Origin of the sequence: Pseudomonas sp. NPDC087626 (genome assembly GCF_044743405.1) — a bacterium.
In the GTDB taxonomy this organism is placed as follows: Bacteria; Pseudomonadota; Gammaproteobacteria; order Pseudomonadales; family Pseudomonadaceae; genus Aquipseudomonas.
Map to the genome: position 1 here is coordinate 114552 of NZ_JBIUWJ010000004.1, position 56862 is coordinate 171413.

Here is a 56862-nt window from a genome sequence, read left to right on the forward strand (position 1 = left end):
CGTCGGCCTCGACGGCTCTGAGCAGTTTGCCCGGATGGCCCGCGAGGACAGCGGCTGTGAGGTCTGGCAGCAGGACTTTCTCAAGCTCGACCTGCCGGCAGAACGGTTTGACGGGATTTTCGCCAATGCCGTGCTGTTTCATGTGCCACGCCAGGAGTTGCCGCGGGTGCTACGGCAACTGCACGGGACCTTGAAACCGGGTGGTGTGCTGTTCAGTTCCAATCCCCGTGGCGACAACCAAGAGGGCTGGAATGGCCCGCGATACGGGGCGTATCACGACCTTCAAACGTGGCAGCAATTGCTCACCGAGGCGGGCTTTGTCGAGCTCGAACACTACTACCGCCCGGCCGGGCTGCCGCGCGAGCAGCAGCCTTGGCTGGCGAGTGTCTGGCGTAAATCGGCGTAGGCCGTTAGACCGCCATCGCGGGCAAGCCCGCTCCCACATAGACCTGCTGGGTGTATGAAAGATCTACGAACCCCAAAACCACTGTGGGAGCGGGCCTGCAGGGTGTATGCAAGATCTGCGAACTCCAAAACCACTGTGGGAGCGGGCTTGCCCGCGATGGGGGCGGAACATTCAGCATCGATGGCGCCTGACACACCGCCATCGCGGGCAAGCCCGCTCCCACATAGGCCTGCGTGGGTGTATGCAATATCTGCAAGCACCCAAACCACTGTGGGAGCGAGTCGGGCGGCGCTCCGTCTGCTCGCGATGAGCGCATGGCGCTCGCCTTTATACCGCCTCTTTAGTCGGCTCCTTGATCTTGTACCAGGCCACATACAGCGCCGGCAGGAACAGCAGCGTGAGCAGGGTGGCGACGATGATCCCGCCGATCATGGCGTAGGCCATCGGTCCCCAGAACACTTCCCGGGCAATCGGGATCATGCCCAGGCTCGCGGCGGCCGCCGTCAGCAGGATCGGTCGGCGGCGGTGCTCGGTGGCTTGCACCACTGCATCCCAGGGGGAACAACCGTCGCGCTCGAACGAGTCGATCTGGGTCACCAGGATCACCGAGTTGCGAATGATGATGCCGATCAGCGCCAGGATCCCCAGGATCGCCACAAAGCCCATGGGCGTACCCGTCGGGATCAGCGCCAACACTACCCCTATCAGGCCCAGCGGCGCGACGCTCGCCACCAGGAACAACTTCTGCACACTGTGCAACTGGATCATCAGGAACGTCGCCATCAGGAACAGCATCAGTGGCACAACCTTGGCAATCGGCCCCTGGGCCTTGCCGCTCTCCTCCACCGTACCGCCCGTGGCAACCTTGTAGCCTACCGGCAACGCTGCGGCGAACTTCTCGATGTCCGGCTTCAGCAGCTTGACCAGATCCGTTGGCTGGATCTCATCGCGCACCGCCGCCTTGATGGTGATAGTCGGCTTGCGATCGCGACGCCACACCAAAGGTTGCTCGAGTTCGTAGCGCACGGTGGCAAAGGCCAGCAGCGGGATCGAGGTTCCGCTCGGGGTGAGGATCTGCAGGTTCTGCAGGGTCTTCGGCGAGCCCCGCTCGGCATCCACGGCGCGACCGACGACGTTGATCAGGTAGATGTCATCGTCGACCTGGGTCACCGTCGAGCCACTGACAATGCTGTTCATCAGGCTCGCCACGTCCTCGGACGACAGCCCGAGTTGCCGCGCCTTGTCCTGGGCAATGTCGATGCGCAGGACCTTGCCCGGCTCGTTCCAGTCGAAAATGATCTCGCCGATATGCGGGCTCTTGTCCAGCTCGCTGGCCAGGTCAATCGCGTGTTTGCGCACCTGATCGATGTCCTTGCCGCTGACCCGGTACTGGATCGGCCTGCCCACGGGCGGGCCCATCTCCAGCGCCTGCACATAACTGCCGACACCCACGAAGTCCTCGCGCAGACGCTCACGCAGGCGCTGGCTGAGGGCCGTGCGCGCTTCGAAGTCCTTGCTGACGATCACTAACTGGGCGTAGTACGGGTTCTGCAGTTGCTGGTCCAGTGGCAGGTAGAAACGAATCGCGCCCTGGCCGATGTAAGTGCTCCAGCGCACGATGTCAGGGTCGCCCTTGAGGGTGGCTTCGAGACGGTCGACCACCTTGCGGGTTTCATCCAGCGAGGCGTTCTGTGGCAGGTTGAGGTCGACCAGGATCTCTGGGCGATCCGATGACGGGAAGAACTGGTTCTGCACAAAACGCATGGAGAACACCGCCAGCACGAAGCACAGCACCGTGATGCCGATGGCCCACCAGCGATTGCGCATGCACCACAGCAGGCCACCGTTGAAGGCCCGGCCAACACGCCCAGGCTCGGTGGAATGCGGCTTCACCTTGCTGCTGAGGATGTGCACGCCAATCACCGGGGCAAACAGCACCGCGACAATCCAGGAGACGAGCATCGCCACCGCGATCACGGCGAACAGGGTGAAGGTGTATTCCCCGGCGGAGCTGCCGTTGAGGCCGATCGGCACAAAACCGGCGACGGTCACCAGGGTCCCGGTGAGCATCGGGAACGCGGTCGAGGTATAGGCGAACGTGGCCGCCTGCTCCTTGGTCTCGCCCATTTCCAGGCGCGTGACCATCATCTCCACCGTGATCATTGCATCGTCCACCAGCAGGCCCAGGGCGATGATCAACGCGCCGAGGGAGATCCGCTGCATGGTGATGCCGCTGTACTCCATGAACACAAAGACCATCGCCAGCACCAACGGAATCGAGCAGGCCACCACCAGCCCCGCGCGCACTCCCAGGCTGATGAAGCTGACCACCAGAACGATGATCACTGCCTCGAACAGCGCACTGGTAAAGCCACCGACGGCCTCCTCTACCACTTCGGCCTGATCGGAAACCTTGTGCACACCGATGCCCACGGGCAGGTCGGCGGTGAGTTCGTCCATGCGCTGGTGCAGCGCCTTGCCGAACTCCTGGATGTTGCCACCCTTCTGCATCGCCACGGCCAGGCCAATGGCGGGCTGGCCGTTGAAACGGAACATCGGCGCGGCCGGGTCGACGTAGCCACGGGTAATCTCGGCGATGTCGGCCAGGCGGTAGAAACGATCGTTGAGACGCAGGTTGACCGTCGCCAGGTCTTTCTCCGAGGCGAACTGCCCCGAGGTCCGCACGGATATTCGCTCCGGTCCTGCCTCGATCACCCCGGCCGGAGTCACCGCGTTCTGGGTCTGCAGGCTCTGCACCACTTGCGCCTGGTCGATGCCCAACGCCGCCAGTTTGCGGGTGGAGAAATTCAGGTAGATGACTTCGTCCTGCTGGCCGACCATCTCGATCTTGCCCAGCCCCGGCACATCACGAATCTCCGCGCGGGCCTGCTCGACGTAGTCGCGCAACTGGCGCATCGACAGGCCATCGGCGGTGAAGGCGAACACCGAGCCGAACACATCACCGAACTCATCGTTGAACGAGGGGCCCTGGATGCCCCGCGGGAAGCTGCCGTGGATATCGCCGATTTTCTTCCGTACCTGGTACCAGATTTCCGGAATGTCCTTGGCGCTGGTGGTGTCGTGCAGGTACACATAGACCGTGGACTCACCCGGACGGGTGTAGCTTTTCACGTAGTCGAGCGAGTCGAGCTCTTCGAGTTTTTTCTCGATGCGATCAGTCACCTGCTTGAGGGTTTCCTCCTGGGTCGCACCCGGCCAGCGGGTCTGGATGACCATGGTCTTGATGGTGAACGAGGGATCTTCCTCGCGGCCCAGGTTGAGGTAGGAAAACACCCCCATCAATAAGGCGACGAACATCAGGTACCAGACAAACGACTGATGCTTGAGGGCCCATTCGGATAAGTTGAAACTCCCTTTCATCGCGGGCTTTCCTCATCAATTCTGACTTTTTGCCCCGGTTTGAGGCTGTTCACACCGGCACTGACCACACGCTCGCCATTCTTCACCCCGCCTCCCAGGATCACACTGTCGGCACCACGGCTGAGCAAGCTGACGTCCCGTGGGGAAACGGTCTGGTTCTGCGGGTCGATCACCCAGATCCGCGATTTGCCGTCGACGTCCTGCACGGTGGTGAGTGGCAACTCGATGCGCGGCTTGATGGCCGAGCTGAGGGTGACACTGATGGCCGTGCCCAGGCGCAAGCCCACTGGCGTCTCGGCCAGGGTCAGGCGCGCGCGACGGGTGCGGGTCGCGCTTTGTGCCTGGGGTTCGATTTCGCGAATGATCGCCGTGGTATGGGTCGACGGATCCAGTTGCGCCGCCACCACAAACACCACATCGGCAGGCAACTGCTCGGCAAGGTCTGCAGGCAGGTCGATCACCGCTTCCTTGATATCCGGCCGGGCCAGCGTCACCACCTGCTGGCCGGCGGTCACGACCTGTCCAGCCTCGGCGTTCCAGGCCGTGACGACTGCGGCATGGTCGGTGCGCAACTCGGTGTAGGCCAACTGGTCCTGGGACTGCCTGACGGCGGCCCGAGCCTGGTCGAGTGACGCCTGGGTGGTTTTCAAGTCGGTCTGGGCCAAGTCCAGTTGGGCTTGCGCCCCCACGCCACGGTTGAACAGCTCCTGCTGGCGCCGTGCATTGGCCTGGGCGTTGATCAATTGCGCCTCGATCTTCGCCAGGTCGCCCTGGCTGGCGCGCAACTGGTTCTGTTGATCGGTGGGGTCGAGGGTCGCGAGCAAGGCGCCCTTCGCCACTTCGCTGCCGACATCGACGTTGCGGCTGGCAATGCGCCCTGGTACCCGGAACCCGGTATTGCTTTCATACCGCGCCTGGATACTCCCGGCAAAACGCCCGAGGTTTTCCTGGTCATAGGCGCGCACTTCGATCGACAGCACCGGGCGCACCGGCTCAGGCGGCGGCTCTTTATCGGAACAGGCGGCCAGCAGCAGGCCGGCCCCCAGCAACATCACCAGGCGCGTCATGGCTGGACTCCTGGCAATTGCGGTGCGCTTGCGGAGGGGGTAACGATTTCCACCCGCACATCGGGGTGCAACAACTGGCCGCCGGCGGTGACGACTTTCTCGCCGTCGCTCAGGCCGTCGCTGATGATCACCTTGCCGGAAAGGTAGCGACCGACCGTGACGGTCTTGAGCTGGGCCTTGCCCTGGCTGTCGACCAACCATACGGCCGGATCGCTGAGGTTCTTGGTCAATGCCGACCACGGCAGTTCGACCGCCGACTTGCCCGGCACATTGGCCGTGGCACTGACCACCGAGCCCAGGCGCATGCCTTCGGGCAACTCACTGAGGGTGACCTTGACCTGCACCGTACCGGTTTGCGCCGACACCGCCGGGGTGATTTCGCGCACCGTACCGGTGGTCTTGATCTTCGGATTGTCGAGCAGGCTGACCTCCACCGTTTTGTCTTCCGGCGGTTCAGTCAGCAGCGATTCGTAGATGTTGAACACCGCATCCCGCTCGCCGTCGCGGGCCAGGCTGAAAATCGGCACCGTGGCCTGCACCACCTGGCCGACTTCGGCCTGGCGTGCGGTGATGATCCCCGGTGCGTCGGCAATCAGCGCGGTGTAGCTCAGTTGCTCACGGGCGTTGGCCAACTGCGCCTGCGCCGCGGCCAATGCGCTCTGGCTGCTGCGCAGCGCGGCCTGGGCCGAATCATATTCACTTTGGCTGGTGTAGGCCTTGGGCAGGAGTTTTTGCTGGCGCACAAATGCCGCAGCGGTCTGCTTGACCCGCGCCTGTTCGGCGACCACCTGGGCCTGGGCCGAGTCGACATTGGTCTGCAGGTCCTTGGGGTCGAGCCGGGCGAGCACCTGCTTGGCCGTCACCCGGTCACCGACATCCACCGTGCGCTGGATGATCTTGCCCCCAACCCGAAATGACAGATCGGTCTGGACCCGTGCCTGCACGTCCCCGGTCAGGGTCACGGAAGCGGCGTAATCTGCCAGCTTGACCTCTTGCACGAACACCCTGGGGCGTTCCTTCTCGACCGCTGGCTTGTCGCCGCAGGCGGTCAGTAGCCCAAACACACTCAGGCCAACAATAATTTTCAATCCAGGACCAGCCATGCAGGCTCCTTTGCGTGTTGCGGGCGAATGTGCGGCGTACGACTCAAGAGCTTAGATCAGGGTGGCAACGACGCATCCAGTGGCGCAAATCAATTTGCGCCGCTTCCATGGACAGCTTGAAATCGGCGGGATTCAATCCGCTGCGCCACAGCGTGGGGCGCTAAATGGCTAATATCCTGACACACTGTGTGGATGGTTTCGTGTCGGATCTGTCACAACCCGGACAAGTCCTCGCTACAAAGGAGTTTGCGGATGCTCAAGACCCTCGCCGTGGCCAACTACCGCTCGATCAACAAACTGGTGATCCCGCTGGCACGGCTGAATCTGATTACCGGCCCCAATGGCAGCGGCAAATCCAACCTTTACCGCGCCCTGCGCCTGCTGGCCGAGACCGCCCAGGGTGGCGTGGTCAACGCGCTGGCGCGCGAAGGCGGGCTGGATTCAACCTTCTGGGCCGGCCCGGAGAACATCAGCCGGCGCATGCGCAACGGGGAAGTGCCAATCCAGGCGTCGCAACGCCAAGGACCTATGCGCCTGCGCCTGGGTTTCAGTGGTGACGACTTCAGTTATGCGATCGCCCTGGGGCTGCCTATGCCGCTGCCAGAGGAGGTGTCGTATTTTTCCCTGGACCCGGAAATCAAGCGCGAGTGCATTTGGGCTGGAGCCCTGTATCGCCCTGCCAGCCTGCTGGTCAATCGCGCCGGCCCGATGATCCGCGCCCGCGAAGGGTCCACCTGGGAGGTGCTGGCCCAGCACACGCCGACCTTCGACAGCTTGTTCGACCAGGTCGGCAACCTGCGCTCCTCTCCCGAGGTGTTGCTGCTGCGCGAACAGATTCGAGGCTGGCGTTTTTATGATCACTTTCGCACGGACGCCGAAGCACCCGCGCGCCAGGTGCAGTTGGGAACACGCACTCCGGTGCTGCATCACGATGGCCGAGACCTGGCGGCAGCCCTGCAGACCATCCGCGAAATCGGCGATCCGCAGGCCCTGCAAACCGCCATCGGCGACGCCTTCCCGGGTGCGCGCCTGAACATCGCCCCGGTGCAGGGCGGGCGGTTTGCCATCGAGTTCTATCAGGAAGGTTTGTTGCGCCCGCTGTCCGCCGCCGAATTGTCGGACGGCACCTTGCGCTACCTGCTGCTGATCGCGGCGCTGCTGACGCCACGACCACCGACGCTGATGGTGCTCAACGAGCCGGAAACCAGCTTGCACCCGGACCTGCTGCCGGCACTTGCGCGGTTGATCATCCGCGCCTCACATGCGAGCCAGCTGTGGGTGGTGTCCCACGCCAGCCGCTTAATTGCTGCGCTGCAACAAGACCCTGAGTGCAACGCCATTGTGCTTGAGAAAAATTTCGGCCAGAGCGAAATGGTCGGCCAGGGCATGCTCGATGAACCGGCGTGGAACTGGCCGGATTGAGCCACTCGAAAAACCGCTTCGCTGACCCACCAGCGAAGCGCTCCCAAGGATCACTGCAGCGCTGAAGAATTCAGCCCTGCCACTTGCCGCCTTCGACAATCACGCTTTCAGGCTTGGTGTCGTCGCTGAGCTCTTTGCGCACATATTGGTCATAGAGCTTGAGCAGGTACTTTTCTTCACCCAGCTTCGCCAGCTCGGCATTGACCCAGTCACGCAGCTCGATGTTGCCCTTCTTCACAGCCGGGGCAATCGGTGCTTCGGCCCCCAGGGTTTCGTCGAGTACGCGGTAGCCCGGGTTCTGCTTGGCCCAGCTGAACAGCACCAGATTGTCCTGGGCATAAGCGTCGCCACGACCGTTGGCCAGGGCTTGCAGAGACTCGGAGTTTTTCTCGAACTTGAGCAGTTTCCAGTCCGGGTGGTTCTTGGTCAGCCAGATATCGGCGGTGGTGCCGGTGGTGACGATGGTCGTGCGGCTGGCCAGGTCTTGCAGGCTCTTCACGTCACTGGCCTGGGGCACCAGCGCCTGCACCGCCACCTTGAGGTTCGGGTTGGTGAACTCAACCGCTTCCTTGCGCTCGGGGGTCACGGTCATGTTGGCCAGGATCAGGTCGACCTTGTCGCTTTGCAGAAACGGGATCCGGCTGGCCGGCTCCACGGCGACAAACTCGACCTTGTTCTCGTCGCCCAGCAGGTCCTTGGCGAATTGCCGGCCGATGTCGGTATCAAACCCGACGTAGCGCCCCGCCTCATCGACAAAACCGAACGGTGGCTTGTCGGTGAAGACGCCGACAATCAGCTTGTCCCGTGCCTTGATTTTTTCCAGGTAGCTGGCCGGCGCGGTGCTTTCACTGGCGACTTTGGGCTTGGGCGGCTCTTCAGTCTTGTTGCAGCCGGCCAGCAGCGCAAGGCCGAACAAGGGGAGTAGCAGCAGGGAAGACTTGGCAGTTTTCATGAGGGTAACGGTTCCTTTTTTTGCGAATGAGCCGCAGCTGCCTGTTTCGGCAGAGCTTCGACGTAGGAGAACTTCTCCAGGAACTGCTGCGCGCGTGCGGTTTGCGGGTTCGTAAAGAAAATCTCGGGTGGGTTCTGTTCCAGGATGCGTCCGGCATCCATGAACACGATGCGGTCGGCCACCGCGCGGGCGAAGGCCATTTCGTGAGTCACGATCAGCAGCGTCATGCCCTCGCGCGCCAGGCCCTGGATCACTTCCAGCACCTCCTTGACCATCTCCGGGTCAAGGGCTGCGGTCACTTCATCGAACAGCATCACCTGAGGGTTCATGCACAGTGAGCGAATAATCGCGATGCGTTGCTGCTGGCCACCGGAGAGCTGACGGGCGAAGGCGTCGCGCTTGTCTGCCAGGCCTACCCGTTCGAGCAGGGCCAAGGCTTGTTCACGGGCTTCACGGGGGTCGCGCTTCTGCACCTTGAGCGGGCCGAGCAGCAGGTTGTCCAGCACGCTCATGTGCGGGAACAGGTGGTAGCTCTGGAACACCATGCCGATCTGCTGACGCACCTGGCGCCAGTCGGTGTTGCTGTCCAATAACTGGCGCCCGGCAAACAGCAACTCTCCGCTATGAGCGACTTCCAGGCCATTGAGGCAACGCAGCAAGGTACTTTTGCCGCAGCCGCTGGGACCAAGGATGACAATCACTTCACCGGCCTCGACACTCAGGTCGATGCCCTTGAGCACCTGCTGCTCAGCGAAGAATTTGTTGAAACCCTTGAACTCGATCAATGCGCTCATGCTTGCGTCCAACGCCGCTCCAGCACACGCGAGGCGGCCGAGAGCGGGTAGCAGATAAAAAAGAAAAACAGGAACAACGCGCCGTAGATCAGCACCGACTCGTAGGTGCGTTCGATGATCTGCTGCCCGACCTTGATCACATCCACCACGCCGATCAGCACCGCCAGCGAACTGGTCTTGATGATTCGCGTGTAGACGTTGATGGTCGGTGGCGTCATGCGCTTGAGCGCCTGGGGCAACAGCACATAACCGAACAGTTGCGGGCCGGACAGGCCAATCGACAAGCCCGCCTCACGCTGCCCACGTGGCAAGGAATGCAACGCCCCGCGCACCACTTCGCCGACTTCGCTGGCGCCCCACAACGACAGCACCAACACCGCGCACCAGAAACTGGGCAGGCTCAGGCCAAAAAAGATCGGCAGGCCAAAAAACAGCAGGTACAGCCAGACCAGCACCGGGATCGCCCGGAACAGCTCCAGGTACACCCGCAAGACCACCTTCAGCCATTGCACATGGAGGTTGCACAGCACGCCGTAGAGCACCCCGCCCAAGGTGCTGATGGCGATGCTCAGGAAAGAGATCGACAGGGTTTGCGCAGCGCCCCTGGCCAGTTGCGGCAGAGACACCCAGAGCAACTCAAGACCCGAACTGGCCATGCTGGAGCCTCCTTTCCAGGCGGCTGAGCAGCAGCGACAGCGGCAAGAACAACAGCACGCAGATCAGCGTGAGCACGGCGAGCATTTCGTAGGTTTTGTAATACAGCGCGATGTAGCTCTTGGTGGTGTAGAGAATTTCCGGCACCGCCACCGCCGAGACCACCGTGGTCTCCTTGAGCAGGAAGATGAAGTTGGCAAACAGCGACGGCAGGCTGAGCAGCCCCGCTTGCGGCAGGATCACGTAGCGCAGCAATTGCCCGTTGGACAGGCCGATCGAGCGACCCGATTCCAGTTGCGCCGCCGGCACCGCCTCGACCCCAGCCCGCAGGACTTCCGTCAGGTACGCGCCACCGAGGAAGGTCATGGTGATGATCGCTGCCGCAAAGCCGGAGACCTTCACCCCCAGCGCGGGCAAGGCGAAGTAGACGAAGAACAGTTGGATCAGCAGCGGGGTATTGCGCGCCAGCTCGACGTACACCGCCACCAGGCGCTGCAAGTAGGGGGTACGCAGCACCAGCACAGTGGCGTTGAGCACGGCCACCAGCAACGAGGTGCCGATAGCGATCAAGCCCACCTGCAGGGTCACGCCTACGGCGCGCAGGAATGCCGGCAGGGTGCCAAGGATAAACGCGTAGTCAAAAGTCATGGGGAGTCCTGGACGTCGCTGGGTAAACGACGGTGGTGCAGTCCATAAGGCTGTGGATAACAGCTCGGCAGGCACTGACTTTAAAGGCATAAAAAGAAAGATTTAAATACCGTTAAAGCATATTGATATCACGCAAAAACCTATGCCCCGGATTGGCGTAGGTGGCCAGGATCAATCCCCCGGGCATAAAAAAACGCCGACGCTGCAGCAGCCGTCGGCGTTCAAACCTTGAAGGGGTTTATCGCGTGATCAGAACGCCGGCAGGACCGCGCCGCTGTACTTCTTGGCGATGAATTCCTTCACCTCAGGGCTGGTCAAGGCCTTGGCCAGTTTCTGGATCGCGACGCTGTCCTTGTTGTCTGGACGAGCCACCAGGAAGTTCACGTAAGGCGAATCCGCGCCTTCGATCACCAGTGCGTCTTTAGCTGGGTTGAGGCCAGCTTCCAGCGCGTAGTTGGTGTTGATCATGTCCAGGTCGACCTGATCCAGCACGCGCGGGAGCATGGCCGATTCCAGTTCCTTGAACTTGAAGTTGTGCGGGTTCTTGGCAATGTCTTTTGGCGTAGCCAGGGCGTTTTTCGGATCTTTCAATTCGATCAGGCCGGCTTTCTGCAGCAGGATCAAGGCGCGACCGCTGTTGCTGCCCTCGTTCGGGATGGCGATGGTTGCGCCATCCTTGAGCTCAGCCAGGGTTTTGACTTTCTTCGAGTAACCGCCGAAAGGTTCGACGTGCACACCGATCACAGTCACCAGGTTAGTGCCTTTGCCTTCATTGAAGCTCTGCAGGTACGGCAGGGTCTGGAAGTAGTTGGCGTCCAGACGCTTCTGATCGACCTGTACGTTCGGTTGCACGTAATCGGTGAAGACTTTGATTTCCAGGTCCACGCCTTCTTTGGCGAGAGTTGGCTTGATCAACTCGAGAATCTCGGCGTGCGGTACCGGAGTGGCCGCGACCACCAGTTTCTCGCCGGCCTGGGCCAGGCCAGCCGTCAGGGCAGCCGCGAGTGCGGTAAACAACAGAACCTTTTTCATGCAGTGTCCTTATTTGTCGTTGTCGACAACGGCTTAAAAGTGAGGTGCCAGTGAAGTGCTATCGCTGGCGTGAGGCGGACAATACCCGGATTTTTTATGCCGTAAAAATACTTTTTATCGAAGTCTATATTCGATAAACGAATAACAAATCCGCAACCGTCACGCACCGCGAATTACACGTGCGCCAACAGCCGCTTCAGCCTGTCCAGGGGTTCACGGTTACCACTGCGGACCCATTGCTCCACCCAGCGCTCAATCAACTGCAACGGCTGCTCGGTGGCTGGCAGGTTCAAATGCTCCGGCGCAATCTCGTCACCACTGCTGACCAGCAACGCAAAATGAATGACGTTCTCCAGCTCACGGGTGTTGCCCGGCCAACTGTGTTGCTCCAGCACCTGCTGCGCCGCGTCGCTGATAAAGGGCACCGGCAAGCCCAGGCGCTGGCTGTAGATGCCGAGGAAATATTCGGCCAGCGATTGAATGTCACCCACCCGCTCGCGCAGCGCCGGCAATTGCAACTGGCCTTCGCTGAGGTAGTGGTAGAGCCGTTCGTGGAATTTACCGGCCGCCACGGCCTGCGCCAGGTCGATGCTGGTGGCGGCCACCAGGCGCACATCGACCGGGCTCGGCTGCTGGGCGCCGACCCGGGTGACTTCGTGATTCTCCAGGGCCGCCAGCAACTTGATCTGGATCGGCAGCGGCAAGTCGCCGATCTCATCCAGGTACAGGGTCCCGCCGTTGGCCGAACCAAACCAGCCGGCACGGCTGCTGGCCGAGCCACTGAAACTGCCGCCGGCATAACCGAACAGCTCGGCATCGGCATAGGTCGGGCTGATGGCGCCGCAATTGACCGAGACGAACAAGCCACCGCGATCACTGGCCCGGTGAATGTGGCGTGCCAGCAATTCTTTACCACTGCCGGTTTCGCCGTGAATCAACACCGAAATCGCCCGCGGTGCCAGTTGCTCCAGCTCCTGGCGCAAGGTGCGCGAACGTGGGTCGACGAACACCAGCGCCTTGGCACGAATGCTCAGCGGGCTTTTTTCTGCGTCGGGAAAGGTCAGCAATGGCTGACCGAAGGTTTCATGCAAACTCATGGCAGGCTCCCGCCCAAAACCGCCGGCGGACGGGGGCGTTGAATTGAAATGGACGATCAGGCGCGGCGCAGGGCGTGGTGTTCCATGCGGTTCTGCAGGCGATACAGGTAAGCGAACCCCTGTTCCCAACGATGGTGGCCGGACTTCACGTTGATGTGTCCAGCACCTGCCAGGACGCCTGCCTCGGCGCCCCAGTTGCGCGCCAGCTCGAGGGCGCGCGGGGCGCTCACGGCAGCGTCGTTGTCAGAGCTGACGACCTGGCTGGGAAACGGCAGCAGGTGCGTGGGAATCGGTGCGAAATTGCGCAACGCCGGCACGCACGCCGGGCGCTCGACATCGGCAGGCGCCACCAGCAGGGCCCCGCGCACCTGGCGCAGCGCCTGCAAGGGCGCAGTGGCCGCCCAATGGGCAACGGTGATGCAACCCAGGCTGTGGGCGATGAGGATCACCGGCGTGCTGTCGGCAGCAATGGCCTCGGCCAGTGCGGCCACCCAGTCTTCACGACGAGGGGTGAGCCAATCGGCCTGCTCGACCCGTGCGCTGTTCGGCAGACTGTTCTGCCAGTGGGTCTGCCAATGATCGTCTGGCGATCCCTGCCAGCCCGGCACAATCAGGTAGCGAATTGATTCGTTGCGCATGGGGAGCTCTCCTGTGCGTGTCTGTTCCTGATCGAGTATAGGGATGAGATTTATATTCGTTAAGGAATAAGAAGCTATTTATTAATACCCTAATAGAATATGAAAGTTTGAGAGGGTGAGGTGCGCTGGCAAGCCAGCACTGACGAGCGGGGGGATTGCGATAAATAAAAAAAGGGCCGCACCCTGCCAAGGAGACGGCCCTGGAAAACTGTGATGGATTAGCGCGCAGTAATCACCGAAAGCTTGGTAATACCCGCCCGTTCGATGGACGCCATGGCGCGCGCCACTTCGCCGTAGTTCACACCGTCATCGGCCTGCAACTGCACGCGCACCTCCGGGTCCTTGGCCTTGGCCGCCTGCAGGTTGAACTCCAGCAAGTCCGGTTGGATTTCATCCTTGTTGATGAACAGCTTGCCGGCGCCGTCGATGCTCACCACCAGTGGATCTTTCTGTTCCACCGGGGCGACCGCTTCGGTCTTGGGCAGGTTGATCGGAATCGCGTTGGTCAGCAGCGGTGCAGTGACGATGAACACCACCAGCAACACCAGCATCACATCCACCAGCGGCGTGACGTTGATCTCACTCAGTACCTCATCGCTGTCTTGGGTAGAGAAGGCCATATCAGGACGCCTCCTTCACTTTATGCACAGCGTTCTGGGCGGTGTTCTTTTGCGCCGTCGGGTGCAGCAGCACGCGGAACGAGCTCTTCTGCGCCAGGCTGTAGAAGTCGTGGGCAAAGTCATCCAGATCGGCGGCGGTGAGCTTCAGGCGACGCAGGAAATAGTTGTAGACCAGCACCGCTGGCACGGCGACCGCGATCCCCACACCCGTCGCCACCAACGCGGCACCAATCGGTCCGGCCACGGTTTCCAAGCTTGCCGAGCCGGCGGCGCTGATGCCCTTCAAGGCCTCCATGATGCCCCACACAGTGCCGAACAGACCGATGAACGGCGAGGTGCTGCCGATACTCGCGACCACGGCCAGGCCGGTTTCCAGCGAGCGCCGTTCACGTACGATTTGCTGGCGCAAGGCGCGCTCCAGGCGGTCCTGGTGATTGATCGCCTGGCTCAGGTCCGCCGCCGGCGCTTCACCGACCTGGATCGCCGCGTAACCGGCCTGGGCCACACGGGCAGCAGCACCGGGATGGGTCTCGCTCAGTTCAGCCGCCGAATCGAGACTGGAGGCGGCCCAGAACTGTTTATGGAATTTGCGATCCTGGGCTTTCAGGCGCGCGAACTGCACACCCTTGAGCAACGCCAGGCCCCAGGTGGCGACGGAAAAGACCACCAGCAGCCAGATCACCGCGCTTTCGATGGATTCGAGTGGAGATGCCAGTAACGTCATGATGTGTTCCCTCTGTGTAAACACTTAGCGCGAATAAGTTGCGGTTCAATGAATCTTGAAATCGATGGGCACGCTGACCCAGCCGTCCTGGGCGACATCACCCTGCTTGGCCGGCACAAAGCTCCAACGTTTCACGGCACTTAATGCCGCATCGTCGAGCTGCTGGCGGCCACTGCTTTTCTGGATCTGGATCTCCCCCGGTTTACCGCTGGCCAGTACGTGCACCCGCAACAACACCGTGCCCTCCCAACCCCGACGCTGGGCCAGCGACGGATATTCCGGTGCCGGGTTCTTCAGGTACGCGGCGTTGGCCGAGGCCGGAGTCACCGGTGCAGGAGCCGGGGGTGCAGGCGGTGCTGGCGCCGCCACCGGGGCTGCCGGTTGCGGCGGCGCAGGCGGCTGTTGCACGGCTTTTGGCGCGGGCTTGGGCACCTGCTTGACCACCGGTTTGGGGATCGGCTTGGGTTTTGGCGGTGGCTTGACCGCCAATTCATCCACCACCGGTGGCGGTGGCTCCACAACCGGCGGCGGTGCCGGTTGTGGCGGTGGCGGTTCGACCACTGGTGGCGCCGGACGCGAGAACTCGATGGTCATCGGCGGAATTTCCGGCGGCACGATCGGCAACGCCGGCGTGGGTTGTTGATTGACCCAATAAATCACTGCGCCATGCACCAGCACTGCCAGCACCGCCAGCACAATCGCCTCACGACGGCGCAAGCTGCTCTTGGGCGTCTTTTGCAGCCGCAACTGGCCCAGAGGCGTGCGATAAGCCCGGCCGAGATCGACCAACTCACCACTTGGCGCCTGGCGCCACAACACCTCATGTGCACTGGCGGCGGTCTGGACATTGCCCATTGAATGACTCCCTACGGTCTTTTGCGAATAACCCGACAGCAGCGCCTGATTCCCCCCGCGCTAATGCCTGGAGGTGAATGATTGGCGGCAGAGGCTTATCCCTTAAAGTAATTTTTAAGGCTTCACATAGAACCGTATGGAATATAAAAAACCGCGTCCAGGCGCAAAGCCGCACGGCTCAAGGGCTACAGAGGAGGCGCAAAAACCCCATGCCTTGCAGGCATTGAAAATATTCGCCAAAGGCATGCAAAACTGACGAGATACGACCAATTTTGTGTGCGAACAGGGCAGCGCTCAGTCGGCTCCCGATGAACCAGAGGAAAAAACAGACCGACTTCCAGGTTGCCGTGCTTTGGCTCTTGATCTTGATTCACCCGCCCCATCGGCAGCCTGAGCGAGGGGCCGTACGTCAGGGGCAAAGCGCTTGGGTGGGCCTGTCCCGTGACAACCGACGCCAAGAAGCGATACTTAAGTCGCTCTCTTGGAGGTTGCCCATGACCCTGCGCTCGATGCTCAAACACGGCCTGCTGGCCGCCGGATTACTGTTGGGGGGAATGCTGATGGCCAGCGATGACGCGCTGCTCAACGCCGTACGCACCGGACAATTGCAACAGGTGCACGCCCTGCTCAAGCAAGGTGCCGAGGTCAATGTCCGGGGGGCCGATGGCAGCAGTGCGCTGCTGTTGGCCACCGCCGACAACCGGGTCGAGATCGCCCGTGCGCTGATCGAGGCCGGGGCCGACGTCAATCAACAGAACCTGATCCAGGACAGCCCTTATCTGCTGGCCGGCGCCAGCGGGCACAACCAAATCCTCGCCCTGACCCTGAGCCACGGCGCTGACCTGAAAAGCACCAACCGCTACGGCGGCACAGCGCTGATCCCCGCCTGCGAGCGTGGGCATGTCGACACCGTACGAATGTTGATCGCCGCCGGGGTCGACCTCAACCACGTCAACCGCCTGGGCTGGACCTGCCTGCTGGAAGCGATCGTGCTCGCCGACGGCGGACCGGCGCACCAGCAGATCGTCGCACAACTGATCAGCGCCGGCGCCGACCTGAACCTGCCCGACCACGACGGCGTCAGCCCGCTGCAGCATGCCGAACAGCGCGGCCAGAGCACCATCGCCAGAATGCTGCGCGATGCCGGCGCTTCGTGAACAGCCAGGACTTGAGCCATGCATGACACCCCACCCGCCGGCCCGCTAACCGAATCACGCCTCAAGCACTTCGCCGGCTGGGCCTTGCTGGTGGCGCTGGGCTTGAACCTGCGGCCGATCCTCAGCTCCATCAGCCCCTGCTCAGCGACTGGCGCTGGCCTGCTGGACCGCCGGGGCCGGGACAATCACCGCCGTTTCCGAACGCGGCGTGCCCACCGGCACCCAGTCGTAACTCACCGGCAATGCGCGGTACACCCAGTTGCTCAGCGCGTCGCTGCCTGGCGCCTTGCCCAGGTAAGGGCTGACGTACTCCCAGACGTTCTCACCGCCTTGGGTGACCTGGAAAAAGCGCCCGTGCATGCCCTCGTCGATCAAGGTATTGCCGTTGGGCAAGCGCCGCGCGCTGCTGATGAACGAACTGTAGAACGCCCACCCCGGCTGCCTGGAATTGGCGGCGCTGTACTGCCAGACGATCTGTTGGCTGAGCGGATCGATTTCCAGCACCCGTGAGCCCGAGATCAGCCCCAGGGGCACCGAGGGATACCCCGCCGTACCCTGGTTGTCGAACACCAGCAGGTTGCCCGCCCCCGGCAATCCGGGGCCAATGATATGGGCGTCATGCTGGCCGACGAATTGATCCACGGCTCGCGGCACCTGCCCGGCGGTTTTCGGGTTGATCGGCGGCAGGTTCGGCCCCAGGTGCCAGACCACCTTGCCGCTGTTTTTGTCGATGATCGCGATGAAGTTGGCGTTGCGTGAGTCGATCAGCAGATTGTCCGGTGCAAAACGTTTGTCACCGGCGTCGAACCACTTGTTTGGCCCCACGACACTGAGGTTGTTGATGTGCAGGTAGTCCGGGTCCTTGCTGGCATGCACCAACTTCAATTGCGCGGGTGTGAAGCCAAACTCGGTGAGGTGCTCAGACGCCAGCCACTGCCATTTCACTTCACCTTGAGGGCTGACTTCATAGATCGCATCGTCGATCACCTCCGGCACCTTGAAACCCGGCACTGCATGCACCTTGTTCGCCAGCACCAGGGTGTTGCCATTTTTCAGCCGTCGTTGATCGTGGTGCTGTTGCGCCGCGCCACCGGGGGCCTGGTCGCCCCACTGCCAGACCACCTTGCCGTTCCAGTCCAGCTCGCCGACGCTCTGGTTGCCCAGGCCGTTACCTGCCGATCCGAGCTTGCCAGGGTCTTTGTCACTGAGTTGCAGCAACACTCGTCCGCGCTCGCCGCCCACCAGTTGCGGGTCGATGATCGCCGAAGGAAAACCGGCCTGTGGCCAGGTTTTCACGGCGTTGCCATTCATATCGATCAGGTGGGTCTGTTTGTCCGCGCCGCTGAAAATCACGTACTGGTTGTACGCCTTGGCCGGGTCGTAACGGGTGACGCCGGTGGGGTAGACACTCGGTGCGGCGAGTGCCGCCGAGGCCATCACGGCGCTGGACAGCAGCACCGCCAGCGCGGTCTTGGTATGCAACATGGTGCAACTCCTGTTCAAGGGGGTTAGAAGTCGTAGCGGCCGGTGACACCCAGGGTTCGCGGCGTGCCGAGCAAGCCTTCGTAGGCGCCGTTGCCGCCGGTCCAGAGGGTGGTGTAGTAGGTCTTGTCGAAGGCGTTTTTCAGCCACAGCGAGACATCCCACTGCCCCTCATGGAAGTCGCCGCGAAAGCCGGTGGAGAGGTTGACCACGGCATAGCTGGGGATCTGCCCGTAGTCGGAATCCTCGACCGTACCGACCGCCTTGGAACGGAAGGCATAGCTGGCGGTGACGTACTCCTCGAGGCCGTTGTCCAGGTTCCACTTGTATTCACCGTTGGCGTTGCCGATCCACTTCGAAGCCCCGACCACCTGGTGGCCGCTGAGGTCACACGCCGCCGGCGCGCCCGGTGCCAGGCTGACTTCCGGCGGGCATGGGGCATCCTTGTAGGAGAGGTAACTGACGTCGTTGTACGAGCCGTTGAGGTTCAGAGTCAGGCCGCGCAACGGCACCAGGGTGCTCTCCACTTCCACGCCGCGCGAGCGCACGGAACCGGCGTTGGTCAGGTACTGCACGCGATTGACGTCGTCATAGGCGTTGGTCTGGTAGCCGTTGACCTGGGTCCAGAACAGGTTGGCGTTAAGCTGCAGGCGGCGGTCCCAGAGCGTGCTCTTGAAGCCCAGTTCGGCGTTGTTGGCGCGCTCGGTCCCCACCAGCAAGGAGTCGGCGCCGGCCACTGGTGCCGAACCTACCGTCAAGTTGACCCCACCGGATTTCTCGCCGTGGGACAGCGTGGCGTAACCCAGCAAGTCATCGGTAAAGCGATAGCTGAGGTTGAGCAAGCCTGACGGGCTGGTGCTGTACTGGTTCAGGTCCCCGGAGTCGTAGGCCCCGGTTCGACCGTTGCGCACGTTGGCCGCAGCGCCGGTCACGCCAGCGCCGCCAAGGGGCGCATCACGACTGACCCAGGCGCTCTTCTCCTCGTAGGTACCGCGCAGGCCAGCGGTAAAGTCCAGGCGCTCGGTAAGGTGCCAGGTACCTTGGGCGAACAGCGCGAAGCTGTTGGTTTCGATATGGCCATCGCCAAGGCTCGTCACGTTGGCCAGGGCCCCGCGTGGCGTACCGTTCCAGATATCCGCCTGGGGCCCGTAGTAGGCGAAGGAGCGGTTATCCAGGTTCGAACCGAAGTAGTAGGCCCCGAGCACGTAGTCAAAGAAGCCGCCGGTGGGCGACGCCAGGCGAAATTCCTGGGAGTACTGCTTGTCTTCCACCGACACGCCGGCGTTGTAGGTGGCCGAGACATTCAAGCCATCGTCGTTGCGCGGGGTGAAATTCCACCAGCGATAGGAACTGATCGAGGTCAGGGTGAAGTCGTTCGGCAAGGTCCAGTTGGCCTCCAGGGAGGTACCACCCTGAAACACTGTGACGTGCTGGTCGTTGTTCAGATTGACCTTGCGATGGCTGCCGTCGACCAACGTCGCCCCCGCCGCCGCAGCGCGCGCCTGGTAGACATTGACCCCATTGATGGTCGGCCCGGTGCTGTAGAGCACGCGGGTGCCGGCACTCGAGTCTTCTTCGTTGTAGTCGCCGATCCAGCGCAGGTTGAAGCTCTCGTTGGGCTTGTACAGCAGCTGCCCACGAAAACCCTCGCGTGAACCGCCGTTCAAGTCATGGCCGTCGTACTCGTTCTTGATGTCGCCGTCGCTGCGGGTCCGATAGGCCGAAAAACGCCCCGCCAGCTCGTCGTTGAGCGGCCCGGATATCGTGCCCTTGGTCTGGAAATAGCCGTCTTCGCCGACCGAGGTTTCGATGCTGCGCTCCGGGGTGAAGCTCGGTGCCCGGGTACTGATATTGATCACCCCGGCCGTGGTGTTCTTGCCGAACAAGGTGCCCTGGGGCCCGCGCAGAACCTCCAGTTGCTCGATGTCCATCAGGTCGAACACCGCCATCCCCGGGCGTCCCAGATAGACGTTATCGATGTACAGGCCGACGCTGCCTTCCAGGCCGTCGCTGGCCGGGTTGTTGCCCAGGCCACGGATCGACACGCTGGACTGGCGGGCATGCATGTAGGCCACGTTGACGCTGGGCACCAGTTGCTGCAGGTCCTGGATGCGATACACCCGCTGGCTCTCCAGGGCCTGGCCACCGATCACACTCATCGGGGTCGGCACGGCCTGCGCACTTTCTTCACGGCGTCGCGCGGTGACGGTCACGGTCTCCAACTGTCCGCCGCTGGCCTTGGTCTTGCCCGTGGCGGTAGCTGCCGGCGTGCCGGGTTCAGCGCCGGTGGTGTCGGCGGCATAGGCTTGGGTCCAGCTCGCACTGCCAGCCAGTAACAGGGCCAGCGGCAGGCGTTTGAGCCGTCGGGGCGCTAGGGGTGAGGCGAGTTTCGATGCACGCATGGGACGGCTCCTGGTCAAGAAATACACACCCTGTATATTCTTTTAAGTTATTTATTTATGTTTTTACAAAGATTTACTGCATAAGAGATTGCCTTTATAAGGAGTCGACCTAATGCATATCCAATGCATTTCCCCGATATTTTTTATGTGAAAAATGCATATCGATCTGCGCCAACTCAGGCACTTCATCGCCCTCGCCGATCAGCGCAGCTTCGTCGCGGGTGCCCAGGCGGTGAACCTGTCGCAGTCGGCGTTCAGCCGCAGCATCCAGGCGCTGGAGCACAGCGTCGGCTGCCAATTAGTGGACCGCGGGCGCAAGGACCTGGCGCCGACCAAACAGGGCCAGGTGCTGCTCGAACATGCGCGGCGACTGGTCAGCGGTGCGCAGCAAATGGCCAACGAGATCAGTCAGTTCAATGGCCTGGAAGCCGGAGAGCTGCGCTTCGGTTGCGGCCCCGCCCCGGCGGCCGGCCTGATTCCCCGGGCCATCGGCAGCTTCATCGGGCGCTATCCCAAGGCGCGGGTACAGTTCCAGGTGGACGACTGGCAAAGCCTGTGCAAACGCCTGCTCAGCGACGAGTTCGAATTTTTCGTCGCCGACACCCGCCAGTTCGAAGCCAACCCGGACTACCTGACCCAACGCCTGCGCCCGCGCAAATGGCATTTCTGCTGCCGTGCCGGGCATCCGTTGGCGGGTCTTGCCTCGGTCAGCGCGGCGCAGTTGATGAGCTACCCGATGGCGGTGACCATTCGCCCGCCGAACCTGCGCAAGGTCATCGTCGACCTCAGCGGCCGCCCGGACTTCACACCCAACGTGGAATGCGAAAACAGCTATAGCCTGCTGGGCGTGGTGCTGCGCTCGGATGCCATCGGGATTGTCGGCGCCTACAGCGATGCGCTGCATCACGCCAAAGGCGACCTGGTGTGCCTGAAAGTCGAAGGCCTGGCCGACGACCTGGAGGAGCTGTACACCCGCTATGGGATCGTCAGCCGCGCGGGGTATCGGCTATCGCCGCTGGCCGAGGCGATGATCGAACAGATCAAGGCGATTGATGAGCGGGATGAGGACGTGTGTTCGCTGGAGTACGTCGCGGTCTAAGCGAATGTCATCGCGGGCAAGCCTTGCTGTTGCAGTCACTGCATCAAAACCATTCCCCGAATGCACTTGCCCCAACCCGCTGCCCAAGGCGAAATCCCTCACCTGTCTTTCGATCGGTGACGCCCATGTCCAATGCCCAACCCCCCGTGCGCAATGTGCTGTACATCATGTGCGACCAACTGCGCCGCGATTACCTGTCCTGCTACGGCCACCCCCATCTGCACACGCCGAATATCGATCGCCTGGCCGCGGCCGGCGTGCGTTTCAGTCGCGCCTATACCCAGGGCACCATATGTGGGCCGTCGCGGATGTCGGCCTACACCGGACGCTACGTCAGCAGCCATCAGGTGGCGTGGAACGCCGTGCCCCTGCCCCTTGAAGAGCTGACCATCGGCGACTACCTGCGGCCTCACGGCATTCGCACCGCGCTGGTCGGCAAGACCCACGCCACGCCCAACCTGGACGCTCAGCAACGGCTGGCCATCGACCCGGCCAGTGCCGAGGCCGAGGTGTTGAACGAGGTCGGCTTCGAACCCTACTTTCGCCACGACGGGATTTTCCCCGACGACCCGCTGTTCGACGACAAACGCGAATCGGCGCCCTACACCCACTACCTGCGTGACCTCGGCTTCGGCGGCAACAACCCGTGGCACGAATGGGCCAATGCCGGTGCGGATGAGCAGGGTGAACTGCGCAGCGGTTGGAAGATGCGCAACGCTCACCTGCCCGCGCGGATTCCCGAGCAGCACTCGGAAACCGTGCACACCACCGACCGCGCCATCGACTTTATCCGCGAACAACAGGAACAACCCTGGTGCCTGCACCTGTCGTACATCAAGCCGCACTGGCCGTACATCGCACCCGCGCCGTACCACGCGCTGTACCGCGCAGACCAGGTGCTGCCCGCCGTGCGCGCGGCCGCGGGTGAGGAGAGCGACCACCCAGTGTATGCCGCCTTTCGCCAACACGAAGAGAGCCTGAACTTCTCCCGGGACGAGGTGCGCTTGAATGTGATCCCGACCTACATGGGCCTGATCAAGCAGGTGGACGATCAGCTCGGGCGGCTGTTCGACTTCCTCCAGAGCAACGGCCGCTGGGATGACACCTTGATCGTGTTCACCAGCGATCACGGCGACTTTCTCGGCGACCATTACCTGGGAGAAAAAGAGTTCCTGCTGGAGCAGGCGGTGGGTGTGCCATTGATCGTGCGCGACCCGCGAGCCCCTGCGCACGTCAGCCGTGGTTCGGTGGATGAGCGCCTGGTGGAAACCATCGATGCCTTGCCGACGTTCCTTCAGGCCTTGGGCTTGCCGACAGCTGAGCATCGCCTCGAAGGCCGCTCGCTGATCCCGCTGCTACATGGCGCACCAACTGACTGGCGCCGCTACGCCATCAGCGAATACGACTATGCGTTCCAGGCCCCGGCCCGCGAACGCCTGGCGCAACCGATCGACCGTTGCCGCATGACCATGGTGCGCAGCGAGCGCTGGAAATACCTGGCGTACGATGGTTTCCGGCCGCAGCTGTTTGATCTGCACAATGATCCGCAGGAGCTGCGCGATCTCGGTGCCGACCCGGTGTATGCGTCCGTGCGCGAAGAGCATGCGGGGTATCTGTTCGAATGGCTGCGAGGGCTGAAGCGCCGGACCACCATCAGCCATCCGGAAATTGATCTGCGCGGCCAGCGGTTTCGCTACGGTGAGCCACAGACTGAGAAAATGGTGCAGATTGGCGTGTGGTGAAAAAACATCGCGAACAGCCCGCAAGCGAGCGCCCGCTACCACAGGCCTTGCACCAATTCCTGTGGCAGCGAGCCTGCTCGCGACGAAGCCCTGTCAAACAACGCTAATCTCAGCACCCCGGATGGTCTGGCTACGCTGCCCCGCTACCCCCACCGGCACCTCGCCCCTGAGCGTCACGCGGCGCACGATGCGCTCTTGGGTGCCGTAGTCATCCACTGCGTAATGCTGAGTCGAGCGGTTGTCCCAGATCGCCACATCACCTGCCTGCCAGCGCCAGCGCACGGTGTTTTCCAGGCGCGTGACGTGGCTTTGCAGCAGGTTGAACAGGTGCGCCGAGTCGGCCTGGGAATAACCCTTGATGCGTTTGACAAAGTGCCCCAGCAACAAGCTCTTCTCGCCACTGATCGGGTGGACGCGCACCACCGGGTGCTCGGTCTCGAACACCGTTGAGGTAAAGATCTTGCGATAGCGCTCCAGCTTTTCCGCCGAGACATCCGGCTTGGCGCCCGCGTAGTCATATTCGTTGCTGTGCACCGCCCACAACTGATCGGCCAGCGCCCGCAGTTCCGGCGCCAGCTCGTCATAGGCGCTGGCAGTATTGGCCCAGACCGTGTCGCCACCGGAAGTAGGGGCGAGCACTGAACGCAGGATCGAAGCCTTCGGGTAGGCGTCGACGAAGGTCACGTCGGTGTGCCAGGAGTTGGCCCGCTGGCCCTGGGCGCCGTCCAACTCGAGCAGGTAGCGGGTGCCGTCGCGTACCGGCACGGTGGGGTGCGCCACCGGCTCGCCGAGCAGATGGGCAAAGGCTTCCTGACGCTGATCGTCGAGGTGGGTCTGTTCGCGGAAGAAGATCACTTTGTACTGCAGCAGCGCCTGCTGGATCGCCTCGACAGTGGCGGCATCCAGCTCACCGGAGAGCTGCACACCTCGAATCTCGGCACCGATACGGCCAGCCACCGGATGGATTTCAAGCGCGTGGACTGCAGGTTTTACAGCGAAAGCGGCATTGCTCATGGGGACACCCTCGATCGGACTGCTGACGGTTTGCCGACGGCGAAACAACGCTCTATCTATATTCAATTTAGGTCTAATAGATATACACATGCTTCGTTGACGGAATAAGAACTTGCATTTAAAACCTCAGGCAACCCTCGTCGCAAATGCCTTCGAGCTATTTTTAGGATGCCGGAAAAGCATATGGATCTTCGCCAGTTGCGTTACTTCATCGCCCTCAACGAGCACCGCAGTTTTGTCCGCGCCGCCGACGCCATGGGCATCACCCAGCCGGCCTTCAGCCGCAGTATCCAGGGCCTGGAGCAGGAGTTCGGTTGCGTGCTGGTGGACCGCGGCAATAAGGACCTGCGCCCCACCCCCGAGGGCCAGGTGGTGTTGCAACACGCCTTGACCCTGGTCCAGGGCGCGGCGTTGCTCAGCGCGCAAGTGACGCAGATGACCAAGCTCGATGCCGGTGAAGTGCACTTTGGCTGTGGCCCGGCGCCGGCGGTGAAACTGGTGCCGGATGCCGTGGCGCAATTCGTCAACGCGCACCCGAAGGTGCGCACCTGTTTTCAAGTGGATAACTGGGAAAAACTCAGCCGTGCGCTGAGCCGTGAAGAGATCGAGTTTTTCATCGCCGACATCCGCCATTTCGAGGCCGACCCGAACTTCCAGACCCGCGCCCTGACCCCCAAGCGCGGGGTGTTTTTCTGCCGTCCGGGGCATCCGTTGCTGGCCAAGGAAAGCCTGTCGACCAACGACATGTTCGACTACCCGCTGGCAACCACGCTGATCCCGCCGGGCATTCGCAAACTGTTGGCCAACCTCAGCGGCCGCACCGATTTTTCCCCGACCATCGAGACCGAACATTTTCCGGCGCTGGTGAAGATCGTGCTGCAGTCCAACGCAATTGGCGTCGGCACCGAAGAAGCTTTTGTCGAAGACATCGCCCAGGGCTCGCTGGCGCTGTTGCACTGGCGCAACCTGCCGCAGAACATCGAGAGCATGAACGCCCGCTGCGGCATCGTCAGCCGCACCGGCTTTCGCTTGTCACCGGCGGCGCGGGCACTGATCGAAACCCTGGTGGCGGTAGATAAACAGGACATGGCCGTGGCTGTTTAATCGCGGCCTTACAATTTGGCCGCAGCCAACGGTGGCGCCACCCACTCACTGATCTTGAACGGCTTGCGAATCAGTTTCTGCTGCGCGGCCAGGTCGACGGCGTCCTGCAATTTGCCGAGGAACACCGGGTCCAGGGTCGAGGGGAAGACCTCACTGAGTTTCTGGTCCTTGAGGTCCTGCTGCAGAATCAGCGGCGGGTAGCTGGCCAGGCCCGAGACCAGTTCGATGTAGGCGTCCTTGTTGCTGTCCTGGGTCAGCCATTGCACGGCGTGTTCCTGGGCCTTGAGTAGCTTGGCCACGGCTTCGGGATGCTCGTCGACAAACTTGCCGCTGCCCACCAGTACCGCCTGGATACTGCCCGCCCCACCCAGGTCCTTGGTGTTGAGCGGCAGTTCGGCCAGGCCCCGGGCCTGCAGCGCGGTCAGCCCGGAGCCGCCCCACGAGGCGTCGATCTGCTTGGCCGCGAGCGCCGCCACGGCCGCGTTGAAGTCCAGGTTGATGACCTTGAAGTCCTTCTCGCTCAGGCCCTGGCTGGCCAGTGCGGCATCGAACGACAGCTGGCTGGCGGTACCACGGAAGATCGCCACGCGCTTGCCCTTGAGGTCTTGCAGGGTCTTGACCCCCGAGCCCGGGACCACGCCCAGGTAGTGCTTGATCCCCCGCGCCGTGGCGCTGAGCAAGCGGGTATCGAGGCCGTTGGACTTGCCGATAATCGCTGCCAGGTCACCCAGGTACGCCAGGTCGACTTGCCCGTTGGCGAAGGCTTCATTGATCACCGGGCCCGCGCCCTTGAAGTAGTTCCACTGGATCTCGACGCCCTGTTCGGCAAAGGCTTTCTCGAAAATCTGCTGGGTGCGCAACACATCGGTCAGCCCGCCTCCACTGTGCTGGGTGCCGGCACTGAGGTCGGGCACGGCGATACGGATTTGCGTGAGTTCGGCGGCGCTGACATTCAACGCCAGGCCAGCGAGCACGCCCGCGGCAAACAGATTGATGACGCGTTTGAAGGGAGTGTTCATAGGGTGCGGCTCCTGATTACGACGGGCGTTTAGGAGCCGAAAGTAGGCACAGTCGGACTAAAGATTTAAATACTAAAAATTCACATTTTAATAACCAAAACGCATACACCAGCCAAAACGCTGCTCTCAGCGCGGTATGCAGCAACAGCATCAAAAATATTCTTCGAATGCATTGGATGCGTGGCAGGGACAGGCCTTAAATGGCTTTTCTTATCTCCCAATAGCATTGATTTTATTTTTAATAGATCAAATTCACATAAAAAGACTTTGCCCATCCCGACAACGGAGATCACCCATGGCCCGTGTTTCCCTGCTGACCCTGCCACTGGCCGCCCCGCCGTTGAACCCGCGCCGGCTGTGGCCGAACCTCAGCCAGCGCGTCCTGCCCTGGCTGCTGCCTCTGGGCCTGTTTGCCCTGTGGTGGCTGGCTAGCCGTAATCAGTGGATGAGCGAGCAGATCCTGCCACCGCCGACGCTGGTCTGGAGCAGCGCGGTGGAACTGGCGGGTGGTGAGTTGTGGAGTCATCTGGCGATCAGCCTGCAGCGCCTGTTCTGGGGCCTGCTGGCGGGGATCAGCGCGGGTGCCGTTCTGGGCGCCGCACTGGGTTTCAGCCGGCGCCTGGAGCGCCTGGTGTTCCCCACTTTCGCTGCCTTGGCGCAGGTGCCGACCCTGGCCTGGATCCCGCTGTTCATGGTGTTTTTCGGCATCGGTGAAGTGTTGAAACTGGTGGTCCTGATCAAGGCCATCGTAGTCCCCGTAACCCTGCACACCTTGGTCGGGGTGCGTGACGCGCAGCCGAAATTGCGTGAGGCCGCCGCCGTGTTGCGCCTGCCCCGTCACCTGTTGATCCGCCGCCTGGTCCTGCCGGCGGCCCTGCCGGCCTTCATGGCTGGGGTACGCCTGGCGCTGGCGGCCGGCTGGACCTCCTTGCTGGCGGTCGAGTTGCTGGCTTCGAGCGAAGGCATCGGTTACCTGATGGTCTGGGCGCGCCAACTGTTCATGCTCGACATCGTGTTCGTGTGCATCGTGGTGATCGGCGTGATTGGCGTGGCCATGGATCGCGGCATCGGCCTGCTGGACCGCAAGCTGGTGCACTGGCCACATCCACCCACCGCACAGATTACCCGGGGCCCGCGCTACCAGGGCTGGCAACGCCTGCAACCCTGGCTGCTGCCGCTGGCCTTGCTGGTGGTGTGGCAGGTGGCGACGGATCAGGCGTGGGTCGATGCCAATATCCTGGTCAGCCCCTGGACCGTGCTGCTCACCGCCGTGGGCGGCCTGGGCGATGGCACGCTGCTGGGGGGCATGGCCCTGAGCCTGAGTCGGACCCTCGGCGGATTGCTGCTGGGCGGGGGCCTGGGCTTTGCACTGGGCCTGTTGCTCGGCTTGTCATCGTTCAGTGAGCGCTTGCTCGGGCCGAGCCTGGCCGCCATCCGGCAGATCGCCATTTTCGCCTGGGTGCCGCTGCTCACCGCCTGGTTCGGCCTGGGGGAAGCGGCCAAGTATGTGTTCGTTGCCCTCGCCGCGTTCTTTCCATTGTTCATCGCCACCCAGCGCAGCGTTGCCAATCTCTCGCCGCACCTCGATGAAGCGGCGCGGGTGTTGCGCCTGAACCTGCGCCAGCGTTTGCGGCGACTGATCCTGCCGGGGGCCGCCCCGGGGATCTTCGCCGGGCTGCGCCTGAGCCTGATCTATGCCTGGCTCGGGACCATCGGCGCTGAGTACTTCATGCCGTCCAACGGCGGCATCGGCAGCCAAATGATCGGCGCCCAGCAACTGCTGCGCATGGACCTGATCATGGCCGGCATGCTCCTGGTCGGCCTGACCGGTGCCCTGCTCAACCTGCTTGGCCAACTCCTTGAAACCCGCGCTACGCGCTGGAGGCACGCATGACCGCTCCGATTGTCAGCTTCAACCACGTGGGCAAGACCTTCGACGTCGATGGCGTCGAACTGGAAGCGATCCACGAATTCAACCTGGACATCGCCGAGGGCGAGTTTGTCGCGATTGTCGGCTCCAGCGGCTGCGGCAAGTCCACCCTGCTGCGCTTGCTGGTGGGACTGGACACGCAATTTCGCGGGCACATCAGCGTCGACGGCAAGGCCGTGACCGGGATCGGCGGCGAGCGCGGCATCGTGTTCCAGGAACACCGCCTGTTTCCCTGGCTGACGGTCGAGGAAAACATCGGCCTGGGCTTGGTCAACGAACCGTTGAGCGCGGCGCAACGGCAACGGCGGATCGCTGATTTCATAACCTTGGTCGGGCTCAGCGACTTCACCCGCGCCTACCCGCACCAGCTCTCGGGCGGCATGGCGCAACGGGTGGCGATCGCTCGCGGGCTGGTGGCCAGCCCACGGATCCTGCTGCTCGACGAACCCTTCGGCGCCCTTGACGCACTGACCCGCCAGCAGATGCAGGATGAGCTTCTGGCGATCCGCCGCCGGGCCAGGATCACCACGGTGCTGGTCACCCACGATGCCGAGGAAGCGATCTTCCTCGCCGACCGGGTGGTGGTCATGGAGCCGCGCCCCGGGCGCATCAAGCAGGTGGTCAACATCAGCCTGCCCCACCCGCGCCAGCGCAGCAGTTTCGACTTCCATCAACTGCGCGAAGAGTTGCTGCACGAATTGACCAGCGACGACCACTACCAACCGCCCGCCCCCGAGCAGATCCGCAACCTGCCGCTGACGTTCATTGCTTGCTAACGAGGAGTCCCTGATGCCGCAACGTCCCAATTTCCTGGTAATCCTGGCCGACGACCTGGGGTTCTCCGACCTCGGCGCCTTCGGCGGTGAAATCGCCACGCCGAACCTCGACGCCCTGGCGAACAACGGCTTGCGCCTGACCGATTTTCATACCGCACCAACCTGCTCGCCGACCCGCTCGATGCTGCTCACCGGCACCGACCACCACATCGCCGGTATCGGCACCATGGCCGAAGCGCTGACGCCCGAGTTGATCGGCAAGCCGGGCTACGAAGGCTACCTCAACGACCGTGTGGTGGCCTTGCCCGAACTGCTGCGCGAGGCTGGCTACCAGACGCTGATGAGCGGCAAATGGCACCTGGGCCTGACCGCCGAACTGGCGCCCCATGCCCGTGGTTTCGAGCGTTCGTTCTCGTTGCTGCCAGGGGCGGCCAACCACTACGGTTTTGAACCGACCTACGATGAGCAGACCCCCGGCCTGTTGAAATCGACGCCAGCGCTGTACATCGAAGACGATCGATTCATCGACCAGTTGCCCAAGGATTTCTATTCTTCCGATGCCTTCGGCGACAAGTTGCTGCAGTACCTCAAGGAGCGTGACCAGAGCCGGCCGTTCTTCGCCTACCTGCCGTTTTCCGCGCCACACTGGCCGTTGCAGGCACCGGCCGAGGTGGTGGAGAAATACCGTGGCCGCTATGACGCCGGCCCCGAAGTGCTGCGCCAGGAACGCCTGGAAAAGCTCAAGGCCCTGGGCCTGATCGACGCCGATGTCGAACCGCATCCAGTGCTCGCGCTCAGCGCCCAATGGGAAGCCCTGAGCGACGAACAGCGGCAGGTATCCGCGCGGGCCATGGAGGTCTACGCGGCGATGGTCGAACGCATGGACTGGAACATCGGCCGGGTGGTCGACTACCTGCGCAACCAGGGCCAGCTGGACAACACCTTTATCCTGTTCATGTCCGACAACGGAGCCGAAGGCGCGTTGCTCGAAGCGTTTCCCAAGTTCGGCCCGGAGCTGCTGACCTACCTCAACCAGCATTACGACAACAGCCTGGACAACATTGGCCGCGCCAACTCCTACGTCTGGTATGGGCCGAACTGGGCGCAGACTGCCACCGCGCCATCACGCCTGTTCAAGGCCTTCACCACCGAAGGCGGGATCCGCGTGCCGGCGCTGGTGCACTACCCGGCGCTTGCGCTCAAGGGGCGGATCAGCCATGGATTTTCCACGGTGATGGATATCACCCCGACCATTCTCGACCTGGCCGGCGTACGCCATCCGGGTAAAGTCTGGCGCGGCAAGCAGGTGGCCGAGTTGCGCGGTAAATCGTGGCTGGGGTTCCTGTCTGGCGAGACCACCCAGGTCCACGACGAGCACACGGTGACTGGCTGGGAACTGTTCGGTCGGCGGGCGATTCGCCAGGGACAATGGAAGGCGGTGTACATCCCCGGGCCCGTCGGGCCGGCAACCTGGCAGCTGTATGACCTGGACAGCGACCCGGGGGAAATCCACGACCTGGCAGCGAGCCAGCCCGACAAGCTCAGCGCGCTGATCGGGCATTGGCAGAGGTATGTGGAGGAGACCGGGGTGATCCTCAGCGCTTCACCGTTCCAGCCGGACTGAAGTGGCCTGACACACCGCCATCGCGGGCGAGCCCGCTCCCACAATGGTTGTTGGGGCTAGCTTTTTTGCATACACCCCCTCCATTTGTGGGAGCGGGCTTGCCCGCGATGGAGCCATTACAGACAACCCATCAAGCCCGCACGGTACGCACTTCTTCCCCCGCCACCTGCTCCTTGCGGGTAAACCGGTTGGCGCGGCCGAAGGTCCCGAAATCATTGAACCGCACCCCCATCTCACGCATCACCTTATGTGCCACCGGCACAGTCATCTGGCGGATGTAGAACGGCTCCTTGACCACAAAATGGTGAATGCCGTGGCTGCTGCCGAAGTTGCAGCAGAACGCTTGCATCGGCCACATCCACCACGGGTTGAGCACCTGGGTCTGCTGGATCACGTTACCGGCCTCGATATCGCCGTAATAGTGCATGTTCGAACTGACGAAGTGCAGGCAGAAGGTGCGCAGCACGTTGGGACCAATGATCACCACCACGGCGATATCGATCACCTGCATCACCGCCAATGTGCTCGCTGACCACTCCACCGCAGTGCCCATCAGCCAGGCGATGCCGTTGATCCCGTGAAAGCCGAGGAACACGTACCAGGCGCCCCAATGCAGCAGTGCCAGCGGCGCATAGACCTTGAGGCTGCGCTGGACAATGCTCAGCTTGTGCGCCCAGGTCTTGGCTCGCAGCATGCGGATAAAGGCCGACATCAGGTTATCGCCGACCATCAGCAACCGAGCGATGCCCCATGGCTCACCGTTGGTGATGGCGCGCTCTTCCATGTCGCTCTCGGTGCCGGATACCTTGTGGTGATTGAGGTGCAGGTGACGGCGGATCCACGGGTTGATGGTGCTCGGGCGTGCCAGCCAGACCAGTCCCATCATCAGGTTGTGCGGCAGCCGCTGCTTGCGAAAGTACATGCTGTGGATCAGGTCGTGCTCCAGCTCATGGGTCAGCGAGGCAAAAAAAGCGTTGAGCAGCAGGCACACCCACCAGGCCATGTGCCCGCTGATGTACAGCGCCGCCGAACCGACCATCCCGGCCAGGGCAAAGGCCAGGATGCCGGCGCCAAGCGCATCCTGATGCAGCAGGAGCGGGTAGCGCTGGCGCAGCTCGACGCCCTTGGCGAGCACCACTTCACGAATATGCGCCGATCGTTGTTGTGCATTCAGGCGTTCGGGACTTGCAGAAGTACCGTGCATGCTTCCATCCTCTGGTTATTGATGTTCGCATCCTGCCCTGTGCGGTCGCGTTGGGCGCTAGCTGTGAACGCCAACCTGTTGACCGGAAGCGCCAATCATCATGATTGAACCCACCTCACTCGCCAGCTGGACCCGCGCCCTGCGCAAACAACTCGATGCCCTGGGCTTCGACAGCGATGTGCTGTGCCGGCAAGCCGGGCTCGACCCACAATTGATGGACGACCCCAACGCGCGGTATCCACTCTCGGCCACCACGCGCCTGTGGGAACTGGCCGTCCAGGCCAGTGGCGACCCGGCGATCGGCCTACGGGTCTCGCGGTTCGTCAGCCCGACCACTTTTCACGCACTGGGCTATGCGCTGGTGGCCAGTGGCAGCCTGCGCGAAGTGTTCGAGCGCATCGTGCGTTATCACCAGGTCGTCAGTGATGCCCTCGAACTGCACTTGAGCCGGGCTGAGGACCGCTACTGCTTCACCCTCAAAGTCCCCGCCGACAGCCCGGCGCCGGCTCCCGAAGCCCTCGATGCCTTCGCCGCGATCTATGTGCGCACCTGCCGCAACCGCCTGGGCCGCGAATACGCGCCACTGGCGGTGTACTTGCGGCGTGCGGAGCCGGCCGACCCCCATCCCTGGCACAAGGTATTCCGCGCACCGGTGTACTTCGCCGCCGAAGAGGATCGCCTGGAGTTTTCCCTGGAGGATTTCGACAGTCACCTGGACGACGCCAACCCGGAACTGGCCGAGCACAACGAGACCGTGCTCAAGCGCACCCTGGCGCAACTCAAGCCACTGACCTGGGAGCGCAAGGTTCGCGACGCCATCGAGGAGCAACTGCCCGAAGGCGAACCCAGCGCCGAACGCATCGCCCAGGCCCTGCACCTGAGCCTGCGCAGCCTGCAACGGCACCTGGCGGACGAGGGCTGTCGCTTCGACACCCTGCTCAACGAAAGCCGCGAGAACCTGGCCCTGCTGCACCTGCGCGACCCGCAGTGCTCGTTGAGCGAAATCAGTTATCTGTTGGGATTCGCCGACACCAGCAGCTTCAGCCGCGCATTCAAGCGCTGGACCGGGATGACACCGGGGCAGTTTCGCGATGGGTTGCGCTGAAGACTGTCAGCGCCCGCGATCGCGGCGCAACAACTTGCGTACCCGCGCCACCAACGCGCTGTGGGTGAACGGCTTGAGCAGGTAGTCATCTTCATGCAGTTCCAGGCCACGCAAACGGTCCTCGATCCCGTCCTTGGTGGTCAGGAACAGTATCGGTGTCGCACCGAGCTGGCGGATCTGTTGCAACAGTTGCCAGCCGTTCAGGCCCGGCAGCATCACGTCGAGAATGATCAGGTCATATTCAACGGTCTCGATGAAACGCCGACCGGCCATGCCGTTGTCGGCCACATCCACCGTGTAGCTGGCTTCGCTCAGGCCCTGGGCCAGCGCCTTGGCGATTTCCGGCTCGTCTTCCACTAACAGCAATCGCATGGCACACCTCGAATATTCGTCGCTACAGGCTAGGCGCCTTGGCGGCCAAAGCCCATCACTAACGCTTATTTCGGATCAACCGAGCACGTCACGGCTGCACCAGCGCGCGCAACCGCGGGGCATCGAGGATCTCGATTGCGCCGTAACCCAGGCTGAGAATGCCCTGGCTTTCCAGGTCCCGCAGGATCTGGTTGGTAGTCTGGCGCGACAGTGACAGTAGCAACGCCAGTTGCTCCTGAGGCAGTTGCAGGACTCGCCGCGCCGGCTCGATCTCGCCATAGCCATCGGCGATCATCAGCAGCCGGTGTGCCACCCGGGCAGGGGCCGCCAGCAGGGTCAATTGTTCAAGGTTGATGAAGGTCAGGCGCAGTTTGTGGCTCATCAGCAGCGCCAGTTGCCGCCAGTGCTGCGGTTGCTGATCGAGATAGGCCAGCAATGCGGCCTGTGGCAGCTGCAACAAGGTGCAGGGCCCCACCGCGTAGGCATCATGGGTGCGTGGCTGGCCGTCGAACAGGCAGATTTCACCGAACCAGTGCGGCGCTTCGATCAGGCTCAACAAGGCCTCCTTGCCCTGCTCGCTCACCGCCCCCACCCGCACCGCGCCCTCCAGTACGGCGTACAGGCCACAGGGTGCATCGCCGCGACCGAACAGGCGCTGCCCCGCGGACAAGTGCCGCACGCGCGCCAGGGACAGCAAGCTATCCTGAAGACAGGATGGCAGGTGGCTGAACCACTGCCCCTGCATCAGGCATGCACGCCAGGCCGGTATTTGCATGAAGACTCCACAGTGATTGTCGTCTGGCTGACAGAGCAACGACGGGCCTCAGGGCATGATCAACATCCCTACAGGAGGAATAACAATGAAAAGCCTGGTTGACCACCTCAGTCAATACGCCGCTTACCACCGTGACCCGCGCAATATCGCCAGCCACTTTATCGGGATTCCGTTGATTGTGGTGGCCGTCGCGGTGCTGCTGTCACGGCCGTCCTGGTCGGTGGCCGAGCTCTGGCTGTCGCCGGCAGTGCTCGTGGCCCTGGCCTCGGCGTGGTTCTACCTGCGCCTGGAAGTGCGCCTGGGCGTGCTCATGACGGTGCTGCTCGGCCTGTCCGTGTGGCTGGGCCAGGTCGTCGCGGCGCAAAGCACCGGGGTGTGGCTGGGCAGCGGCATCGGGCTGTTTGTGCTGGGTTGGGTGATCCAGTTTGTCGGGCATTACTACGAAGGACGCAAACCGGCGTTTGTCGATGATGTCAGCGGGTTGATCGTCGGGCCGCTGTTCGTGGTGGCCGAACTGGCATTCCTGCTGGGCCTGCGCCATGACCTCAAGGAGCAGATCGAGCAACGGGCAGGTCCGGTGCGCACCATGACCCACGGCCGCGCCTGAGGCGGCGTAGTTCAGCGGGCCATTCGAGCATCCAGGCAGGCCTTGAGGCTGTCACGCAAGACCGCCGCGTCGAGGGGTTTTTGCAAGACCCGGAAATTGCTCGCTGCGGTCTCTTGCTGGCACGCCTGTGAAGTGTCACCGGTAATGATGATCGCCGGCACGGCTTGATCGAGGTACTGCCGGGCGCGGCGGATCGCCTCCAGGCCGCTCATGCCGCTCAGGCGGTAGTCACTGAGGATCAGGTCCACCGTCGCCCGCCCCGTCTCGCTCGCTGCGCCATGCTGCTCACAGGCCTGCGCCACCGAGGCGCCCGCGTAGACCCTGTGACCCCAGACTTCCAGCAAATCGCGCAGGGCCTCCAGCACGCTGGGTTCATCGTCGATGATCAGAATGCCCAGGGCATTGTCCGAGCGTTGCAGCTGCGGCGCGATGGCTGGCCTGCTCGCCGGCGCCGCAAGCGGGACCCGAATCGAGAACATCGAACCACGCCCTGGCACCGAGACCAGGCGTGTTGCATGCCCCAGCAGGCGCGCGGTATGACGCACGATCGCCAGACCCAGGCCGAGCCCTTGGCTGCGGTCGCGCTCGGGGTTATGCAACTGGACGAACTCTTCGAAAATCTGCCCGCGATACTCCGCTGCAATGCCCGGCCCGGTATCGAAGACCTGGATCTCCAGCTGCCCGCCCCGCCGCCGACAGCCCAGCAGGACGCCGCCGCCATCGGTGTAGCGAAAAGCGTTGGACAGCAGGTTATCGAGGATGCGCTTGAGCAACACCGGGTCGGTGTCGACCCAATGGTGGTTGGGGTGGATTCGCCAGTGCAACTGGCGGGTGCGGGCAATGGCCTCGAATTCGTCGCCCAGGTCGATGAACAAGCGTTCCAGCGATACTGCTTCGCGCTTCACCACCACCACGCCAGCGTCCAGCCGCGAGATGTCCAGCAAGCCGTTGAGCAGGCTACCGAGATTACCGATCACCGCGCCCAGGCGAGCCGCTACCTCACGCGCCTTGTCGGCCCGCACAGCGCCGCGCTCAGCCAGCGCCGCCAGGCCCGCGACAAACAGGCCCAGGGCATGGATAGGTTGGCGCAAGTCATGACTGGCAGCCGCCAGGAAACGCGATTTGGCTTGATCGGCAGCCTGCGCGCGATCACGCTCCTGCTCCAGGCGGCCAACCAGTTCGACGTTTTCCAGGCGCAAGCGGATGGTCTCGCACAGCGTGCGGTAGGTGACCCGGCTGTAATACAGATTGACCCCGGCCAGGCAGGCGAGAAAGAACAGGTAGATGGTGTAGGTTTCCCCCGAATGCAGCAGGCACTGCAGGGTGACGGGCAGCAGCATGGCCACCAGCGAACCGGCGTAGGCCGGCGGGAATGCCGACAGTGAGGGCACCGCTCCACACACCAGGCCGGTCAGCACCACGCAGGTGAACGCCAGTAACTGTGGATCGCCGGCGGCAAAGCCGACCCAGCCGAGCACGCCCCAGAGCAGGCTCGACATCCACGACAGCGCCGATGCCCGCCAGGCCCACTGTTGCGCCTGGTGGTGGTCGATCCGCGGGGATTGGCTAAAGTAAGTTCGCGAGAGCAGCAGCCGGATAGCCGTCAGGCCGTACATCGCCAGGATCCAGCCAATGATCCAGCTCAAGGGCACGGCATGCCTGAACACATACGCCACCGGCAAGGGTATGACGAAGTTGGCAAACAGCACCGCGTAGGATTGTCGAAACAGCAGATCGACGAAATACTTGCGCTGGATAATCTCGGGCATGGCCAATCCCAATAAAAAGAGCGACTGAAAATGGAAGTGAAGCGCCTGAACGTCCTGATTGCCGATGACCATAGCATCGTGCGCGACGGCCTGAGATTTCTCCTGTCCACCCGCGATGATCTGCAGGTGGTCGGCGAGGCCGCCCACAGCGATGCGATCCTCAGCGTCCTGGCCCAACACCAGGTCGACCTGCTGCTCCTGGACCTGGGTATGCCGGGGGTCAACCGCCTGCAATTCATTCGCCAACTGCGCGCCGATTACCCACGGTTGAAAATCCTCGTGCTGACCGCCAACGTCGAGTTGAGCACCATTCGCGGCGTGCTCGAAGCGGGCGTGCAGGGCTACGTCACCAAGGCCGACGAAAGCCATGAGCTGTTCGACGCCATCGATGCCATTCGCCTGAACCAGCGCTACCTGGCCGTGGCCGTGCGCTTCGCGGTGGAGGGCCATGGCAGCAGCACCCCCGACGCCCACCTGATAACCAGTGGCGGTGGGCTGACCCGCCGCGAGCAGCAGATCCTCGGTCTGGTCGCTTCGGGGCAGTCCGCGCACGACATTGCCGACGCCCTGCACATCAGCCCGTTGACCGTGCGCAAACACCGGGAAAACCTGATGCGCAAACTCGACCTGCACAACACCGCCGAACTGGCGGTGTACGCCGTCCGCCTCGGGCTGGCTGTGGGCTGAAGCATGCTGCGTTGCCCCGCGGGATAAAATACGACAACTGCCGTATTTCACCGCCTTTCCCCCCGCCCTAACCTTGCGGCTCTGGTACTTCGCTGCTCGCACGACCTGCCCGGCCTTTCCCTCCAGCGTCTTCCAGAACCTGCCCGAAGGCATCACTCACTGGAAGAGCACCACCATGTCCCTGCATCTCTGGATTCCCTTCGCCACCGCCACCCTGGCCTTCGCCTGCATGCCAGGGCCGGCCATTCTGTACATGACCAGCCAGACCCTCGCCCACGGCCGGCGCGCCGGACTCAAGGCGGCGCTGGGTATTCACCTGGGTTGCTATGCGCACATTGCTGCGGCCACCTTTGGTTTGTCGGCGCTGCTGCATGCGGCGCCGATGGCATTCGACGTGATCCGCCTGGCGGGCGCCGGCTATCTGATCTGGCTGGGGGGATCGATGATCGTCAAGAGTCGACAGGCCGCCACGACCGACACCCCGAAAGAGCCCGGGGTGCTGCGAGACAGTGTGGTGGTGGAAGTGCTCAACCCGAAAACCGCGCTGTTTTTCCTGACCTTCCTGCCGCAATTTGTCGACGTCACTGCCTCGGCACCGGTCTGGCTGCAGTTCCTGCTGCTGGGCAGCTTCGTCAACCTGGTGTTTTCCCTCGCCGACGTGGGCGCGGTGCTGGGCGCATCGCTGTTGCTCGGCCCCTTGTCCACGGCCGGCTGCCAGCGATTCGTGCCGCGTTTCAGCGGCACGATCATGATCGGTCTGGGGTGTGTGCTGGTGCTGCAAAGCGGCTTGAAATGAACGTTGTGCAGCAGCTACAGGTGCTACAGGTTGGAGACTTTTTGCCAGACCTTGGGTTTGAAGAACAGGGTCTCGCCCTTGGCCAGGCCGGTCAGGCTGTCGTGGTCCTTGACCACTTCGGCCTCGATCAACTCACTCTGGCCTTCCACCTTCAAGGTCACCCGGGTGGTGGCGCCCAGGGGGCGAATGTCGCGGACTTCGGCGGCGTGATGGTCTTCCAGTTCATGGCGCGACAGCGACACTTCGTGGGGACGGAACAGCACGTGGTTGTCTTCGCCCAGGTGCAGGCGGTTCGAGTCGCCGAGGAAGTGATAGACAAAATCGCTGGCCGGATTCTCATAGACCTCACCCGGTGAGCCGATCTGCTCGATCACGCCCTTGTTCATCACCACGATTCGATCGGCGACTTCCATCGCCTCTTCCTGGTCGTGGGTAACGAATACCGAGGTCAGGTTGATGTCTTCGTGCAAGCGGGCCAGCCAGCGTCGCAGCTCCTTGCGGACCTTGGCATCCAGGGCCCCGAACGGCTCGTCGAGCAACAGCACCTTGGGTTCCACCGCCAAAGCGCGAGCCAGGGCGATCCGTTGGCGTTGACCACCGGACAACTGCTCCGGATAGCGATCCGACAGCCAATCCAGTTGCACCATGTTCAACAGTTCATGGACCTTGGCGGCGATCTGGCTTTCGCTCGGGCGCTGGTTCTTCGGTTTCATCCGCAGGCCGAACGCGACGTTGTCGAACACCGTCATGTGGCGAAACAGCGCGTAGTGCTGGAACACAAAACCGACGTTGCGATCGCGCACATCATGGCCGGAGACGTCTTCGCCGTGGAACACGATGTTGCCCTGGTCCGGGGTTTCCAGCCCGGCGATGATCCGCAGCAGGGTGGTCTTGCCACAGCCGGACGGGCCGAGCAAAGCCACCAGCTCGCCGCTCTGAATGTCCAGGCTGATGTTGTCCAGCGCCTTGAACGCGTTGAAATTCTTGCTGACGTTACGCACTTCGATCGACATGAATTATTCCTCCGCGGCGCTGGCGCGCAGGCGGTTAATACGGTTTTCGCTCCACTGCTTGAGCAGCAGGATGAAGAGCGCCAGGATCAGCAACAGGCTCGCAACGGCAAACGCGGCGACGTGGTTGTACTCGTTGTAGAGGATCTCGACGTGCAACGGCAAGGTGTTGGTCACCCCGCGAATGTGCCCGGAAACCACCGACACCGCACCGAACTCGCCCATCGCCCGCGCGGTACACAGCACCACGCCGTAGATCAGGCCCCACTTGATGTTCGGCACGGTGACATGCCAGAACATCTGCCAGCCGTTGGCGCCCAGCAAGCGCGCGGCTTCCTCTTCCTGCGTGCCCTGCTCCTGCATCAGCGGGATCAGCTCACGCGCGACAAAGGGCACGGTGACGAAGATTGTCGCCAGCACGATGCCCGGCAAGGCAAAGACAATCTGGATGTCATGGTCCTGCAGCCACGGCCCGAACAGGCCCTGGGCGCCAAACATCAGCACATAGACCAGGCCGGCGATCACTGGCGACACCGAGAACGGCAAGTCGATCAGGGTCACCAGCATGCTCTTGCCACGGAACGAATACTTGCTCACGCACCAGGCGGCACTGACGCCGAACACCAGGTTCAACGGCACCGAGATCAGTACTGCGATCACCGTGAGTTTCAGGGCGGACAAGGCGTCGGGCTCGAAGATCGCAGCGAAGAACGCGCCCAGGCCAAGTTTCAGGCCCTGGGACACCACGATGAACAGGGGCAGCAACAGGAACAGGGCGAAGATCAGCCAGCCGAGGACGATCAGGACCCGTCGCGAGCTGGCACTGCCACGACGGGCAGCGTTGGCCGAGGAAGCGGCGCTAATAGACGATTGGGACATGGTTCGCGCCTCCTTATGGGGTTTCGATGCGCCGCTGCAACAGGTTGATCAGCAGCAACAGGACAAAGGAAACCACCAGCATCAACACGCCAATGGAGGTGGCGCCGGTGTAATCGTACTGGTCGAGCTTGACCATGATCAGCAGCGGCAGGATTTCGGTTTTCATCGGCATGTTACCGGCAATGAAAATCACCGAGCCGTATTCCCCGACACCCCGGGCAAATGCCAGGGCGAAACCGGTCAACCAGGCGGGCAACAAGGCCGGCAGCAGGATGTAGCGGAACACTTGCAAGGGCTTGGCCCCCAGGCATGCCGCCGCTTCTTCGATCTCACGCGGGATATCGGCCAATACCGGCTGTACTGTACGTACCACGAATGGAAGGGTCACGAACGTCAGGGCAAGGGTGATGCCCAGGGGGGTATAGGCAATCTTGAATCCCATGTCCGCTGCAAACTGACCCACCAAGCCATTGGGTGCGTACAGCGCCGTGAGCGCGATACCGGCCACCGCAGTGGGCAAGGCGAAGGGCAGGTCGATCATCGCATCGATGATTTTGCGTCCCGGGAAGGTGTAACGCACCAGCACCCAGGCCAGCAGCGTGCCGATGATGCCGTTGATGATCGCGGCACACAGCGCCGTGCCAAAGCTCAGCTGCAACGCCGCCAGCACCCGTGGTGCGGTGATGATGGTCCAGAACTGCTCCCAGGTAAGTTGAGCGGCGTGGACGAACATCGCCGCCAGGGGAATGAGCACAATCAGGCTGAGGTACACCAAGGTGTAGCCCAGCGTCAGCCCGAAGCCGGGTATGACGGGGGAGATACGACGCGACATAAAAGTCCTTGGTCAAGAACACAACAAAGCCCCGAAGGTAAATCCGGGGCTCGTTGATAGCAATTTAAGATTACTGTGCCTGGTAAATCTGGTCGAACACACCGCCATCATTGAAGAACTTCGGCTGGGCGGTTTTCCAGCCACCGAAGTCCTTGTCGATGGTTACCAGCTCCAGGGTCGGGAACTGCTTGGCGTACTTGGCAGACACGTCCTTGTCACGTGGACGATAGAAGTTCTTCGCCGCTATTTCCTGGCCTGCCGGGCTGTACAGGTGCTTGAGGTAGGCTTCGGCGATCTGCTCGTTGCCTTTTTTCTCGGCGTTCTTGTCGACCACCGCGACCGGCGGTTCGGCGAGGATCGACAGCGAAGGCACGACGATTTCGAACTTGTCTGCGCCGCCATCTTCCTTGAGCGCCAGGAAGGCTTCGTTTTCCCAGGCCAGCAACACGTCACCCTGACCGTTGTTGACGAAGGTGATGGTCGAGCCGCGAGCACCGGTATCGAGCACTGGCACGTGCTTGAACAGGGTCTGTACGTATTCCTTGGCCTTGGCTTCGTCGCCACCATTGGCCTTGAGACCGTAGGCCCAGGCTGCCAGGAAGTTCCAGCGGGCGCCGCCAGAGGTTTTGGGATTCGGGGTGATGACTTCAACACCGTTCTTGGTCAGGTCGCCCCAGTCCTTGATGCCTTTGGGGTTGCCCTTGCGCACCAGGAACACGATGGTCGAGGTGTAGGGAGTGCTGGCCTCGGGTAGACGCTTCTGCCAGTCAACAGGCAGGGTCTTGCCCAACTTGGCGATTTCGTCGATGTCACCGGCCAGCGCCAGGGTCACCACGTCGGCCCGCAGACCATCGATCACCGCCCGCCCCTGCTTGCCGGAGCCACCATGGGACTGCTGGATCTTGACGTTGTCGCCGGCATGCTCCTTCTTCCAGAAGTTGATGAACTCTGCGTTGTAGTCCTGATACAGCTCACGCGTCGGGTCGTACGAAACGTTCAGCAACTCGTAATCCTTGGCAACCGCGGAACCGGCAAAAATGGCACTGGCCAGAGCGGCCAAAGCGTAACGGCGAATCGACGACATGGTGGAGCTCCTGAAATTTTTGGTGTTGGCTGTTCTTATGGATTTCTGGAAACGGGTTGCCAGCGACGCCTCAGCTCGGCTTGTTGCTCGGGTTCTGCAGGCGGAATTTTTCCTTGCGCTCGATCTGAACCACTTGGGCGTTGTGCACGGTGATCTCTACCGCACCAAAGCGCAGATCGCGCAGGGCGCTCTGGATCTCGCGCAAGATGGTGGCTTCGTCATGGCCGTCAACGCTACGTAGGGATGCGCTCATGGTGCTGCTCCTGAAATGAGAAGTGCCTCGCAGTGGCGGCACTGCTTGTGGCGTGAGAGCAATAGTAGATAGCCGTGGATATTCTTAAAAATACTATTTAAGAATGTTTATATAACTGAAAAGTATTTTTCGCCCAGACAAGGGCTTGCATGGACTTCACGGTTTTGCCTGCCGTGATTTGGGCAGAGGGTGCAGATACTTGATCACGCTGGGCTGCAGCGCAGCCCTTGGATGAAGCACCACCGCCTTAGCGGATCAGTGGTGCCCGCGCCCAATCCAGTTCATCTGCCGGCATGGGTCGCCCATACCAGTAACCCTGGCCCAGGTCACAGCCGTGATCGAGTAAAAACGCCGCCTGTTCGACGTGCTCGATGCCTTCGGCGTGCACCTGCATGCCCATGCTTTGCGCCAGGGCGATGATCACCCGCACGATAGCGGCATCGTCATCATCCCAGGGTAGTCCGGCGACAAAACCCTGGTCGATCTTGAGCTTCTGCACCGGCAGGCGCTTGAGCCGCAACAGCGACGAATAGCCGGTCCCGAAGTCGTCGATGGCCAGGCGCACCCCCAACTCGCGTAGCCGGTGCATCTGCTCCAGGGCCACTTCCGGGTCGCCCATCACCGCGCTTTCCGTCACTTCCAGCTCCAGGCAGGCCGGATCCAACCCGGTGTCATGCAGCACCTGGGCGACGCGCTGATACAGCTCGCGTCGGGCGAACAGGCGGCTCGACACGTTCACCGCAATGAATGACAACGCCACGCCAGCTTGCTGCCACGCGCACATCTGCTGACACGCCTGACGCATCACCCAGGCGTCGATGTCCGCGATCAGCCCGGTGCGCTCGGCAATCGGGATGAACTCGCTCGGCGGCACCAGGCCACGCTGCGGGTGCTGCCAGCGCACCAGTGCCTCGACGCCGATCAAGCGGCTGCACTGCAGGTCGTGCACGGGCTGGTAGTAGACCCGCAGCTCCTGCTGCTCCAGCGCCCGGCGCAGCTCGAAGGCGGTCTCGACCCGATGCTGGGCATGGGCCGTCAATTCCTCGGTGTACAAGGCATAGTCGTTACGCCCGGCGCTCTTGGCCTTGAACAATGCCGAATCGGCATTGCGCAGCAACTGCTCGGCGCTCTGCGCGTCGCTGGGGAACAGGCTGATGCCGACACTGGCATTGATGAACAACTGATCGGCGTCGATCACGAAGGGTTCTTTCAGACCGTCGATGATCCGTTGCGCCAGCGCCGCGGCCTGGACCAGTTGCCCACAGCTCTCCACCAGCACGGCAAACTCGTCACCCCCCAGGCGCGCCAGGGTCACGCCGGGGCCGAACATCTCGCGCAAGCGCGAAGCCACCGCCTTGAGCAGGCGATCGCCGACGTTGTGCCCCAGGCTGTCGTTGATCATCTTGAAATGATCGAGGTCGATCATCAGCAAGGCACAGCCGCGCTTGTGGATTTGCGCCGACGCCAGCGCCTGCTCGACACGATCGCCGAACAGCAGGCGATTGGGCAGGTCGGTCAGCGGGTCGTGATGCGCCAGGTGCTTGAGCTCGTGCTCGGAATCCTTGATCGCGCTGATATCGGAAAACACCGCCACGTAGTGGCTGAGCTGACCGCAGTCGTCACGGATCACCCGGATGGTTTGCCACTGGGGGAAAATCTCGCCGCTTTTGCGCCGGTTCCAGATCTCACCACTCCACTGACCACCACGCCCGAGATCCTGAAACATCTTCTTATAAAAATCCGGCGGGTGATGACCGGACTTGAACAGGCTGGGCGTACGCCCCAGCACCTCGCCGGGCTGGTAACCGGTGATTTCCATGAAGGCGCGATTGACGTGGACAATCTTGCGCTGGCGATCGGTCACCAACACGCCTTCATGGGTGCAATCGAACACCGCCTGCGCCTGGCGCAATTGCGCGCGGTCCTCAGTGCCCCGGCCCAACGCGGCTCCCCGACCGAGAAAACCCGGCCAGCGCCCACGCACCAGGACAATCAAGCCGGCACTGAGCAGCACCCAGACGTAACCGTTGATCAGTTGCCAGCGGGCTAGATGAGCGGAATCATCGAACAAATTGTTCAATAAACAACCAGTAATCCCCAACCACACGCAGGAAATCACCAGGTAAAGCAGCGCTGCACGCAATGCATCGCGATAAAAGGCAGGCATCCGGCCGTCCATGTCCCTACAAAAAGTTCGGAATTATAGAATAAAGAAACATCCCGCCACTCTTATCTGAAAGGGTGACTGGTTTTATCTGTGTCCTGAGTGATAATGCGCGGGCTATTTTTTTCTTTATCGAGGGCCATATAGCCTATGTGGTACGAAGGTTTACTCGGCTTGTCGGCCTGGCAACTGGTGGCAGTCACCCTGTTAATGACCCACATCACCATCGTGGGTGTCACGGTTTACCTGCACCGTTACTCGGCCCATCGCTCTCTTGAGCTGAATGCCGGCCTGAAACACTTCTTCCGCTTCTGGCTGTGGCTGACCACGGCGCAGAACACCCGCGAGTGGACCGCTATCCACCGCAAGCACCACGCCAAGTGCGAAACCGTCGATGATCCCCACAGTCCGGTCATCAAGGGCCTGTCCACGGTCCTGCGCAAAGGTGCCGAGCTGTACCGCGCCGAAGCCGAGAACCCCGAGACCCTGCGCATCTACGGCAAGAACTGCCCCGAAGACTGGATCGAACGCAACCTGTACAGCCGCTACCCGTTGCTGGGCGTGGCACTCATGGGAGTGATCGACCTGCTGCTGTTCGGCACCATCGGCATCACCATCTGGGCGATCCAGATGATGTGGATCCCGTTCTGGGCCGCCGGCGTGATCAACGGCCTGGGCCATGCGATCGGCTACCGCAACTTCGAATGTCGCGACGCGGCGACCAACCTGGTGCCATGGGGCATCCTGGTGGGCGGCGAAGAGCTGCACAACAACCACCACACCTACCCCAACTCGGCCAAGTTGTCGGTGAAAAAGTGGGAGTTCGACCTCGGCTGGGCCTGGATCCAGCTGTTCAGCTTCCTGCGCCTGGCCAAGGTGCAGCGCGTTGCGCCCATTGCCCACCGCGTCGAAGGCAAGGGCAACCTGGACATGGACACCGCCATGGCGATTCTCAACAATCGTTTCCAGATCATGGCCCAGTACCGCAAGCTGGTGATCGGCCCGCTGGTCAAGCAAGAGCTGGAAAAGGTCGACCATTCGGTACGCCACCAATTCCATCGCGCCAAGCGCCTGCTCTCGCGGGAAACCAGCCTGCTGGATGAAAAGCATCACCTGCGCATCCAGACCATGCTCGAGCACAGCCAGGCACTGAAGGTCATCTACGAAAAACGCCTGGCCCTACAGCAGATCTGGGTCAAGACCAGCTCCAACGGCCACGACATGCTGGCGGCCATCAAGGACTGGATCCACGAAGCCGAGGCCAGCGGGATTCAATCCCTGCGCGACTTCGCCCACCAGCTCAAGACCTACTCCCTGCGTCCGGCGTAAAGCCAGGTCAATAACCCTCCTCAAGCACCAATTCGCTCAAGGCCTCCATGGTGCTGAGGATCTGTGGGAGCGAGCCTGCTCGCGATGAGGCCGGTACAGTCGACACATTTGTAGCGCCACCGCTGCCTTCGCGAGCAAGCTCGCTCCCACAAGGGGCTGCGTCAGATCAGGTCTTGCGCAGGCGCATCAGTTCCGGCAAACCGATCTTGAGCAAGCGTGCCGTTCGGCTTTTCGCCAGCTCCTCGACGCCCTCATGCTCCGTCAGGCGGGCCAACTGGGCGGCCATGTTCATCACCAGGGCTTCCCTGGAGTAAACCCCACCACCAAGCCGATAGACCGCGGCAATCAGCTCTCGCAGCTCCAGCGGCAGCCGCCAGCGGGTGCGCAGCGCCGAACCGTAGGCTGCTGCAAACGTCACCAGCGCCTCACCCACCTCCTGCTCGTCATCCAACTCGCCACCGGCCTGCTTCCACTCCTGCAGGCAGCGCAACAACGCCAGGTCGCCCAGGCAATGGAGCATGCCGGCGCAATAGCAGCGTTCCTGATCCAGATCGAGCAACCGCGCGAGCGTGCGGCCGTACTCAGCAGTGTGCAGCGACAGCTCCCAGTAGCGCTCGGCGTAGTCGGCCAGGCACGGGTCGCTCAACTTCGCACTGCGCTTGAGAGCAAGGCCCAGCACCAGGTTCATGCTTTGCCCGGTGCCAAGACGATGCAGGGCCTGGGACAGGGTCTGCACTCCCTCGCCCAGGTGCTGTGCAGCGCTGTTGGCCGCGGCGATCAGTACGGCGGTGATCTGCGGGTCCGTGCGCACCTCTTCTTCCAGCAACCTCAAGTCGAGGCCATTGGGATTCAGGCTGCGCTTGACCGCCAGTTGCACATCGGTCAGCAAGGGCGCGCCGTCTGCCAACTCGCGCCGACGCTCCAGGAAGGTCGCCAGGGTCATACCTGGGGCCAGCGCCGGCACATCGCAGGAGACCGTCTGCCCGGCGCTCAGCAACAGGCCCTGCAGGCGAAGCGTCAGGCCCTGCATGTTCAGCGGCTTGGTCAGGTACGCCGTGGGCGCCAGCGGGATCGCCTCGCGCACGCTGGCACTGTCGTTGCGGTGACTCATCAGAATAAACGGCAACGGCGGATGACGGCGGCGCTGGCGCACACTGCGCAACAAACCCAGGCCATCGACTCCCGGCAGCTCGCCATCGGCAATTACCAGGTCGTAGGGTTGCTCGGCCAGCAGTTGCAGGGCCTGCTGGCCGTCGGCACACAGGTCCAGCCGTGCGTCGCAGCGCACGTTCAACAACACCTGTTTGAGCAGGTCCCGCGACCAGGGATCGGCTTCGGCAATCAGCACGCGCGGCACGGCAGGTAAATCAACAGCGCTCATCAGGACACTCCGGGGCAATCCTTGCACCTTAGACAATGCTGCTGATTCGATACAGGCCAAAAGCCAGCGATGTGTAGGCAAAGATAAAAAAAACCCGCCGAGGCGGGTTTTTTGTGGACCAGGTCACACTCGGTGATCAGAGCTCGGAGAAGCACTCTTCGATGATCGCCAGGCCTTTGTCCAGTTGCTCGTCCGGCGAAGTCAGCGGTACCAGCACGCGCAGTACGTTGCCGTAGGTGCCGCAGGACAGCAGGATCAGGCCCTTGTCGCGCGCCTTGGCCACGACCGCAGCAACGGCAGCGGCGTTAGGTTTGTGGGTGTCGCCGTCGTCGAACAGCTCGACCGCGATCATCGCGCCCAGGGCACGCACTTCACCGATCACCGGGTACTTGGCCTGGATGGCCTTGAGGCCAGTCACCAGACGCTCGCCGACTGCCTTGCAGCGGTCCAGCAGGTGCTCTTCTTCGAACACTTCCATCACGGCCAGGGCCGCGGCGCAAGCGATCGGGCTACCGGCGTAGGTGCCGCCCAGGCCGCCTGGCGCGATGGCATCCATGTATTCAGCCTTGCCGCACACACCGGCCAGCGGGAAGCCGCCAGCAATGGATTTGGCGAAGGTGGTCAGGTCGGCAGCAACGCCCATCTGTTCCATGGCGAAGAAGGTGCCGGTACGGCCAGCGCCGGTTTGCACTTCATCAGCGATCAGCAGGATGCCGTGCTTGTCGCACAGCTCGCGCAGACGAGCCATGAATGCTTTCGGCGCGACGTAGAAACCGCCTTCGCCCTGCACTGGCTCGATGATGATGGCAGCGATGTCACGCGGCTCGGCATCGTTCTTGAAGATGCGTTCGATGCTGGCGATCGAGTCGTCGATGCTCACACCGTGCAGTTCGTTCGGGTACAGGGCGCGGAACACGCCGCCTGGCATCAGGCCCATGCCGGCCGAGTAAGGCACGACCTTACCGGTCAGGCCCAGGGTCATCATGGTGCGGCCGTGGTACGCGCCGGTGAAGGCGATCACGCCAGCACGGCCGGTGGCGGCACGGGCGATTTTCACGGCGTTTTCCACCGCTTCGGAACCGGTGGTGACCAGCAGGGTTTTCTTGGCGAAATCGCCTGGAACCTTGGCGTTCACTTTTTCGCACACTTCAACGTACGGTTCGTAGGCCAGTACCTGGAAGCAGGTGTGAGTCAGTTTGTTCAGTTGCTCGGTCACTGCCGCGATGATTTTCGGGTGTACGTGACCGGTGTTCAGCACGGCGATACCGCCGGCGAAGTCGATGAACTCGCGACCTTCAACGTCGGTCACGGTAGCGTTCTTCGCGGACTCGGCGAAGATCGGGTGAATCTGGCCAACGCCGCGTGGTACAGCGGATTCGCGGCGTTTCATCAAAGAAGCGTTGGTCTTGCTCATAGTGTCCTCATTCACCGCTCATCGGGCGGCGTGGTTCAAGGAAAATGCGGCGGGGAGGCAACTGGGCAGCATGCGATGATCGACTGCCGCAGCTTTCCCGGCCACAGAGAAAATTGCGTGTGTTGCACGCAAAGGGACAGCGCTCTCGTGCCCTTTGCGTTTCAAGCAATGCCTTGCCGGGCTTAGCTCTTGGAGCTTAGATGCCCAGGCAGAGGTATTTGATTTCCAGGTAGTCTTCGATGCCGTACTTGGAGCCTTCACGGCCCAGGCCCGAGGCCTTGATGCCGCCAAATGGCGCGACTTCGTTGGAGATCAGCCCGGTGTTGACGCCGACCATACCGTATTCCAGAGCTTCAGCCACACGGAACACACGACCCAGGTCGCGAGCATAGAAGTACGAGGCCAGGCCGAACTCGGTGTCGTTGGACATCGCGATCACTTCGGCTTCGTCTTTGAAGCGGAACAGCGGCGCCAATGGACCGAAGGTTTCTTCCTTGGCCACAGCAGCGTTCTTCGGCACGTTGGTCAGGATGGTCGGCTCGAAGAAGTTGCCTTCCATGACCTTGCCACCGGCCAGGACTGTGGCGCCTTTGGCGATCGCGTCAGCGATGTGCTCCTGGACCTTGGCCACGGCCTTGCCATCGATCAGCGGACCCGTGGTGGTGCCTTCTTCCAGACCGTTGCCGATCTTGAGCTTGGCCACGGCCACTTTCAGCTTCTCGGCGAACGCGTCGTAGACCGAATCCTGAATGTACAGGCGGTTGGCGCAGACGCAGGTCTGGCCATTGTTGCGGTACTTGGAAATGATCGCGCCTTCGACGGCCTTATCCAGGTCCGCGTCGTCGAACACGATGAACGGTGCGTTGCCGCCCAACTCCAGGGACACTTTCTTGATGTCCTTGGCGCACTCAGCCATCAACTGGCGACCGATTTCGGTCGAGCCGGTGAAGGACAGTTTGCGCACGATCGGGTTGCTGGTCAGTTCGCTGCCGATGTCGCCGGCGCTGCCGGAAACCACGCTGAACACACCGGCAGGAATGCCGGCACGCTGGGCCAGTTCGGCCAGGGCGAATGCCGAGAAAGGCGTTTGCGAAGCTGGCTTGAGCACCATGGTGCAACCAGCGGCCAGTGCCGGGCCAGCTTTGCGGGTGATCATCGCGGCCGGGAAGTTCCACGGGGTAATGGCAGCGGTCACGCCGATTGGCTGCTTGATCACGATCAAGCGCTTGTCTGGCTGGTGGCCTGGAATCACGTCACCGTAGATGCGCTTGGCTTCTTCGGCGAACCATTCGATGAAAGAGGCGGCGTAGACGATTTCGCCCTTGGCTTCGGCCAATGGCTTGCCCTGCTCGAGGGTCATCAGGCGAGCCAGGTCGTCCTGGTTTTCGATAATCAGTTCAAACCAGCGACGCAGCTTGTTCGCGCGGTCCTTGGCGGTCAGTGCACGCCAGGCCGGCAGCGCTTTGTCTGCAGCTTCAATCGCACGACGAGTTTCGGCCGCGCCCATTTTCGGCACGGTGCCCAGAATTTCGCCCGTTGCCGGGTTGTTGACGTTGATCGTCTGACCATTGTCCGCATCAACCCAAGCGCCATCAATGAAGGCTTGCTGGCGGAACAACAGGGTGTCTTTAAGCTGCATGTCGGCTTTCCTTAACAGCACCGCGCGCGCGCGGAGCGAATTATGATTGTAGAAAGGCGCCTTGAGGGCTGCCGTCAGGGAAATCATTCACCGGGCTGAAGCACATAAATAACGCACTGATTGAAACTCGTGCGGTTCAGCACCCAGACAAGAGCGTTTGAAATCTCAAACGAATCCTAGGATCAAAGGGGGTAAAGGACAATAGGTTGTTCGAAAAAAAGAACGAAAAGCCCGTTTAACCCAAGGTTTTCTGATCAACGTCGCGAACACCCTCTTAACCGGCAGAAAACATCAGGCTATTCAGCAGCATGGACGCACGCTGTGCTTATGAGTATTATGGCGCCCGCATTGCACCAGTAGCTCAGCTGGATAGAGTACTGCCCTCCGAAGGCAGGGGTCGTGGGTTCGAATCCCGCCTGGTGCACCATATAAAACGAAAGGCCCGGGTGAAAACCCGGGCCTTTTGTTGTTTCAGGCATCCACTTCGTCGCCAGGGCTCGGCGCCCCATACCTGGAATTGTGCACCAGTTGTTCGACGAAGAACTCCACGTGCCCGCCAGGGTGAGCCGGCAGAGGCCAGGCGTTGATCTTTTGCGCAATGTCGCGAAAGGCGTTGGCAAACCGGGAACGTGGATACGCTTCGACCACCACCTGTCGCTTGCGTACAGCCCTGGGCACTGATTCGTCGTTGGGCACCGCGCCCAGGTAGTGCAAGTGCACGTCGAGAAGCCGATCGGTGACCTTTTCCAGCTCGGCAAACAGCTTGCGCCCTTCCCGTGCATTTGCCGACTTATTGGCCAGCACGCGAAAGCGGTGAATGCCGTATTGCTGATGAAGCAATTGAATCAGGTTACAAGTGCCACGAATCGCCGCGGGCTCATCACACGCCACCACTATCACTTCCTGGGCGGCACGCAGAAAACTCATCACCGTCTCACCGATACCGGCCGCCGTATCGATGACCAGGACATCCAGTTCGTCGCCAATACTGCTGAAGGCATGGATCAGCGCATGAAATTGTGCCGGTTGCAGGTGGGCCAGGTCCGGCGAACCGGAACTTGCCGCAGCGATACGGATACCTCCTGGGCCCCGTACCAGCGCATCCGCCAGCTCGCAACGCCCGGCAAGGACATCCGCCAGGCGGTACCTGGGTGTCAGCCCCAGCAAGGCATCGATGCTGGCCAGCCCGAGGTCGGCATCCAGCAATACCACCCGCCGGCCGGCTCTCGCCAACGCCAGGGACAGATTGACCGCCACCGTGGTCTTGCCAACGCCACCCTTGCCGCCACTCACGGCAATAACGCGCACACGATGCACACTATTCATCTATTTTTCTCTTGCACACGCCTTGTGCACCCGCCCGTCAAAAAACAGTGCCTGACACGCGCAGGCCAAAAAACCTGGCCAACGCGGCCCTACGCCGAAGGTTATGAATGCTTAGTATCAGTATGTTGGTAACCATCTACTGAACTGCCGAAGTACGCCGTGAGAAACCGACGGTTAAAAAACGGCGAAACTTGCGCGGTGCAGTTAATGCCATGACGCAACACTACCTGACGAGAGAGATCACTCGATTACTGCGCCAATCAGTTAGGCCGAAGTACAGCGCTACAAGCCCATTACTCGCCTGTTAGTCCGCACAGCGCCGTCCACCTCCGACACCCAAACAGCTGCGTCGGTCAGCACCGGGCAGAAAATAAAACAACGCGTCGAAGCGACCTCAATCGTACAGGCTCCCGTCACATGAAAAGTTTCTTACTTAGACCAAATTATAGTTATTACTAAAGCATTAGCCTATGCTGATTTCATCCGAAAGGATGATCACCCCAGCCCCCTTACTATCCGACTAATACAATGATAATAAGATGTGTGCTGCATTATAACGTCAGCCCAAGAAGCCTTTTCCAGAGCCAAAAATTCGAGCGGGCAAAGCCAAGATATTTTTTTTCCGGCAAAGTAGAAAAAGTTCATCAGTTGAATTAGAGTCCCTAGTGAGCTTTGGCGCTGCCTGCTAAAGCCTTATCTTTTATCGGGAATTGGAGAGCCGACCGCTACAGCAGTAATAGCGGCGGAAGAGAAGGATCGCAAATGCATAAGAAAACCGCGCGCCTAACTATACTGATTGATCTTCCGACTAAAAAGAAATTAGAGGATCTCTCTGAGACTGTCGATCTAACCGTGTCGCAGATTCTCAGAAAATTAATCAAGAACCACCTGAGCGAGTTCGACCAACCGATCAGCTTTTCGCCGGAAGAAATAACCCGCGACGACGCTTTTCCGCTCAACTAGAACGAAAGTACCGGTATCCGTGTGACGTAGTTCACATTCGCGCCACTTATTACACCGCCGCTCTTGCCGGACGCGGGAAAACTGCATGGATTCAGTTGGGTTCGATTATCGAACACAATAATGCTAGCCCCCCCAGAATTCTGTCTTCATCTGACGTTGACAATGGATTTTCTTATGTCTTTGAAACAGCAATTACTCGCCTGTTACAACTTTTTTAAAGCACAGACAGTAGAGCCCATCAGCAGCACTGACACGCCGACGACGTGCACCTTGTTTTTTTCCCTCAGCAACGGCACACAACGGGCACGGGTATTCCACAACAGCGCCGACACCTTCGAGGCTGCGTGGAATCACGCACTCCTGAACTTCCCACCACTACCGGTTGCGTCCCAACAAGATCATCCGACCGAGCGGCTCTGGCTGCGGGTTGAGCGTGCTACCCACCTGACGACGCTGTCGTGGGCACAATTGCAGGAGCGCCTGCAGCGCCACAAACGCAATTACTTTCGCTTCGGCATCGCCTTCGACCCGCAACTGAAGACCGCCCTGACCGAACAGGAAATCAACGCCAATGCAATCCTCTACGGCGGTTCGACAGTGCCGCTGGCCCGCTTTAACCCGGGCAATTTTTCGGTGTATGTGAAAAAACGCTTTGCCGATTCAGCAGCGCTGGAGGCCGCCCAAAAGGCCCAAGCCGACCCGCAGACCCCGGTCTACTTGTTCCAGACCCAAGGCGTTTTTTGTGCCGAAGACGGTATCGCCCACGCCCTCAACAGCAGTGGCCCGGATGTCGGGCGCCGCAAGACCTCGGTGCTGGACGCGGGCGAGATCCGCGACAAAGTCGTCAGCGCCTCGGACTTTCTCGCCCGCCAGGTCAAGGACAGCGGGGAATTTGTCTACGGCCAGTTCCCCTGTTTTGACCGCACCATCCAGAACTACAACGCCCTGCGCCACGCCAGCACGACCTATTCGATGATCGAAGCCTGGGCGCTGACCCGAGACGACGCCCTCCTGGCCTCGATCCAACGCGCCCTCGACCACCTCACCGTTACGCTGATCAGGCCCTACACCCTGCCCGACGGCAGCGCCGCCGCGTACCTGGTGGATGTCGGCGACGAAATCAAACTGGGCGGTAACGCGGTCTGCCTGTTGGCCCTGGTGAAATACAGCGAGGTGACCGGCAATCGCGATTACCTCCCGCTGCTGGCGGCGCTAGCCAATGGCATCGCCTGGATGCAGGACCCGCAAACAGGTGGCTTCAACCATGTCCTGCATGCCCACGACCTGAGCGTCAAAGCGCCGTTCCGGATTATCTACTACGACGGTGAAGCTGCCTTCGGGCTGATGCGCCTCTATGGTTTGAGTGGCGACGAACGCTGGTTACACGTCGTCGAGAAAGCCTTCGACTATTTCATCGCCAAGGAACACTGGCGCGAGCACGACCACTGGCTGAGCTATTGCGTCAATGAGCTGACCCGCTATCGGCCCGAGGAAAAATACTTCCGCTTCGGCCTGAACAACTTCGTCGATTACCTGGGGTTTGTGCAGCAACGCATCACCACCTTCCCCACCCTGCTGGAGTTGATGATGGCCGCGCAGCAAATGCTGCAGCGTATCGAGCAACTGCCGCAACTGCGCCATCTGCTCAACGAGGTCGACTTGCAGGCGTTCTATCGCGCCTTGCACCACCGCGCCGGGCACTTGCTCAACGGCTACTTCTGGCCGGAAATGGCAATGTTCTTTGGTCATCCGGCGCGCATCGTCGGCTCGTTCTTTATCCGCCATCACGCCTTTCGCGTGCGTATCGACGACGTCGAACACTACCTCTCGGGGCTGATTGCCTATCACCGCTACCTGCTCGACGGCGCACCGCAGGTCCGCGCCGCCCAGCCAGACATACAGCAAGATGGCGCCGGCTGGCAGTGGGATGCGGCCAAAGTGCTGCAAGCCACCGGTGGCACCTGGGCGGTCGCACCCGAGGCGGATTGGACAGCCAGCGGGCTGGCTCCGTCCATGGCCTACTTCAAACCGCAACGCATGTTGAGCCGCCACCCGAGCAAGGTCGGCGCCAATGAGGCCCGGCTTGCACGCCTGTGGGCCAAGGCCGAGCCGCAGCTGCGTCCCTCAGCCATGGTCTGCGTCGACCCCACGCCTTACCTCGGCAGCGGCCTGCCGGTGCTGCAAGTCCCGGACACGGCAGATGCCATGCTGCAACTGGGGCGGTACGCCCGCAAAGCCTTCGCCGGCCAGGTGTTCGGGGTCACCGGCAGCGCCGGCAAGACCACGGTTTGCGCGATGCTGACCCATGCCCTGGCGCAACTGGGCAGCGTGGCGCAAACCGAGGGCAACGCCAACCTGCCCCATGGGATTGCCTGGAACCTGGCTTGCATGACCGATCCTGCGCGGTTCTGGGTTCTGGAAATGGCCGTCGGCAGGATGCCTATCAACTCCGAACTGGTGCGCCCCCATGTCGCGGTCGTCACCAGCCTGGCCCCGGCACACCTGGAATACCACGGCACCCTGGAGAACCTCGCGCGCAAGAAAAGCGCGATCTTCCGGTCCATGGCACCCGGCGGGCATGCGGTGCTGAACCATGACATGCCGTACTTCCAAGTGTTCGCCAATGCCGCCCAGCGCGCGCAATTGACAGTGCTCAGCTACGGCGAGCACGAACTGGCTGATCTGCGACTGCTGGACTGCTGCACGACCCCGTCCCACTTGCAGGTCAATGCCAGCCTGCGCGGCACGCCCGTGCACTTCAAGTTGCGCGCCCGCGGCCACCATATGGTGCTCAACGCCCTGTCGGTGCTGGCTTCGCTGGTGTGCGCCGGCTTGCCCACGGCCCAAGCCCTGGCCGCACTGGAGACATTCGCCGCGGTGGATGGCCGCGGCAATACCCTGACCATCCCCTGCGGCGACGGTGACTACCAACTGATCAACGACGCCTACAACGCCAATCCGGGCTCGATGGGGGCGTCGCTGAAAATGCTCGCCGAACTGCCCGGCCGGGCCGACCAGCGCGTCGCCGTACTGGGGGATATGCTCGAGTTGGGCCCCGACACCCAGCGCTATCACCTGGAACTGGCCGAGTCCCTGCTGGCCGCAGCCCCACGCCAGACCCTGCTCTGCGGACCACTGATGCACGGGTTGTATGTGCAACTGCGCGATCAGTTACCCATCGAGTGGTTCGAGGACGTCAAGGCCCTGCAGGAGCAACTGCCACGGCACGCCGCGCGCTGGTTCCAACCGGGTGATTGGGTACTGGTGAAGAGTTCTGGCGGCACTGGGCTGTCCCAGGTGGTCGACTCACTGATGGCCGCCGAGCCGGCCGTCGCGGCGCTCTGACACCCTCCGTGACCACGACTCGCTGACTCCAGCGAGTCGTGCCTTCAAGGTTGTGCGCACTGCGCCGCCGTCTTCAGCCCGATATCGTTGCGCAACTGATGAAACGCCGGTGCAGTTGCCGGTGCTTCGATCAGTTGTGCCGGCAATCCGGCATCGCGCAGTGCCTGGTAGAACTGCTCCTGCAACACAAAGGGGGCGACCTGATCGTTGCGATTGCCCAGCACAAACAACTGACGATCGGGCACCTGCGCAATACCGGCGACATGCTCCAGCGGATCGTACGGATGCAACAGGCCATTGGTGTCGCGCCCCTCGCGGGACGGCAGGCCTTTGCTGCGACGAATCATCTGCGCCCGTTCGAGCAAGGCAAAGGCTCCCGAAGTCATGACCGCGCACTGCACATCTTCGCGCCCCAGTGTCAGCAAGGCCGCCACCACCGTCGCCCCGCCGCTGTGCCCGAGCAACACAAAACGGCCGATGCCGTAGCGCTGGCGCAACTGGTCGAGTGCCGCGTCCAGCGCCTGGAACTCGGCGGGCTGGCGCCGCTGGCCATGGTTGCCGCTGGAGCCGTAGGTCCCCGGACGCGCAACAATCACCACCGGCACCCCGGCCCGCCGACTCAGGGTCGCCGCTTGCCGATCCTTGGCGCGCAGGGTATTGCCGGCAATGGTTGCGGGCGCGCGGTGCATTTCGATATTGCGGTCACCATGAAACATCACGATCACCACCGGCGCGTGCGCAAGCGGCACGGCACTGAAGTAGCGGATGCAGGCCTGGCCGTTGGCGTACTCGACCCACAGGGCCGAGTCCTGATCGGTGCAAACTGCGGGATCTGCCGGGGCATTCCACGCCAGTGGCAGGTCTTCCGTGCCCCGGGCCCACAGCGGCGCACTGACCAGCAGCACCGCACACGCCAGCCACCTGGCGACGCTCATTGAGCGCATGCCTAGCGCTCGCGCAAGGCTTCGCGCGCCCGGTTCATCGGCTTGATCAGGTAATCGAGCACAGTCTTCTGGCCGGTCTTGATGTCCGCCGCCGCGATCATCCCCGGCACAATGGAAAACGCCTTGCCGGCCTTGTTGTGCAGCTCATTGTCATTGGTGCGAATGAACACGCGGTAGTAGAAGACCTCGGGTTTGACTTCATCCTGGATGGTGTCCGGGGAAATAGTCACCACCTTGCCATC

49 protein-coding genes and 1 tRNA gene (2 of these 50 running past the window's edge) are annotated in these 56862 nt (G+C 61.9%); 17 read left to right on the forward strand and 33 right to left on the reverse strand.

Annotation, left to right across the window (positions count from 1 at the left end):
* Positions 1 to 406, forward strand: partial view of a bifunctional 2-polyprenyl-6-hydroxyphenol methylase/3-demethylubiquinol 3-O-methyltransferase UbiG gene (locus ACIOVD_RS05270; protein WP_095167513.1) — the 3' portion only. The gene continues 224 nt to the left of window position 1, outside the view; only the last 406 of its 630 coding nucleotides appear in the window; its start codon lies beyond the left edge, outside the window; it ends in the stop codon at positions 404 to 406.
* A gap of 327 nt (positions 407 to 733) precedes the next feature.
* Here the strand turns inward: ACIOVD_RS05270 and ACIOVD_RS05275 are convergent, their stop codons facing one another.
* The 3 genes from ACIOVD_RS05275 to ACIOVD_RS05285 are packed head-to-tail and all read right to left on the reverse strand — an operon-like array spanning position 734 to position 5957.
* Positions 734 to 3787, reverse strand: coding sequence for an efflux RND transporter permease subunit (locus ACIOVD_RS05275; protein ID WP_095170619.1), 3054 nt, complete (start codon positions 3785 to 3787; stop codon positions 734 to 736).
* A complete protein-coding gene (locus tag ACIOVD_RS05280) occupies positions 3784 to 4854 on the reverse strand; it encodes an efflux RND transporter periplasmic adaptor subunit (RefSeq protein ID WP_401126486.1) in 1071 nt (356 codons plus the stop codon). The genes ACIOVD_RS05275 and ACIOVD_RS05280 overlap by 4 nt, the downstream gene beginning before the upstream one ends.
* Positions 4851 to 5957, reverse strand: a complete 1107-nt coding sequence (locus ACIOVD_RS05285; RefSeq protein ID WP_095170623.1) for an efflux RND transporter periplasmic adaptor subunit — start codon at positions 5955 to 5957, stop codon at positions 4851 to 4853. Before ACIOVD_RS05285 ends, ACIOVD_RS05280 begins: the two co-directional genes overlap by 4 nt.
* Before the next feature lie 252 nt (positions 5958 to 6209).
* Here ACIOVD_RS05285 and ACIOVD_RS05290 point away from each other — a divergent pair, with 252 nt between their 5' ends.
* Entirely contained in the window at positions 6210 to 7379 is a 1170-nt protein-coding gene (locus ACIOVD_RS05290) for an AAA family ATPase (protein WP_401126489.1), read from the forward strand.
* A gap of 70 nt (positions 7380 to 7449) precedes the next feature.
* Here ACIOVD_RS05290 and ACIOVD_RS05295 read toward each other — a convergent pair whose 3' ends face one another.
* From ACIOVD_RS05295 to ACIOVD_RS05340, 10 genes are all read right to left on the reverse strand, one after another.
* A complete protein-coding gene (locus ACIOVD_RS05295) occupies positions 7450 to 8331 on the reverse strand; it encodes a transporter substrate-binding domain-containing protein (RefSeq protein ID WP_159993112.1) in 882 nt (293 codons plus the stop codon).
* Positions 8328 to 9125 (reverse strand): amino acid ABC transporter ATP-binding protein, encoded by a 798-nt coding sequence (locus ACIOVD_RS05300; protein ID WP_095170629.1) that lies wholly within the window; start codon positions 9123 to 9125, stop codon positions 8328 to 8330. The genes ACIOVD_RS05295 and ACIOVD_RS05300 overlap by 4 nt, the downstream gene beginning before the upstream one ends.
* Complete coding sequence (locus ACIOVD_RS05305; RefSeq protein ID WP_095170631.1) at positions 9122 to 9781, reverse strand: amino acid ABC transporter permease; 660 nt, start codon at positions 9779 to 9781, stop codon at positions 9122 to 9124. The genes ACIOVD_RS05300 and ACIOVD_RS05305 overlap by 4 nt, the downstream gene beginning before the upstream one ends.
* The gene (locus ACIOVD_RS05310; protein WP_095170633.1) at positions 9762 to 10427 is read right to left on the reverse strand and encodes an amino acid ABC transporter permease; all 666 of its coding nucleotides are present in this window, start codon (positions 10425 to 10427) and stop codon (positions 9762 to 9764) included. The genes ACIOVD_RS05305 and ACIOVD_RS05310 overlap by 20 nt, the downstream gene beginning before the upstream one ends.
* A 249-nt stretch (positions 10428 to 10676) precedes the next feature.
* A complete protein-coding gene (locus ACIOVD_RS05315; protein ID WP_095170635.1) occupies positions 10677 to 11459 on the reverse strand; it encodes a MetQ/NlpA family ABC transporter substrate-binding protein in 783 nt (260 codons plus the stop codon).
* A 173-nt stretch (positions 11460 to 11632) separates the two neighbouring features.
* Complete coding sequence (locus tag ACIOVD_RS05320; RefSeq protein WP_159993108.1) at positions 11633 to 12556, reverse strand: sigma 54-interacting transcriptional regulator; 924 nt, start codon at positions 12554 to 12556, stop codon at positions 11633 to 11635.
* A gap of 56 nt (positions 12557 to 12612) precedes the next feature.
* On the reverse strand, positions 12613 to 13194 hold the full coding sequence (locus tag ACIOVD_RS05325) for an alpha/beta hydrolase (RefSeq protein WP_095170639.1): 582 nt from the start codon (positions 13192 to 13194) through the stop codon (positions 12613 to 12615).
* A 218-nt stretch (positions 13195 to 13412) separates the two neighbouring features.
* Entirely contained in the window at positions 13413 to 13814 is a 402-nt protein-coding gene (locus ACIOVD_RS05330) for a biopolymer transporter ExbD (protein WP_034148436.1), read from the reverse strand.
* A gap of 1 nt (position 13815) precedes the next feature.
* Positions 13816 to 14538 carry a MotA/TolQ/ExbB proton channel family protein gene (locus ACIOVD_RS05335; RefSeq protein WP_095170640.1) on the reverse strand — a complete coding sequence of 241 codons (723 nt, stop codon included), beginning with the start codon at positions 14536 to 14538 and terminating at the stop codon, positions 13816 to 13818.
* A 45-nt stretch (positions 14539 to 14583) separates the two neighbouring features.
* The gene (locus ACIOVD_RS05340) at positions 14584 to 15393 is read right to left on the reverse strand and encodes an energy transducer TonB (RefSeq protein ID WP_095170642.1); all 810 of its coding nucleotides are present in this window, start codon (positions 15391 to 15393) and stop codon (positions 14584 to 14586) included.
* A 494-nt stretch (positions 15394 to 15887) separates the two neighbouring features.
* On the opposite strand from ACIOVD_RS05340, the gene ACIOVD_RS05345 reads away from it, so the two are divergent.
* The gene (locus tag ACIOVD_RS05345; protein WP_401126495.1) at positions 15888 to 16550 is read left to right on the forward strand and encodes an ankyrin repeat domain-containing protein; all 663 of its coding nucleotides are present in this window, start codon (positions 15888 to 15890) and stop codon (positions 16548 to 16550) included.
* Positions 16551 to 16691: 141 nt separating this feature from the next.
* On the opposite strand, the gene ACIOVD_RS05350 is transcribed toward ACIOVD_RS05345, so the two are convergent.
* Together ACIOVD_RS05350 and ACIOVD_RS05355 are read right to left on the reverse strand one after the other, a co-directional pair.
* The gene (locus ACIOVD_RS05350) at positions 16692 to 18035 is read right to left on the reverse strand and encodes an aryl-sulfate sulfotransferase (RefSeq protein WP_401126497.1); all 1344 of its coding nucleotides are present in this window, start codon (positions 18033 to 18035) and stop codon (positions 16692 to 16694) included.
* Positions 18036 to 18058: 23 nt separating this feature from the next.
* Positions 18059 to 20434 carry a TonB-dependent receptor gene (locus tag ACIOVD_RS05355; RefSeq protein ID WP_401126499.1) on the reverse strand — a complete coding sequence of 792 codons (2376 nt, stop codon included), beginning with the start codon at positions 20432 to 20434 and terminating at the stop codon, positions 18059 to 18061.
* A gap of 154 nt (positions 20435 to 20588) precedes the next feature.
* Here ACIOVD_RS05355 and ACIOVD_RS05360 point away from each other — a divergent pair, with 154 nt between their 5' ends.
* The gene (locus ACIOVD_RS05360; protein ID WP_095170648.1) at positions 20589 to 21533 is read left to right on the forward strand and encodes a LysR family transcriptional regulator; all 945 of its coding nucleotides are present in this window, start codon (positions 20589 to 20591) and stop codon (positions 21531 to 21533) included.
* A gap of 125 nt (positions 21534 to 21658) precedes the next feature.
* Positions 21659 to 23275, forward strand: a complete 1617-nt coding sequence (locus tag ACIOVD_RS05365; RefSeq protein ID WP_401126501.1) for an alkaline phosphatase family protein — start codon at positions 21659 to 21661, stop codon at positions 23273 to 23275.
* A 93-nt stretch (positions 23276 to 23368) separates the two neighbouring features.
* Here the strand turns inward: ACIOVD_RS05365 and ACIOVD_RS05370 are convergent, their stop codons facing one another.
* The gene (locus tag ACIOVD_RS05370) at positions 23369 to 24289 is read right to left on the reverse strand and encodes a TauD/TfdA family dioxygenase (protein ID WP_095170704.1); all 921 of its coding nucleotides are present in this window, start codon (positions 24287 to 24289) and stop codon (positions 23369 to 23371) included.
* A 183-nt stretch (positions 24290 to 24472) separates the two neighbouring features.
* Between ACIOVD_RS05370 and ACIOVD_RS05375 the strand changes: the two genes are divergently transcribed.
* On the forward strand, positions 24473 to 25393 hold the full coding sequence (locus ACIOVD_RS05375; protein ID WP_095170652.1) for a LysR family transcriptional regulator: 921 nt from the start codon (positions 24473 to 24475) through the stop codon (positions 25391 to 25393).
* Positions 25394 to 25401: 8 nt separating this feature from the next.
* Here the strand turns inward: ACIOVD_RS05375 and ACIOVD_RS05380 are convergent, their stop codons facing one another.
* Positions 25402 to 26412, reverse strand: a complete 1011-nt coding sequence (locus tag ACIOVD_RS05380; RefSeq protein ID WP_401126504.1) for an ABC transporter substrate-binding protein — start codon at positions 26410 to 26412, stop codon at positions 25402 to 25404.
* Between the two features lie 295 nt (positions 26413 to 26707).
* Between ACIOVD_RS05380 and ACIOVD_RS05385 the strand changes: the two genes are divergently transcribed.
* The 3 genes from ACIOVD_RS05385 to ACIOVD_RS05395 are packed head-to-tail and all read left to right on the forward strand — an operon-like array spanning position 26708 to position 30742.
* Positions 26708 to 28306 (forward strand): ABC transporter permease, encoded by a 1599-nt coding sequence (locus ACIOVD_RS05385; RefSeq protein ID WP_401126506.1) that lies wholly within the window; start codon positions 26708 to 26710, stop codon positions 28304 to 28306.
* Positions 28303 to 29118, forward strand: coding sequence for an ABC transporter ATP-binding protein (locus ACIOVD_RS05390; RefSeq protein WP_401126508.1), 816 nt, complete (start codon positions 28303 to 28305; stop codon positions 29116 to 29118). The genes ACIOVD_RS05385 and ACIOVD_RS05390 overlap by 4 nt, the downstream gene beginning before the upstream one ends.
* Positions 29119 to 29131: 13 nt before the next feature.
* Positions 29132 to 30742, forward strand: a complete 1611-nt coding sequence (locus ACIOVD_RS05395) for an arylsulfatase (RefSeq protein ID WP_401126510.1) — start codon at positions 29132 to 29134, stop codon at positions 30740 to 30742.
* 130 nt (positions 30743 to 30872) lie between these two features.
* Here ACIOVD_RS05395 and ACIOVD_RS05400 read toward each other — a convergent pair whose 3' ends face one another.
* Complete coding sequence (locus tag ACIOVD_RS05400; RefSeq protein WP_401126511.1) at positions 30873 to 31946, reverse strand: fatty acid desaturase; 1074 nt, start codon at positions 31944 to 31946, stop codon at positions 30873 to 30875.
* 100 nt (positions 31947 to 32046) lie between these two features.
* Here ACIOVD_RS05400 and ACIOVD_RS05405 point away from each other — a divergent pair, with 100 nt between their 5' ends.
* Positions 32047 to 33051 carry an AraC family transcriptional regulator gene (locus ACIOVD_RS05405; RefSeq protein ID WP_095170662.1) on the forward strand — a complete coding sequence of 335 codons (1005 nt, stop codon included), beginning with the start codon at positions 32047 to 32049 and terminating at the stop codon, positions 33049 to 33051.
* 6 nt (positions 33052 to 33057) lie between these two features.
* Here ACIOVD_RS05405 and ACIOVD_RS05410 read toward each other — a convergent pair whose 3' ends face one another.
* Together ACIOVD_RS05410 and ACIOVD_RS05415 are read right to left on the reverse strand one after the other, a co-directional pair.
* Positions 33058 to 33423 (reverse strand): response regulator, encoded by a 366-nt coding sequence (locus ACIOVD_RS05410; RefSeq protein ID WP_159993098.1) that lies wholly within the window; start codon positions 33421 to 33423, stop codon positions 33058 to 33060.
* Between the two features lie 88 nt (positions 33424 to 33511).
* Complete coding sequence (locus ACIOVD_RS05415) at positions 33512 to 34198, reverse strand: Crp/Fnr family transcriptional regulator (RefSeq protein WP_159993096.1); 687 nt, start codon at positions 34196 to 34198, stop codon at positions 33512 to 33514.
* 85 nt (positions 34199 to 34283) lie between these two features.
* Here ACIOVD_RS05415 and ACIOVD_RS05420 point away from each other — a divergent pair, with 85 nt between their 5' ends.
* Positions 34284 to 34805 (forward strand): DUF962 domain-containing protein, encoded by a 522-nt coding sequence (locus ACIOVD_RS05420; protein ID WP_401126514.1) that lies wholly within the window; start codon positions 34284 to 34286, stop codon positions 34803 to 34805.
* Between the two features lie 11 nt (positions 34806 to 34816).
* Here ACIOVD_RS05420 and ACIOVD_RS05425 read toward each other — a convergent pair whose 3' ends face one another.
* On the reverse strand, positions 34817 to 36574 hold the full coding sequence (locus ACIOVD_RS05425) for a hybrid sensor histidine kinase/response regulator (RefSeq protein WP_095170705.1): 1758 nt from the start codon (positions 36572 to 36574) through the stop codon (positions 34817 to 34819).
* 30 nt (positions 36575 to 36604) lie between these two features.
* Here ACIOVD_RS05425 and ACIOVD_RS05430 point away from each other — a divergent pair, with 30 nt between their 5' ends.
* On the forward strand, positions 36605 to 37261 hold the full coding sequence (locus ACIOVD_RS05430) for a response regulator transcription factor (protein WP_095170669.1): 657 nt from the start codon (positions 36605 to 36607) through the stop codon (positions 37259 to 37261).
* 175 nt (positions 37262 to 37436) lie between these two features.
* Positions 37437 to 38057 (forward strand): LysE family translocator, encoded by a 621-nt coding sequence (locus ACIOVD_RS05435; RefSeq protein ID WP_401126516.1) that lies wholly within the window; start codon positions 37437 to 37439, stop codon positions 38055 to 38057.
* 23 nt (positions 38058 to 38080) lie between these two features.
* On the opposite strand, the gene ACIOVD_RS05440 is transcribed toward ACIOVD_RS05435, so the two are convergent.
* The 6 genes from ACIOVD_RS05440 to dibA all read right to left on the reverse strand — a co-directional run bounded on the left by ACIOVD_RS05440 (position 38081) and on the right by dibA (position 44282).
* Positions 38081 to 39070: a sulfate/molybdate ABC transporter ATP-binding protein gene (locus ACIOVD_RS05440; protein ID WP_095170673.1), complete on the reverse strand. Its 990-nt coding sequence runs from the start codon at positions 39068 to 39070 to the stop codon at positions 38081 to 38083.
* A 3-nt stretch (positions 39071 to 39073) separates the two neighbouring features.
* Positions 39074 to 39946 (reverse strand): sulfate ABC transporter permease subunit CysW, encoded by an 873-nt coding sequence (gene cysW / locus ACIOVD_RS05445; RefSeq protein WP_401126518.1) that lies wholly within the window; start codon positions 39944 to 39946, stop codon positions 39074 to 39076.
* A gap of 13 nt (positions 39947 to 39959) precedes the next feature.
* Positions 39960 to 40778, reverse strand: coding sequence for a sulfate ABC transporter permease subunit CysT (gene cysT, locus ACIOVD_RS05450; protein WP_095170677.1), 819 nt, complete (start codon positions 40776 to 40778; stop codon positions 39960 to 39962).
* Between the two features lie 70 nt (positions 40779 to 40848).
* On the reverse strand, positions 40849 to 41862 hold the full coding sequence (locus ACIOVD_RS05455; RefSeq protein ID WP_095170679.1) for a sulfate ABC transporter substrate-binding protein: 1014 nt from the start codon (positions 41860 to 41862) through the stop codon (positions 40849 to 40851).
* Positions 41863 to 41932: 70 nt separating this feature from the next.
* Positions 41933 to 42115 (reverse strand): sulfur starvation response protein OscA, encoded by a 183-nt coding sequence (gene oscA, locus ACIOVD_RS05460; protein WP_095170681.1) that lies wholly within the window; start codon positions 42113 to 42115, stop codon positions 41933 to 41935.
* Positions 42116 to 42362: 247 nt separating this feature from the next.
* On the reverse strand, positions 42363 to 44282 hold the full coding sequence (dibA, locus tag ACIOVD_RS05465; RefSeq protein WP_401126521.1) for a phosphodiesterase DibA: 1920 nt from the start codon (positions 44280 to 44282) through the stop codon (positions 42363 to 42365).
* A gap of 147 nt (positions 44283 to 44429) precedes the next feature.
* Between dibA and desA the strand changes: the two genes are divergently transcribed.
* The gene (gene desA, locus ACIOVD_RS05470; RefSeq protein ID WP_095170685.1) at positions 44430 to 45608 is read left to right on the forward strand and encodes a delta-9 fatty acid desaturase DesA; all 1179 of its coding nucleotides are present in this window, start codon (positions 44430 to 44432) and stop codon (positions 45606 to 45608) included.
* 166 nt (positions 45609 to 45774) lie between these two features.
* Here desA and ACIOVD_RS05475 read toward each other — a convergent pair whose 3' ends face one another.
* The 3 genes from ACIOVD_RS05475 to gabD all read right to left on the reverse strand — a co-directional run bounded on the left by ACIOVD_RS05475 (position 45775) and on the right by gabD (position 50042).
* Complete coding sequence (locus ACIOVD_RS05475) at positions 45775 to 46989, reverse strand: response regulator (RefSeq protein WP_095170687.1); 1215 nt, start codon at positions 46987 to 46989, stop codon at positions 45775 to 45777.
* Positions 46990 to 47125: 136 nt separating this feature from the next.
* On the reverse strand, positions 47126 to 48403 hold the full coding sequence (gabT, locus tag ACIOVD_RS05480) for a 4-aminobutyrate--2-oxoglutarate transaminase (protein ID WP_159993082.1): 1278 nt from the start codon (positions 48401 to 48403) through the stop codon (positions 47126 to 47128).
* 196 nt (positions 48404 to 48599) lie between these two features.
* On the reverse strand, positions 48600 to 50042 hold the full coding sequence (gene gabD / locus ACIOVD_RS05485) for an NADP-dependent succinate-semialdehyde dehydrogenase (RefSeq protein WP_095170691.1): 1443 nt from the start codon (positions 50040 to 50042) through the stop codon (positions 48600 to 48602).
* A gap of 350 nt (positions 50043 to 50392) precedes the next feature.
* Between gabD and ACIOVD_RS05490 the strand changes: the two genes are divergently transcribed.
* Positions 50393 to 50469, forward strand: a tRNA-Arg gene (locus ACIOVD_RS05490).
* A 44-nt stretch (positions 50470 to 50513) separates the two neighbouring features.
* On the opposite strand, the gene ACIOVD_RS05495 is transcribed toward ACIOVD_RS05490, so the two are convergent.
* Positions 50514 to 51368, reverse strand: a complete 855-nt coding sequence (locus ACIOVD_RS05495) for a MinD/ParA family protein (RefSeq protein ID WP_401126524.1) — start codon at positions 51366 to 51368, stop codon at positions 50514 to 50516.
* Positions 51369 to 52130: 762 nt separating this feature from the next.
* Between ACIOVD_RS05495 and ACIOVD_RS05500 the strand changes: the two genes are divergently transcribed.
* Positions 52131 to 52331: a hypothetical protein gene (locus ACIOVD_RS05500; protein WP_095170694.1), complete on the forward strand. Its 201-nt coding sequence runs from the start codon at positions 52131 to 52133 to the stop codon at positions 52329 to 52331.
* Positions 52332 to 52601: 270 nt separating this feature from the next.
* Positions 52602 to 55676 (forward strand): Mur ligase family protein, encoded by a 3075-nt coding sequence (locus ACIOVD_RS05505; RefSeq protein WP_401126526.1) that lies wholly within the window; start codon positions 52602 to 52604, stop codon positions 55674 to 55676.
* Positions 55677 to 55720: 44 nt separating this feature from the next.
* Here ACIOVD_RS05505 and ACIOVD_RS05510 read toward each other — a convergent pair whose 3' ends face one another.
* Both ACIOVD_RS05510 and ACIOVD_RS05515 read right to left on the reverse strand, forming a co-directional pair.
* On the reverse strand, positions 55721 to 56611 hold the full coding sequence (locus ACIOVD_RS05510) for an alpha/beta hydrolase family protein (RefSeq protein ID WP_401126528.1): 891 nt from the start codon (positions 56609 to 56611) through the stop codon (positions 55721 to 55723).
* An 11-nt stretch (positions 56612 to 56622) separates the two neighbouring features.
* Positions 56623 to 56862 carry the 3' end of an HlyD family type I secretion periplasmic adaptor subunit gene (locus ACIOVD_RS05515; protein WP_095170698.1) on the reverse strand. Its footprint extends 1011 nt past the window's final position, so only the last 240 of its 1251 coding nucleotides appear in the window; its start codon lies off the right edge, out of view — the gene reads right to left on this strand; it ends in the stop codon at positions 56623 to 56625.

Bases quoted from the DNA above. Each gene is read 5' to 3' on its own strand.
- ACIOVD_RS05290 (WP_401126489.1), top strand. From the start codon at position 6,210: ATGCTCAAGACCCTCGCCGTGGCCAACTACCGCTCGATCAACAAACTG.
- ACIOVD_RS05370 (WP_095170704.1), bottom strand. From the start codon at position 24,289: ATGAGCAATGCCGCTTTCGCTGTAAAACCTGCAGTCCACGCGCTTGAA.
- ACIOVD_RS05400 (WP_401126511.1), bottom strand. From the start codon at position 31,946: ATGCACGGTACTTCTGCAAGTCCCGAACGCCTGAATGCACAACAACGA.
- ACIOVD_RS05435 (WP_401126516.1), top strand. From the start codon at position 37,437: ATGTCCCTGCATCTCTGGATTCCCTTCGCCACCGCCACCCTGGCCTTC.
- ACIOVD_RS05415 (WP_159993096.1), bottom strand. From the start codon at position 34,198: ATGCAAATACCGGCCTGGCGTGCATGCCTGATGCAGGGGCAGTGGTTC.
- ACIOVD_RS05430 (WP_095170669.1), top strand. From the start codon at position 36,605: ATGGAAGTGAAGCGCCTGAACGTCCTGATTGCCGATGACCATAGCATC.
- ACIOVD_RS05345 (WP_401126495.1), top strand. From the start codon at position 15,888: ATGACCCTGCGCTCGATGCTCAAACACGGCCTGCTGGCCGCCGGATTA.
- ACIOVD_RS05440 (WP_095170673.1), bottom strand. From the start codon at position 39,070: ATGTCGATCGAAGTGCGTAACGTCAGCAAGAATTTCAACGCGTTCAAG.
- ACIOVD_RS05395 (WP_401126510.1), top strand. From the start codon at position 29,132: ATGCCGCAACGTCCCAATTTCCTGGTAATCCTGGCCGACGACCTGGGG.
- oscA (WP_095170681.1), bottom strand. From the start codon at position 42,115: ATGAGCGCATCCCTACGTAGCGTTGACGGCCATGACGAAGCCACCATC.
- ACIOVD_RS05500 (WP_095170694.1), top strand. From the start codon at position 52,131: ATGCATAAGAAAACCGCGCGCCTAACTATACTGATTGATCTTCCGACT.
- ACIOVD_RS05380 (WP_401126504.1), bottom strand. From the start codon at position 26,412: ATGAACACTCCCTTCAAACGCGTCATCAATCTGTTTGCCGCGGGCGTG.
- ACIOVD_RS05325 (WP_095170639.1), bottom strand. From the start codon at position 13,194: ATGCGCAACGAATCAATTCGCTACCTGATTGTGCCGGGCTGGCAGGGA.
- ACIOVD_RS05300 (WP_095170629.1), bottom strand. From the start codon at position 9,125: ATGAGCGCATTGATCGAGTTCAAGGGTTTCAACAAATTCTTCGCTGAG.
- ACIOVD_RS05375 (WP_095170652.1), top strand. From the start codon at position 24,473: ATGGATCTTCGCCAGTTGCGTTACTTCATCGCCCTCAACGAGCACCGC.
- desA (WP_095170685.1), top strand. From the start codon at position 44,430: ATGTGGTACGAAGGTTTACTCGGCTTGTCGGCCTGGCAACTGGTGGCA.
- ACIOVD_RS05475 (WP_095170687.1), bottom strand. From the start codon at position 46,989: ATGAGCGCTGTTGATTTACCTGCCGTGCCGCGCGTGCTGATTGCCGAA.
- ACIOVD_RS05305 (WP_095170631.1), bottom strand. From the start codon at position 9,781: ATGGCCAGTTCGGGTCTTGAGTTGCTCTGGGTGTCTCTGCCGCAACTG.
- ACIOVD_RS05340 (WP_095170642.1), bottom strand. From the start codon at position 15,393: ATGGGCAATGTCCAGACCGCCGCCAGTGCACATGAGGTGTTGTGGCGC.
- ACIOVD_RS05355 (WP_401126499.1), bottom strand. From the start codon at position 20,434: ATGCGTGCATCGAAACTCGCCTCACCCCTAGCGCCCCGACGGCTCAAA.
- ACIOVD_RS05320 (WP_159993108.1), bottom strand. From the start codon at position 12,556: ATGAGTTTGCATGAAACCTTCGGTCAGCCATTGCTGACCTTTCCCGAC.
- ACIOVD_RS05335 (WP_095170640.1), bottom strand. From the start codon at position 14,538: ATGACGTTACTGGCATCTCCACTCGAATCCATCGAAAGCGCGGTGATC.
- ACIOVD_RS05295 (WP_159993112.1), bottom strand. From the start codon at position 8,331: ATGAAAACTGCCAAGTCTTCCCTGCTGCTACTCCCCTTGTTCGGCCTT.
- ACIOVD_RS05310 (WP_095170633.1), bottom strand. From the start codon at position 10,427: ATGACTTTTGACTACGCGTTTATCCTTGGCACCCTGCCGGCATTCCTG.
- ACIOVD_RS05315 (WP_095170635.1), bottom strand. From the start codon at position 11,459: ATGAAAAAGGTTCTGTTGTTTACCGCACTCGCGGCTGCCCTGACGGCT.
- ACIOVD_RS05385 (WP_401126506.1), top strand. From the start codon at position 26,708: ATGGCCCGTGTTTCCCTGCTGACCCTGCCACTGGCCGCCCCGCCGTTG.
- ACIOVD_RS05510 (WP_401126528.1), bottom strand. From the start codon at position 56,611: ATGAGCGTCGCCAGGTGGCTGGCGTGTGCGGTGCTGCTGGTCAGTGCG.
- ACIOVD_RS05420 (WP_401126514.1), top strand. From the start codon at position 34,284: ATGAAAAGCCTGGTTGACCACCTCAGTCAATACGCCGCTTACCACCGT.
- ACIOVD_RS05390 (WP_401126508.1), top strand. From the start codon at position 28,303: ATGACCGCTCCGATTGTCAGCTTCAACCACGTGGGCAAGACCTTCGAC.
- ACIOVD_RS05455 (WP_095170679.1), bottom strand. From the start codon at position 41,862: ATGTCGTCGATTCGCCGTTACGCTTTGGCCGCTCTGGCCAGTGCCATT.
- ACIOVD_RS05275 (WP_095170619.1), bottom strand. From the start codon at position 3,787: ATGAAAGGGAGTTTCAACTTATCCGAATGGGCCCTCAAGCATCAGTCG.
- ACIOVD_RS05330 (WP_034148436.1), bottom strand. From the start codon at position 13,814: ATGGCCTTCTCTACCCAAGACAGCGATGAGGTACTGAGTGAGATCAAC.
- dibA (WP_401126521.1), bottom strand. From the start codon at position 44,282: ATGCCTGCCTTTTATCGCGATGCATTGCGTGCAGCGCTGCTTTACCTG.
- ACIOVD_RS05285 (WP_095170623.1), bottom strand. From the start codon at position 5,957: ATGGCTGGTCCTGGATTGAAAATTATTGTTGGCCTGAGTGTGTTTGGG.
- ACIOVD_RS05495 (WP_401126524.1), bottom strand. From the start codon at position 51,368: ATGAATAGTGTGCATCGTGTGCGCGTTATTGCCGTGAGTGGCGGCAAG.
- gabD (WP_095170691.1), bottom strand. From the start codon at position 50,042: ATGCAGCTTAAAGACACCCTGTTGTTCCGCCAGCAAGCCTTCATTGAT.
- ACIOVD_RS05350 (WP_401126497.1), bottom strand. From the start codon at position 18,035: ATGTTGCATACCAAGACCGCGCTGGCGGTGCTGCTGTCCAGCGCCGTG.
- ACIOVD_RS05280 (WP_401126486.1), bottom strand. From the start codon at position 4,854: ATGACGCGCCTGGTGATGTTGCTGGGGGCCGGCCTGCTGCTGGCCGCC.
- cysW (WP_401126518.1), bottom strand. From the start codon at position 39,946: ATGTCCCAATCGTCTATTAGCGCCGCTTCCTCGGCCAACGCTGCCCGT.
- ACIOVD_RS05365 (WP_401126501.1), top strand. From the start codon at position 21,659: ATGTCCAATGCCCAACCCCCCGTGCGCAATGTGCTGTACATCATGTGC.
- cysT (WP_095170677.1), bottom strand. From the start codon at position 40,778: ATGTCGCGTCGTATCTCCCCCGTCATACCCGGCTTCGGGCTGACGCTG.
- ACIOVD_RS05425 (WP_095170705.1), bottom strand. From the start codon at position 36,574: ATGCCCGAGATTATCCAGCGCAAGTATTTCGTCGATCTGCTGTTTCGA.
- gabT (WP_159993082.1), bottom strand. From the start codon at position 48,403: ATGAGCAAGACCAACGCTTCTTTGATGAAACGCCGCGAATCCGCTGTA.
- ACIOVD_RS05410 (WP_159993098.1), bottom strand. From the start codon at position 33,423: ATGCGATTGCTGTTAGTGGAAGACGAGCCGGAAATCGCCAAGGCGCTG.
- ACIOVD_RS05360 (WP_095170648.1), top strand. From the start codon at position 20,589: ATGCATATCGATCTGCGCCAACTCAGGCACTTCATCGCCCTCGCCGAT.
- ACIOVD_RS05405 (WP_095170662.1), top strand. From the start codon at position 32,047: ATGATTGAACCCACCTCACTCGCCAGCTGGACCCGCGCCCTGCGCAAA.